Origin of the sequence: Arcobacter aquimarinus (assembly GCF_013177635.1) — a bacterium.
In the GTDB taxonomy this organism is placed as follows: domain Bacteria; phylum Campylobacterota; class Campylobacteria; order Campylobacterales; family Arcobacteraceae; genus Aliarcobacter; species Aliarcobacter aquimarinus.
The window spans coordinates 575,887-633,557 of sequence record NZ_CP030944.1; the positions used below are offsets into that span (position 1 = coordinate 575,887).

Consider the following 57,671-nt stretch of genomic DNA (forward strand, 5'->3'; position numbering starts at 1 on the left):
GAGACAGAGCTGCTGAAGGTCAAACAATGATTTTCGTTGGAACTAAAAAACAAGCTAGCGAAACTATCAAAAAAGCTGCAATTTCTTGTGGTATGCCATATGTTAATCACAGATGGTTAGGTGGTATGTTAACTAACTTCGGAACAATTAAAAAATCAATTAGAAAATTAGAAATTATTAAAAAAATGAGAGAAGAAGGTCAATTAGATCTTTTAACTAAAAAAGAAGCTTTAATGCTTTCTAGAAAAGAAGAAAAATTAGAATTATACCTTGGTGGTATCAAAGAAATGCACAAACTTCCAGATATGATGTTTGTTCTTGATGCTGTTAAAGAAAAAATTGCTATTCAAGAAGCTAGAAGATTAGGAATTACAGTTGTTGCTCCTTTAGATACAAACTGTGACCCTGACGTTGTAGATTTACCAATTCCTGGAAATGATGACGCAATCAGATCAATTCACTTATTCTGCAACGAAATGGCTGCAGCTATGAATGAAGGTAAAGCAGCATTAGCTGATGAAACAGGTGCTGATGTTGAGCCTGTAACAGTTGAAGAAACTGAAGCTTTAATTGCTGAAGCTGTAGCTGAAGGTGATGTAGAACTTACAGAGGAGGAGCAAGCATAATGGCAGGAGCAACTCCACAATTAATTAAAGAATTAAGAGAGATGACTGGTGCAGGAATGCTTGATTGTAAAAATGCACTTAACGAAACTGGTGGTGATTTAGATAAAGCTGTTCAAGTTTTAAGAGAAGCAGGACTTGGAAAAGCTGCAAAAAAAGCTGGAAATGTTGCTGCTGAAGGATTAATCTCTGTTTTAGTAAATGCAGATAATACAAAAGCTACAATTTTAGAATTAAATTCACAAACAGATTTTGTTGCTAAAAATGAAAATTTCATTAATATTACAAAAGAAATCACTTCTTTTGCACAAAATAATGGAATTGAAGATGCAGCTGCTTTAGCTTCTTCTACAATTAATGGACAAGATTTCGCTACTTATTTAAATGAAAAAATTGCAACAATTGGTGAAAATTTAGTTGCAAGAAAATTAACTACTGTATCTGGACAAGTTGTTAATGGTTATGTTCATGCAACAGGAAGAGTAGGGGTTGTTTTAGCTGCTACTTGTGATGAAGCTGTTAAAGATAAAGCTGCTACTTTATTAAGAAATATTGCAATGCATGCATCTGCTATGAAACCAACAGTTATTTCATATAAAGATTTAGATCCTGCTTTTGTAGAGTCTGAAAATAAAGCTATTGTTGCTGAAATTATTGCAGAAAATGATGAATTAAAAAGATTAGGAAAACCATTAAAGAAAATTCCTGAATTTGTTTCTAAATCTCAATTAACAGATGAAGCTATTGCTGCTGCAAAAACTAGATTTGAAGAAGAATTAAGAGCAGCTGGTAAACCAGAAAAAATTTGGGCAAATATCATTCCTGGACAAATTGAAAGATATATTACTGATAATACTCAATTAGATGGAAGATTTGCACTTTTATCTCAAGCTTATGTAATGGATGATAAAAAAACTGTTGAGCAAGCAATTGCTGAAGTTGATGCTTCTATTAAAATTACTGAGTATATTAGATTTGAACTTGGTGAAGGTATTGAGAAGAAAGAAGAAGATTTTGCGGCAGAAGTTGCAAAACAAATGGGTAAATAATATAGTTTACCAAACTATGTAAAATAAAAAATAAAAGGGAATTTGTGATGAGTCAAGCTAATAAAACGGATGTACTCATTGCAGAGGAACTTTTACTTCAAGCTAATAACTTATCTCATAAATTTGATTATGAACTTTTCAGAGATATTAATCTTTCGTTATACAAAAAAGAATCTATAGCTATTATTGGTACAAGTGGTAGTGGGAAATCTACTTTCTTAAATATTTTGTCTTCACTTTTAAAACCAACTTCTGGAAATGTTGTTTTTAAAAGTAAAGATATGTACTCAATTAAACAAAATGAACTTTTAAGAATTAGAAGAGATGACTTTGGTATAATATTTCAAGCACACTATCTTTTTAGAGGTTTTTCAGCAATTGAAAATTTGGAAATAGCTACACTATTAAGTGGTGAAAAAATAGATGAAAAACTATTAAAAGCACTTAATATTGATTATGTTATTAATCAAGGTGTGGGAGAATTAAGTGGTGGTCAACAACAAAGACTTTCAATAGCAAGAGTATTAACAAAAAAACCTAAAATTATATTTGCAGATGAACCAACTGGTAATTTAGATAAAGATACTGCAAATATTGTTATGAATACGTTATTTAATTATATAGAGAATAATAATGCAGGTTTAATTCTTGTGACCCATGAAAATGAACTTGCTATGAAATGTAATAAAGTCTATAAATTAGAAGATTTAAAATTGCAGGAGATAAAGTGAAATTATTATTAATATGTGAAACTGCAATTATTGAACATATTTTTACTTTAGTTTGTAAAAGATTGAATATAGATTTATCTATTCAAAAAACAACTACAATTACTGATAAATTTGATGTTATAGTTGTTGATCAAAATTTTATTGATGATAAATTTAATTCTTTTAAACAATTTACAAAAAAATTAGCAGCTATTAGTTCAGAGGAATTGCCTTTTGATAAATCAAGAGATTTTATTATTCCAAGACCTTTTTTACCAACTAAATTAGAATCATTATTAATCGAACAAAAAGAAATTATAAAAGAAGAGGAAGAGTATGAGAAAAATAGAAAAGTGACTACTTTTACCTCTTATGATTTAGATGAAAATGATGAAGAAGTTACTATTCCTGTAGTAAATTATATAAGTAATTTAGAAGAAGAAAATAACTCTTCTTTAGATGATGAAGATTATAATTTTGATGAGGGAGATGAAAGCATTGTATCTTTAGAAAGTTTAAATACAGGAGGAGTTTTAGACTCTTCAGAATTAACTAGAATAAATGATATTTTGAGGGAAGATTCTATTCAAAATGAAATAAATCTTGAAAAAAATGATTGGAAAGATATCTCTTCTATAATTGATGATGCCTTAGCAGAAGTAAAAGAGTATGAGTTTGACTTAAAAGAGCCAATGGTGAAACCATACAATTTAATTTTAAGTAATTTTAATATTAATGAGTTAAGACCTTTATTGGAAAAGTTAGATCAATCAATAATTGATAAACTTTCAAGTGGTGATACAGTTGATATAAGAATCAGCTTAAAGGATAAATAGTGATTGATGAAAAAAAAGGTGCAATTTTAATACTTTCAGGCCCTAGTGGTTGCGGAAAATCTACTTTATTAAAAGAAGTTTATAAAGATATTACAGATTATTATTTTTCAATTTCAACAACTACAAGAGCTCCAAGAATTGGTGAAAAAGATGGAGTTGATTATTTTTTTGTTACAAAAGAAGAATTTGAAAAAGATATAGAAAATGATGATTTTTTAGAGTATGCAAAAGTTCATGATAATTATTATGGGACTTCTTTAAAGCCTATTAAAAAAGCATTAGATGAGGGGAAATTAGTTATTTTTGATATTGATGTTCAAGGACATGAAATTGTAAGAACAAAATTAGATTCTATTGTAACATCAGTTTTTATAACAACACCTTCTTTAAAAGTTTTAGAAAGTAGATTAAATAGTAGAAATACTGATAGTAGTGAAATAATTGAAAAAAGAATAAAAAATGCAAAAGGTGAAGTTGAATATTTTCAAAATTATGATTATTTGATTATAAATGATGATTTGCAAATAGCAGCTAAACAACTTGTTTGTATTGCAAATATTGCTAGAATAAAGAGTAAACTTTTTGATAATAATAAAATAATATCAACTTGGTTAGAAAACTAACTTTTCAGTTGATATTATCATAACTTAAAGGTTTTTCGAAGTAATAACCTTGACAGAAATCTATATTTAAGTCTTTAATTTTGTTGTAAATATCTTCATTTGAAACATACTCAGCAACTGTTTTTACTTTGAATTCTTTTGAAAAATTTGCTATTGTATTTACAATAATCTCTAAATCTTTTGAACTATTTATTTTCTCAATTAATGAACCATCAATTTTTACGAAATCAATATCAAGTAGTGTTAATAGATTAAAATTCGAATATCCAGCCCCAAAGTCATCAACACCAACTATACAGTTAAACTTTCTAACTTCAGAAATAAATTTTGATACTTCATTAAAATCTGAAATCTCTTCTGATTCTAGAATTTCAAACTCTAAGAATTGACTATAATCTTTGTTTTTTTCTAAAGTTTCATAAATAAATGAAGTTGTTTCAACATTTGCAATATCATCAAAAGATATATTTACTGATACTCTTTTATTTTTATTTATGATAAGTTTAAATGCATCTTGAAGTACTATTTTTATTATATTTGGATAAAGTTTTGTTTTTTTAGCAACGTTTATAAAATTATATGGAGCTATCTCAAGACCTTCTTTAGTAACATATCTAATAAGAGCTTCATACTTATAAACTTCTTTTGTTTTTGTATTAACTATAGGCTGAAAATATGCCTGAAAAAGATTTTCTCTAAATCCAACTTTTAGTTGCTTAACCCATTTTATATTTTCTTCAAAAGATTGTTGTATTTTAAATGATTCGTTATAAATCATAATTCTTTGAAGTTTAGTTCTTGCATAGTTTATTACTCTTTGAGAGTATTTAAAGGCTCTTGAACCATCTCCTTGAGCAATTCCTATTGTAATATTTATATCTATTTCATCTTCATCTATCAATAAAGACTCTTTTTCTATTTTATCTGCAAAACTTTTACATAAATCGTAGAATTTATCTATATCTTGATTTTTCATTTTTGCAACAATTGCAAATTTATCGGCTTCAATTCTATAAACTAAATACTCTTCTTCATCAAAATAATCTTTTAATTTTCTAGCCAATTCAAAAAGAATTGTATCTCCGATATTTTCTCCAAACAAATCATTTATAGTAGAAAATTCATCAATATCTAACAATGCCATTAAATCAATATTTGTTTCATCTAAATCTTTTTTTAGTTTATTTCTATTTGGTAAGTTTGTTAATTTATCAGTATATAAATCTTTTAATTCATGATAAATAAGAGATTGAGACATAACTTGTAAAAGTTTTGCTATATCTATAGGTTTTAAAACATATTTATCAACACCAATATCAATAGCTTCAAGTAAATACTCTTTATTTGAAAAAGCTGTTGCCACTATTATTGGAATATTTATATTGATTTTTTTTATCTCTTTTACCATATCCAATCCATTTAAAATTGGCATATTAACATCGGTGATGATTAAATCAATCTCTTTTTCATGTTTTTTAAAAAGCTCTAGTCCTTCTTGACCATTTTGAGCTACATATTGCTTTTTGGTGAATCCCTTTAAAATTTGATGGGTAACTTCTCTTAAGTCTTTCTCATCTTCAGCATATAAAATAGTTATATTTTTTAGTATCGAAATGTTATTTATCATTATTAAGAGTCTCTCCAAAATTATTAAGATATAATATCATAAATAACTTAATATCTAAGCTATAAACTGAGCCTTAGATACTTTTTTCTAGTAGGAGTCTTTTTGTCTAAAATCAAATGTAATCATTGTCATTTAGAATTTGAAGAAAATATAATGATAAAAGAAAATGATTTAAATTTTTGTTGTAAGGGGTGTCAAGGTGTTTATCATCTTCTAAAAAATGATGGGTTGGACTCTTTTTATGAAAAACTAGGAAATAAAACAATTGCTCCTCCTATTGAATTAAATAATGATGATATTTCAAAATTTGATTCTTTAAATTTTTTAGACAATTATGTAAGTGCTACAAATGAAGGATTTTCTCAGATTGATTTAATTATTGAAGGAATTCATTGTGCTGCTTGTATTTGGTTGAATGAAAAGATTCTTTATGATACAAAAGGAATAGTTGAAGCAAATATCAATTTTACAACAAATAAAGCACGAATTATTTGGGATGATGAAAAACTAAAACTTTCAGAAATTATTTTAAAAATCAGGTCGATTGGATACAATGCTTATGCTTATGATTCAAGTGTAGCTGATGTACAAGCATCAAAAGCAAAAAGAGATTATTTTATTCGCATGATGGTAGCTGTTGTTTGTAGTATGAATATCATGATGTTAAGTGTTGCTAAATATACTGGGTTTTTTACTGGAATTTCTAAAGAAGTAAAAGATATGATTCACATAGGTGAATTTTTACTTTCAACTCCAGTTTTATTTTATAGTGGATGGATATTTTTTAAAGGTGCTTATTATGGTTTAAAAAATCGTATGATAAATATGGATTTTTTAGTTGCCACGGGAGCTACTTCTACTTATATTTATTCATTATTTATTCTTTTTGGTGCAAAAGGAGAAAGTTATTTTGATTCAGTATCCATGATTATTACTTTTGTTTTGGTTGGAAAATATTTAGAAGTAATAGGAAAAAAATCAGCTATCGATACTTTGGATAAAATAAAATCAACCCTACCTTTAGAAGCAGTTGTAATAAAAGATAATCAAAGAAAAGTAGTAGCTTTAAATAGTTTAAATATTGGTGACATTATTGAAATAAAAGCAGGAGAAAAAGTACCAGTTGATGGTAAGATAGTTTTTGGTTCAGGTTCTTTTGATGAATCTACTTTAACAGGTGAATCTATACCTATATATAAAAAAGTTAATGATACAGTTTATAGTGGAACTATAAATATTGATTCTTTAGTTCAATTTGAAGTTACAAAAAGTTTTAAAAATTCTACTTTTTCTTCTATAGTAGCTTTACTTGAAGATTCTTTAAATTCAAAACCTGCAATTCAAACAAAAGCTGCTGAAATTTCAAAAGGTTTTAGTATCACAATTTTGAGTTTAGCTTTTGCAACTTTTGTTGTTTGGTATTTTTTTGGTTTAGATTTAGGATTTGATTATGAAGGAACAGATACTTTTGAAAGGTCATTTATTGTTGCTGTTTCTGTTGTAGTAATAGCTTGTCCTTGTGCTTTAGCGCTTGCAACTCCAATGGCAAGTTTGATAGGAATATCAGAGCTTGCTAAAAAGGGATTACTTTTCAAAGAAGCTAAGTTTATCGAAACTTTAGCTTCAGCTAATTGTGTGGTATTTGATAAAACAGGAACTTTAACAAAAGGTGAATTAAGTGTAGTTAAAGCTAGATTTTTGGATGAAAATATCTATAAAATACAACTTTTATATTCATTGTTAAATGCTTCAAAACATCCTGTTAGTATTTCTATAAAAAAATATTTAGAATCAAAATATGAAAATCTTGAAATAAAAAATCTTCAAAATGTAAAAAATATAGAAGCAAAAGGAATGAGTGCTATTTATAAAAATATAGAAGATAAAGAGTTTGAAATAATTGGTGGAAATGTTGAGTTATTAAGGGAATTTGAAATAAATTATAAATTTGATTCTTCAAAAACAGTTTATTTGTTTGCTATAAATAAAAAAGTAATTGCAACTTTTGAACTTGAAGATAAAATAAAAGATGATGCAAAAGAGATTATAGAATACCTTCAAAATAAAAATATTGATGTTGTTATGTTAACAGGTGATAATGAGCAAGTTGCTTCAAAAATTGCAAAAGAGTTAAATATTAAAAAATATTTTGCTAAACAAACACCTGTTTCAAAAGCAAATTTTATAAAAGAATTAAAAAAAGAGAATAAAATAGTTGTAATGGTTGGTGATGGAGTAAATGATAGTGTAGCTTTGACTAATTCAGATGTTGCTGTTGCCATGGGAAGTTCAGCTGATATTTCACTTGCTGTTTCTGATATTGTTTTATTAAATTCAACATTAAAATCATTAAAAGAGGCATTTGAAATCTCTAATAAAACATATAAATATATAAAACAAAACTTATCTTTATCAATAATATACAATATAGTTACAATTCCCCTTGCTATGGCTGGATATGTTATTCCATTAATTGCAGCTCTTTCGATGAGTTTAAGTTCTTTAATGGTTGTATTAAATTCACTTAGAATAAAAATGAAATAAGATTTTAAAAATTGAAAATGAGGATAAAAAATGATAAATGACACACTTTTTTTTATGTTGATTGTAGGAATAATAATCTCAGCAGGACTTTTACTTTTATTTATTTGGGCTGCAAGAAGTGGTCAGTTTGATGATGCAAATAAAATGTTAAATAATCCTTTGTATGATAGTGTTGAAGATTTAAATGATGCTATTAAAAAAGAGAAAAATTTAAAAGAAGTAAAAGAAGAGAAATTAAATAGTGAAAAAGAAAAAATAAAAGAAGAAGTTAGTCAAAAACTTGACTAACTTCTAAAAAATTACTTCATTGCAGCAATTTGTTTTGCTAAATCAGCGATATCAGCATCACTTAATTTTGCAACTTGACCTTTCATAACAGCACCCATACCGTGAACATTTAAAGTTCCAGCTTTATAACCATTTAAAGATGCGATAGTTTTAGCTTCGTCCCAACCTGTGATAATTTCAGATTTTCCTAATGCTTTTTTTTCTCCGTTCGCACCATGACATGTTGCACAAGCTGCAAAAGAAGCAGCACTTAAAGAAGCAGCAGCCGCTGCAGCGATGATTGTACTTAATACGATTTTTTTCATTTTATTCTCCTTGATTTTAAGCGAAATATTTTAGCTTTTTTTTCTTTTTTTATGCTTAATATATTAGCTTTTTTTTGTAATAAACAGTATAAGTTTTACCTATTATTGTATAAAAAAAGTGAATTACTTATAAAGTCTGTATAGAGGTTATTTAAAGCAATTTTTTAATACTATATTAACTTTAAAAAAAAGGCAAATTTTGAAAGAAGAGATAGTTTTAAATATTAATAATTTAACATTTTATTATAAAAAGGAAAATCCTATATATAAGGATTTTTCTTTAGAGTTAAAAAAAGGTGAATTAGTAACTATATTTGGGAAAAGTGGAACAGGTAAAACTACACTTTTTGAGTTAATTATAGGTAGTTTAAAACCAATAAATGGAACAATACAAAAATCTAAAATAGCTATGATTTTTCAAGATCCATTTAACTCTTTTCACCCCACATACTCTATAATTGAACAAATAAAAGATGTTGTAAATAGTAATTTTGATGATGAACTACCAGAACTTTTAGAGAAATTGAGTTTAAAAGAAGAGTTGCTTTATAAAAAAACATATCAGCTAAGTGGAGGGCAACTTCAAAGATGTTCTATTTTAAGAGCAATTTTGATGAAACCAGATTTACTTTTAGTTGATGAACCAACGTCAGCTTTAGATAATATTATAGCTTATGATGTGATGAAACTGTTGGTATCTTTTTTAAAAAATAGTGCTATTTTACTTATTACCCATGACTTTGATATGGCTTCATGGTGTAGCGATAAAATTATAAGGTTAGAAGAAAATGCAAAAAAATAAAAAGGCTTTAGTTCTATTAAATATGGGTGGAGCTAGAAATAAAGATGAATTAAAAATGTTTTTAACAAATATGTTTAATGATGAAAATATTTTAACTATAAATATGGATTTTTTAAGAAGTATAATTGCAAATTTCATAGTTAAAAAAAGACTTGATAGTGCTTGGGAAAATTATGAAAAAATTGGAAATGCTTCACCAATTAATCCATTAACAGAAAAATTAGTAAATAAATGTAATGAAAAAATTGAAGAGTTTAAAACATATCAAGCTATGCGTTATACTCCTCCATTTGCAAATGAAGTTTTAGAACAAATTAAAAAAGATGGAATAAGTGAGATTTTACTACTTCCTTTATATCCACAATTTTCAACAACTACTACAAAATCGTCAGTTCAAGATTTTATAGGAAATATTCCATATGAGGGATTTACTGTAAAATATATTGAAGAGTTTTATAAAAATGATAAATTTAATGATTGTATTGTAGATGAAATAATTAGAAATATTGATGATGAAAAAGAGTATAATCTAGTATTTTCAGCACATGGATTACCACAAAAAATTGTTAAAAAAGGTGATCCATATGAAGAACAGATGAATGAACATGTGGAAATTTTATCAAAAAAACTAGATGAAAAGAAAATAAAATTTAAATCAATAAACTTAGCATATCAATCAAAAGTTGGACCTATGAAATGGCTTGAACCATCACTTGAAGATATGTTAAAGAATTTTAAAGATGAAAATGTAATTATTTATCCAATTTCATTTATAGTTGATAACTCTGAAACAGATTTTGAACTTGATATTGAATATAGAGAAATAGCACATGAATTAGGAATAAAAGAGTATAAAGTTTGTCGTTGTGTAAATGATAGTGATGGATTTATTGAAGCTATAAAGGATATTATAAAGTAATTGGAAAATTTTATGAAGAATCAAATTTTATTAGAAATAGCTAAAAAATCAATAAAAAGAAAATTTGATTCAAATATAAAAATAGATAAAGATGAACTTCTAAAAGATTTTCCCAAACTTAAAGAAATTGGTGCAACTTTTGTAACTTTAAAATTAAATAATGAATTAAGAGGTTGTATAGGAACTTTAAATGCCAAAGTTTCAATACTTGAAGATTTAATATCAAATGCCTATGGGGCGGCTTTTGAAGACCCAAGATTTTATGAATTGACAAAAGAAGAGTTTGAAAAAACAGATATTGAAATTTCTATTTTATCTTCACCTGTACAGATACAGTATACAGACATAGAAGATTTAAAATCAAAAATAAAACCAAATATTCATGGGGTGATTTTACAAAAAGATGGAAGAAGAAGTACATTTTTACCACAAGTTTGGGAACAACTTCCAATTTTTGAAGAGTTTTTTTCTCATCTTTGTTATAAAGGAAGTTTTGAAGAAAATTGTTTGGAGTTTAATCCTCAAATCTTTATTTATGAAGTTAAGAAAATAAAATGAGTTTTAAAAGTATTAGAAAAAGTGTAGTTAGCGGAAGTTTTTATCCCCATAAAAAAGAAGAGATTTTAAAATATATAAATCATTTTAATAATTTTGAAACAAATGTTGAAACTTTTGAAGATATAAAAGCTATTATTGTTCCTCACGCTGGATATATTTATAGTGGATTTACTGCAAATTTAGCTTACAAATTAGTTTCATCTTTAAAAAAAGATATAAAGAGAGTTGTTGTAATTGGTCCATCACATAGAGTTTATCTAAAAGGTGCAAGTGTTGCAATATATGATGAATTTGAAACTCCATTTGGAAATCTAAAAATTGATAAAGAGTTTTCTCAAAAATTTATAGATAAATATGATTTTTTAGAGTTTAATGTTGAGTGTGAATTTGAGCATTCAACCGAAACTCAAGCTCCATTTATAAAATATTATTTTGCTGATGTTGAATTAGTTGAGGTAGTTTATGGAGAAATTGATTATAAAGATTTATCAAAAGTTATTGATGAGGTTTTAAAAGATAAGTCTAATTTTGTAGTAATTAGCACAGATTTAAGTCATTTTTATACCCTTGAAGAAGCGCAAAAACTTGATAATATCTGTTTAGAAGCAATAGATAAAAAAGATTTAAAACTTTTTGATTATTGTGAAGCTTGTGGAAAAATAGGAGTTAAAGAAATAATTAATTGGGCAATAAAAAATAATTTTGATACAAAAGTATTAAATTATTGTACAAGTGCCGATGTAACAAAAGATAAAAGTAGGGTTGTTGGATATACATCAGCTCTCATAGGAAGATAAATGTTTACAGTTAAAAAAATTATTTCAGCTTTTTTGTTGCCAATTCCTATTGGAATTTTTTTACTTTTTATGGCTTTTATTTATTTGATGTTTAATTCATATAAAAAAGCAAAAATATTTTTGTTTTTAGGTTTATCTTGGTTTGTACTTTTATCATTTCAACCAATTTCAAATGCTATTTTAGCTCCACTTGAAAATTCCCATAAAGCTTTGATTGAAACGCCAAAGGTAAATTATATTTTAGTTTTAGGAAGCGGTCATAAGAGTGATGAGAATTTAAGTATAACTTCACAGATAAAAATGGTAGCTATAAACAGGCTTGTTGAGGGAATAAGGCATTATAAAAATCTTGAAAATGTAAAATTAATAGTTTCAGGATATAGTTTTAGTGATAAAAACTCTCATGCTTTTATGCAAGAAAAACTAGCTATTTCTTTGGGTGTAAATCCAAATGACATTATAAGGCTTGATTCCCCACGAGATACGAAAGAAGAAGCAATTGAAGCTAAAAAAATAGTTGGAAATAATGAGCTTATTTTAGTAACTTCAGCTTCTCATATGAAACGCTCTGTTTTACTTTTTGAAAAAGAGGGCTTAAATGTAATAGCAAGTCCAACAAATCATCTAGCTTATAAAGATGATTCTTATAGTGCTTACTTTTCAGCTAAAAATATTAGAAAAGTTGAAATGGCAATACATGAATATCTAGGATTATTGTACTCATTTTTAAGAAAAGAGATTTGATATAAAATTAATCCAATATCTGATAATATTGCAACAAAGTTGCAAATAAAGGTTTTTAGTGGAATTAATAACTATAAGTAATCTATCTTATAAATATCATAAAACAGAAGTATTAGAAAATATAAATTTAAAGATAAATAACGATGATTTTTTAGCAATAATTGGTCCAAATGGTGGAGGAAAATCTACTTTATTGAAACTAATTTTAGGATTGCTAACTACACAAGATGGAAATATAGAAAAAAAAATAAAAAATAATCAAGTGGGATATGTACCTCAAAATACAAATTTAAATATAGATTTTCCTATTACTGCTTTAGAAATAGTTTTAATGGGACATATAAGTTCAAAAAAAAGGTTGTTTGGATATTCAAAGGAAGATATAGCTTGTGCCATGGCTTCTTTAAAACAAGTGGGAATGAAAGAGTTTGCAAATAGGAAAGTTGGTGATTTAAGTGGAGGTCAAAGGCAAAGGGTTTTTATAGCACGAGCTTTATGTTCAAATCCAAAAGTTATGTTACTTGATGAACCAACTGCAAGCATTGATGTAAAAGGTCAAAGGGAGATTTATGAGTTATTAAAAGAGCTTAATAAATCTATTTGCATAGTGGTTGTTAGTCATGATATTTCAGTTTTATTAAACTATGCAAAAAATGTTGCCCATATAAATAAAAACTTAGTTTATCACTCTTTAGAAAATATAGAAAAAAATATAAATACACAAAATGATCATTTATGCGAAGTAGAACTTTTATCAGCTTTAGGTAAATCTCATGTTTGTTGTGATCATACTCATTAAGGTTAAGAATGTTAGAAGTTTTACAATATAATTTTATTCAAAATGCTTTAATAGCAGGAGTATTAATCTCAATAGCAGCAGGAATTATAGGAAGTTTAGTAGTTGTAAACAAGATTACATTTTTAACAGGTGGAATTGCACATAGCTCTTATGGAGGAATTGGTCTTGCTATTTATTTAGGAATTCCTGTACTTTTTGGAGCAACAGTGTTTGCTGTTATAACTGCAATTATAATTGCAATAATAACTTTAAAAAATAGAACACGAATAGATGCAATTATAGGTATGATGTGGGCAAGTGGAATGGCTATTGGTATTATCTTTGTGGATTTAACACCTGGATATAATGTGGATTTAATGTCATATTTATTTGGAAGTATAGTTGCTGTTTCAAATGAAGATATTTATTATATGACTATTTTAGATATATTTATTATAGGAATAGTTGTTTATTTTTATAAAGAGATTTTAGCAGTCTCTTATGATAGTGAATTTGCAAGTTTACGTGGAATAAATGTAAAGTTTTTTTATACTTTGATTTTAATTTTAGCAGCTTTATGTGTAGTTGCTGCAATTAAAGCTGTGGGATTAATCCTTGTAATTGCACTTTTAACAATACCTACATATCTTGCGGAAACTTTTGCTTCAAAACTTTCAAGTATGATGATAATAAGTTCTATTTTAGCTACAATTTTTACTATTTTAGGACTTGTTGTTTCATATCTTTATGATATTAGCTCGGGTGCGAGTATTATTATGGTTGCTGTTTTGGTTTTGGCTGTTGTAAAAGTTCTAAAAATGAAAAAATAATTTTTTATTAGTATTTAGTTATAATAAAATTTAGAATTAATTTTATTTTATATTCAAATATATTTTAAGGGGCTTTATTGTTAAAAAATATTTCTATGAGTTTAGGATTTTTATTTCTTGGTTATGTTGTAATCACTTATGAAAATTTTACTGTACTTTTAAGTGGAATTGCTATTTTTATTATTGGTATGTTCTTTATGCAAGATGGTTTTAAACAACTATCCGGAGGTCTTTTAGAAAGACTTTTACAAAAGTTTACTTATAATAGTTTTTATGCAATTGCAACTGGTCTTGTAGCAACTTCAATAGTTCAAAGTTCAACAATAACAACACTTCTTACTATATCTTTTGTAGGTGCTGAATTAATTACTTTAGTTCAAGGAATTGGAGTAATATTTGGATCAAACCTTGGAAGTACAACAACAGCTTGGATAGTTTCAAGTTTAGGAGTTGATGTTAAAATCTCAGCTTATGCATTTCCTATGCTTGTATTTGGTGTAATTTTAAGATTTTTTAAAACAAACTCATTTAAAGGAACAGGAAATGTTCTTTTAGGACTTGGTTTTATCTTCTTAGGAATAGCATATATGAAAGATGGATTTGATGTAATTAAAGATCAAATTGATTTAACTTCATATGCTGTGGATGGATATACGGGAATTTTATTATATATTTTAATAGGTCTTTTAGTAACAATTGTTATTCAATCAAGTGCAGCAACTTTAGCAATTGTAATTACAGCTTTAAATGCAGATAGTATTTCATATATAAATGCTTTATCTTTGGCAATTGGAGCAAATCTAGGTACTGTTTTAACAGCAGTTGTTGCATCTTTTACTTCAACTCAAGATGCAAAAAGAGTAGCTGGTTCTCATGTTATTTTTAACTTTGTAACAGCTTCTATTATTACTATTTTTATCTACCAATTTAAAGATTTTGTTGATTTAATTGCTCCATATTTTGGAATTAGTGACGATAATTATGGAATGAAATTAGCTTTATTTCATACTATATTTAGTTTAGTAGGTATTTTAGTTTTATCACCTTTTATTTTTAGTATTGCAAAATTTCTGGAGAGAATTCTTCCTCAAAGAATTTCATCTGCTTCAAAACCAAAATTTTTAACTCCTATTGTTTTAGAAAACCCTGATGCTTCTTTGGTATCTATCAAAAAAGAGATAATTAATCTTTATGAAAATTGTCAAAAAGCTATACTTCACGCTCTAAGTCTTCATACAACTGGGCTTAATAAAGAGACTTTAGCTGTTCAACTAAATAAAGATTTTACTATAATTGATACAAATATAGATGAGATTTATCAAACAAACTTGAAATCTTTATATAGTGAAATTATAAAATATTCATCACTTGCTCAAACAAATATGTTTGATTTCCAGCAAAAAGAAGCAGGAGAACTCAAACGTGCAGCATCTTTGATAGTTGAAGTTTTAAAAGATACAAGAGATATTCAAAAAAATTTAAATTTTTATTTAAAAAGTAGAAATCATTTTATTAAAGAAGAATACAATATTCTAAGAAAAGAGCTTGCTGAGATTTTAATAGATATTGATACTCTTAAATCTTTGGAAGATGATGCTGAACAATTAACTCAGTTTGAAATTATAAAATCTGAATTAGCACAAAATGATTTATCAAGTAGCGAAGAAATAGATACACTTATTAGAGAAGATAAAATTAAATCAACAATGGCAACTTCATATATGAATGATAGTGCAACTGGTTATTCTATTCAGAAAAAACTTGTTGAAGTTGCTAGTATATTATTTTTAAATAGTGAACTTATCAAAAAAATTAGTGAGGTAAAAAATGAAACTAAATAAAGTTGTAGATAAGGTAAAAAGATATATAAAAAAAGACAAATTAAGTAATTCTCAAGAAGAGAAAATAAAAGAGATAGTTGAAAATTTGAAGATAGGAAAAGAGAAGATAAAACTTGAAATGAGCGAACTTAAAGAATATGATTTAAAAAAAAATATAGAACTTGAAAAGAAGTTGAAAGCTATTAATATTCTTATTAAAAAAAGTAAATCTTTAGTATCTAAATCTTAAAGAAATAAAAAAATAGATATATTATCTCTTTAATTTAAGAGATAGTATATTATAAAAATTAAATGAATAAAAAAAATATTTTAAATAAAAATAAATCTTTTAGTTTTATAAAAATAGATATAGAAAGTAAAAAAGATTTTTTTACTTTTAATCCTCAACAGCACGAATTGTATGAAATCGTATATATAACTAAAAATCAACTAAAATATAAAATTGATTTTCAAGAATTTGTATTAGAAAAAAATACTATATCTTTAGTAAAACCTTGGCAAATACATCAGTTACTAAAAGATGGTTTTTTAGAAGATTGTGAAGGATATATTTTTCATTTTTCGAAAGAATTTTTACCTCCAAATAGCATTATAAATGAATTATTTGAAGAAAACTCATTACCTGTTATTAAAATTCCTCATTCTATTTCAGAAAACTTAATTAATTTAATTTTAATGATAGAGAAAGAAGAAGATATACATAACAGAATTTCTTCTCATCTTTTTTGTTCAATTTTAGAATATATTTTAAAATTTAAAGAACCAGATGCAAACTTGTATTATAAAAATGAACGAATTTATAGTTTAATAAAATTAATCGATGATAATTATAAAACTGAAAAGAATACACAATTTTATGCAAATTATTTTGGAATAACAACTAAAAGATTAAATGAATTAACAAAACAATACTTAAATAAAACTCTTTTATCTTTGATTATTGACAGAAATATTATTGAGATTAAAAGACAATTATCATATTCAAATTTATCTATAAAAGAGATATCTGAAAAAATGGGGTTTAATAGCACTTCACATTTTTCAAAATTTTTTAAAAAATACTCAAACTATACACCTTCGGAATTTAAAGCCTTAAAAACAAAATTCTAAATGTACAAAATTTACAATAAATTGTATTTTTTTTATCTTGAATTGACTTAATATAAAACATATAATTACCAAAATTTCACTTTAGGAGTTATTTATATGAAAAAAATAGGTAAAGTTTTTTCTTTGTTAAGATATCCAGTTAAATCTATGCAAGGAGAAAATTTAAAACAAACTATAATCACTGAAAAAGGTTTATTAGGTGATCGCTCTTATGCATTAATTGATATAAAAAGTAAAAAAATAATAAGTGCTAAAAATCCTAGAAAATGGCCAAATATTTTTAAATATAGTTCAAGTTTTTTAGAAGAACCAACACTTAATAAAATTCCAAATATAGAGATTAAATTACCTGATAAATCAGTATTGTCAAGTTCCCAAAATGATATTAATGAAATATTATCTAAAAACTTTAATTCAGATATTAGACTATCCTCAAATGTTCCAAATGATGCAAAACTAGAAGGTTTATTTGATGATTCTATACTTGATGTTATTATGCCTGAAGGTACATTTTTTGATATTGGAATAATACATTTATTAACAACTTCAACTATATCTAAACTAGAAGAATTATATAAAGAAGGAGATTTTAATATTAATAGATTTAGACCAAATATTATTATTCAATTAGATTCAAAAGAAAAAGATTTTGTTGAAAATAACTGGGTAGGTAAAAAAATATATATAGGAGAAGAGGTTATTTTAAAAATAAAACAGTCAACAAGTAGATGTGTGATGACTACATTAGAACAAGAAAATTTACCAAAAGATATAAATATATTAAAAACCATTAAAAAAAGTAATGATGGAAAAGTAGGAATTTATGCAGATGTTATTAAAACAGGAATAATAAAATTAAACGATTCTATTTTGGTAGAAGAATAAGATACAAAAATGAAATATAATAATATTATAGAAATTGAATATAACGATTATATAAATGGTAAATCTATAAAAAAAGTGTTTGAATTAGAGAAAAATTTAATAAAAGAAGATTATTCTGAATCATCACTTTTTGTTTCAAAAGTTGAAGGTGAATCTATGCAACCTTTAATAAAAGATAATGCCTTCGTTATTGCAGATTTATCTAAGAAAGAATTTATAAATGAAGATATTTTTTTAATTTTCAAAGAAAATAAAATGTGGATAAAAAAAGCATTTATACTAAATGAAGAAGAGCTTTTTGTATCAATAAATCCAAAGTTTTCTCATTTAAAATATAAAAAAGAAGATTGTAGAATAATTGCAAAAGTTTTATTGTTTTTTAATGACGCTTAAAACTATTATATAAATAATATTTACAAGAATTACTCAAAAAGAATTATTTAGCTATAATCAATAAGCAAATATAAAAAGAAACGGAAAAACCAAAATGAATAAAAAACAAATAAACGAACACATTTATGTGGGAGAGTTAAATACTCTTGTAGTAAATAGAGTTAGTGAACCTGGAATCTACTTAATAAGTGGTGATGAAACGGAAGTATTATTACCAAATGCTTATGTAAATAAATCTATGGAAATAGGAAGTTCTTTAGATGTATTTATTTACACAGATAGTGAAGATAGACTTGTTTCAACTACACTAAAACCTTATGTATATTTATATGAATTTGGATTTTTAGAAGTAGTTGATAATATGAAGTTTGGCTCTTTTGTAGATATTGGATTACCAAAACATATTTTAGTTCCAAAAAATAAACAAAAGGGAACTTTTGAAGTAGGAAAAAGAAAAGTTTTACAACTTTTACTTGATGAAAAAACTAATAGATTGATAGCTTCTGAAAAATTTGAATTATTAAAAGAGATAAAAGATTTAGAGAAAAATACTGAGGTAGAAATAATTCTTTATTCAAAAACACCCCTTGGTTACAAAGTTATAGTAAATAATTCTTATGAGGGAATGATTTATCACACAGAAATTTTTGAAAATTTAAAAATAGGTGATAAACGAAGAGCTTATATAAAACAAATAAGAGCTGATAACAAACTTGATATCTCTTTACAAAAAATAGGTGTTAAGCCTTCAGGAGATAAAGTTTTTGATATATTAGTTCAAAGTGGTGGAAAGTTAGATTTTACTTATAAAAGTGAAGCTGATGAAATAAAAGAGAAATTTGGTTTAAGTAAAAAAGCTTTTAAAGCATCTTTAACAAAATTGATTGCTGAAGATAAAATAATCCTTGAAGAGAGTTGTATTAGAGTCAAATAGTAACATTTAAAAAGGATAAAACTTGATTGCAAATAATTAAGAGTAAATTTATCCTATTTAATTATAATTGCAAAATATTTTAAAAATTAAGGAAAATAAAATGGCAACAACAAAATTAAAAGGTAATGAAGTTACTTTAAGTGGTACAGATGTAAATGTAGGAGATATTGCTCCTGTTGTAACAGTAGTAGCTGGTGATTTATCAGATGTTCAAATTGGTGGACAAAATGGAAAAGCTCAAATCGTAGTAGTAGTTCCTTCTTTAGATACAGCTGTTTGTGCGGCTGAAACTAGAAAATTCAATGAAGAAGCTGCAAAAGTTGATAATGCTGAAGTAATCGTAGTTTCTATGGATTTACCATTTGCAATGAAAAGATTTTGTACAACTGAAGGAATCGAAAACTTAAAAGTTGGCTCTGATTTTAGAGCAAAAGCTTTCGCAAAATCTTATGGTGTTTTAATTTCAAGTGGAGCATTAGCAGGTGTTGCTTGTAGAGCTGTATTTGTTATTAATGCTTCTGGAAAAATTACTTATAAAGAAATTTGCCCTGAAATTACAGAAGAGCCAAATTATGAAGCAGCATTAAATGCAGCAAAAGATGCAACTTCAACTTCTTGTTGTGGAACTTGTCATTAATCATTAAAAAAAGTCACAATTTTGTGACTTTTTTTCTTCTTAACTTTAAACTTTCAAAACAGTAGTATAATAACAAACAGTAATTTTATTAATAGGAGTAATTATGCTAACAAATCTACTTAAATTTTTATTATTTTCATTTTTAAGTTTACAAACTTTAAATGCTTCATCTGTTGTGAATGATGGATTTGAAGAGTTAAAAAAAGGAAATGTTTTAGAAGCTGCGAATATTTTTTCAAATGCTTGTGATGCTGGTGCTAGTTCGGGTTGTTATAATTTAGGATTAATGTATTACAAAGGTAAAGATATAGCTCAAAACTATCCAAAAGCGGCAGAATTTTTCACAAAAGCTTGTGATGATGGGCATAATACGGCTTGTTATAATTTAGCTTATATGTATCAAAATGCTCAAGGTGTAAGACTTGATTCTTTAAAAGCATTAGAACTTTATAAAAAAACTTGTCAAGCAGGAGTAAATGCAGCTTGTTACAATATAGCAAATATGTATGAAATTGCCGATGGAATAGAAAAAGATTTATTTAAAACAGTTGAATATTTAGTAAAAGCTTGTAATTTAAACCATTCAAAAGCTTGTTATAATTTAGCAGTAAAATATAATAATGAAGATGGAGTTGAAAAAAATCCATTAAAAGCTGCAAATTTATACGAAAAGTCTTGTGATTTAGGTTATTCAAATGCTTGTTATAATTTAGGTGTTATGTATTTAAATGGTGAGTATTTTACAAAAAATCAAGATTTAGCTTCTTCATTATTTAAAAAAGCTTGTGATATGAATTTGGATATTGCTTGTGAAGCGTATAAAAATTTAAATAATTAAAAAATCTTGTTTTAAATCAATGTTTTGATTTTTTATAACAGCTAAAATCTTCTAAAATTTTAGGAGATTTTATGTTGTTAGCTTGGTATAAAAGGTTTTCTTCCCAACCACATCAGCCATTTTTTACAAGTGGTATTTTGTTTTTTTTACTTTTTATGATTTTATTTATTTTTTCATATTCAAATATTTTGTTTTTAGATAAATCTGTTTTAACTTATCATGCATATACTTTGATATTTGTAGTATTTATTCAGTTTTTTTTAGGATTTTTATTTGTTGTTTTTCCAAGATTTTTGATGCAAGCAGAGATTTTAGAAAAAGAGTATATGCAACAATTTTTTATTTATTTTTTCTCAAGTTTTGGAATATTTCTAAGTTTAATTTTTTATTCAGAAATCACTTTTTTATTTCAAATTTGTTTATTGATTGCTCAAACTCTAAGTTTTAAACTACTTTATTCTATTCATAAAAAAAGTGTAATTCAAGTAAAAGATGACACAAAGTGGATTTTAATAGCTTTATTTGTAGGGCTTATTTCACATTTTTTATTTATTGTTTCAAATATAGATTTTAAATATTCATATTTTATTTCAAAAATAGCAATAAATAGTGGATTTTATATCTTTTTATTTATGATAGTTTTTACTATCTCTCAAAGAATGATTCCATTTTTTACCACAGCAAAAGCACCAAATTATAAAATTAATAAAAGTTCAAAACTTCTTGAAATAATCTTTTTTTTATTGATTCTAAAAGTAATAATTTTATCTTTTGATAATCCTAAATTAAATCTAATAAGTGATATTCCTTTTTTCATAATAGTTACAAAAGAGCTTATAAAATGGAAGCTTCCAATATTAAAAGTTCCTGCTATTATGTGGGTTTTATATATTGGGCTTTATTGGATTCCTATTGCTTTATTTATATCAATTATTGAGAGTTTGATGGCTTTTTATGATTCTTCATTTTATTTTGAAAAAGCTGTGATTCATACTATTGCTTTAGGATATTTTGTTACACTACTAATAGGTTTTGGGACTAGGGTTATTTTAGGACATTCAGGAACGACTCCTTTTGCAAACAAATTTGCAATATTTATATTTATTGTAATTCAGTTTGTAACAATACTTAGAATTTTCTCATCTTTTAGTATGAATTTTGCTTTTGATTATCAAACTTTTATTAATTTAACAGCAATTGTTTTAGTAATAATTTTACTTTTATGGTCAAGTAAATATGTAAAAATTTTATTAAAAGGGAAATAGATTTTATATAAACACATCCTTTACAAAAAACTTTTATAATTGCACCAAGATTAAAAAAGGATGTGTTAAATGAATATCATTAAAAAAAAATCTTGGCAAATAAATGAAAATTTAGTAACACCAAAAGAGTTATTTGAAAAAAGAAGAAATTTTATAAAACTTGGTGCTGCTGCTCTTGTTTCAACTGGTTCAATAATGCAACTTTTAGCAAATGAGAAATTACCTGTACAAACTTTAAAATATATAAAAGATGAAAATAAAAATAATTTAAAATTAAATAGTTATGAACAAATAACTTCTCACAATAATTTCTATGAATTTACAACAAATCAAAGTGCTGTAAAACATATGGCTCATACTTTAAAAACTGAAGATTGGAGAGTGAAAATTGATGGTTTAGTTGAAAATCCTATGGAGATTAATTTAGATGATTTAACAAAAATGTTTCAATTAGAAGAGAGAATTTATAGATTTAGATGTGTTGAAGGTTGGTCTATGGTTGTTCCTTGGAATGGATTTTCTCTTTCTAGTTTAATAAAAAAAGTAAAACCACTTTCAAATGCAAAATATTTAAAGTTTGAAACTTTGGTTGACTCAAATTCTTTTCCTGACCAAAAAAGTAAAATGTTTGCAGCTTTGGATTATCCTTATGTTGAAGGTTTAAGAATAGATGAAGCTATGAATGATTTATCATTTTTAGCTATTGGATTATATGGTGAAAATTTACCAAAGCAAAACGGTGCTCCAATTAGATTAGTAGTTCCATGGAAATATGGTTTTAAATCTATAAAATCAATAGTAAAAATATCATTTTTGGAAAATGAACCTTTAAATACATGGCAAAAAATGGCTTCAAATGAATATGGATTTTATGCAAATGTAAATCCAAATGTTGACCATCCAAGATGGTCTCAAAAAAAAGAGAGAGTTTTAGGAAGTTTCTTAAAGCAAAACACTTTGATGTTTAATGGTTATGAAAATGAAGTAGCATCTTTATATGCTGGTATGGATTTAAGAAAGAATTTTTAATGAAAAGATTAGTTATATATTTAGTCACCTTTTTACCTTTTGTTTATTTATCAACTAGACTATTTATATTTGAAAATGTTAATGACCCAATTAAATATATTTATACAATAACAGGAGTAACAGCAACTGTTATTTTATTTTTTTCTATAATTATCTCTTTAATAAAAGAGAAAATAAATTTAATGAAATATCGAAAAGAAGTAGGGCTTATAGGATTCTTTTATAGTTTTTTACATCTTTTAAATTTTGTTATTTTTGATGCTTCTTTTGATTTGGTTTTTATTTTAGAACAAACTTTAGAAAAGCCTTTTATTTATCTTGGAATGATTGCTTTTTTTATACTTTTATTTATGGCAATTACATCTACAAAACTATTATTTAAAAAATACAATAAATATCATAGATTTGTTTATTTATCATTGATTTTAATTACAATTCATTGGATAATGGCTCAAAAATCTTTGAATATAGAACAAATTATATATATTATTATGATTTTAATTATTGTGTATTATAAACTTTATCAATATATTTTAAGAAATAACAGACTCAATATATAAATTTTAAAGAAAACTTATATAAGGTATAATATTTTTAATAAAATAAAAAAGGAAAGTTATGTCTTGTAAAAATTTATTAAAACTGCCAATAGTTTTGATTTTACTGCTTGTTTTTTGGGGATGTGAAAAAAAAGAAGAAAAAGAACTTGAAACTAAAGAGATAGAAAAAGTTGAAGTTGAAGTAAATAAAATAGTAAAAAAGGCATATCCTATTTGGGTTGATTTTTCAGGGAAAACTGAAGCTTTTAAAAATGTAGAAGTTACTTCAAGAGTTAGTGGAGAATTAAAAGAGATATATTTTAAAGCAGGAGATGAGGTAAAAAAAGATCAACTTTTGTTTAAAATAGATGATAGTCAATATAAAGCAATTTTAGAGCAAAAAATAGCTGGATTGCAAAAAGATGAAGCAAGTTTAAATCTTGCTATTTCAAATGTAAATAGATATAAACCTTTAGTAAAAGATGGTTTAGCTCCAAGAGAAAAATTAGATGAATTAATCGCCACTCAAAAACAGCTTCAAGCTGTAGTAAATGCAAGTAAAGCAAGTATAAAACAAGCTACTTTAGATGTTGAATATACACAAATTAAAGCAACAATTGATGGAAAAATTGGACAAAATCTTTTAGATGTTGGTAATTTAGTAAATGCAACTTCAACTGTTCTTACAAAAATTGTAGATTCTAAAAAATTATATGTTAATTTTAATCCAAGTGCTAATGAAGTATCTTTGATTAAAAAATATAAATCACAAGATAATCCAACAGTAAAAATAAAACTTGAAAATAATGACTCAATAGAATTAAAAGGAAATATTGATTTTATTGATAATACTACAAATCAATCAACAGGTACAGTTTTAATGAGAGCAATAATTGAAAATGAAGATAATATTATTTTCCCTGGAACTTTTGTTGAAATAAAACTATTTATAACAGATGAAATCCCAGTTATTGCCGTTCATCCAAATACTTTAGGACAAAACCAACTAGGAACTTTTGTTTATGTTGTTAATGCAGAAAATAAATTGGAAATAAGACAAGTAGAAATTCAATATAGTAATGAAGATATTGCAATAATAAAAAGTGGTTTAAATGAAGGTGATGATGTAGTTGTAAGTGATATTACAAAACTTGGAAATGGAATAGCAGTTAATTCTACTGTTGTAGAAAATAAAATTAAAAATTAGGATTATAAAATGTTTTCAATATTTTTTATAAAACGTCCTATTTTTGCAAAAGTTATCTCAATTTTTATTGTAATAGTAGGATTAATAGCTCTTTATTCTCTACCTGTTGCTCAATTTCCTCAAATCACTCCACCAACTATTCAAGTTAGTGCTAAATATACAGGTGGAAGTGCTGATGCTGTTGAAAATTCAGTTACAAGAGTTTTAGAAGAGCAGTTAAATGGTGTTGAAGGTATGATTTATATGGATTCAACTTCTTCATCAGATGGAAATTCTACAATAAATTTATATTTTGAAACTGGATATGATTTAAACATAGCTGCTATTGATGTACAAAATAGAGTAACTTTAGCAACTCCTAGTTTACCGGATAGTGTAAAACAGCAAGGGGTAACAACAAAGAAAAAATCTACTTCTATGGTACAAATCTTGACTTTAAAATCAGATGAGCCTTTACATGATGCTCTGTTTTTATCAAATTTTGCAAGTTTAAATATTGTTGAAGAGTTAAAAAGAATAGATGGAATAGGAGATGTTCAAAATCTAGGAGAGAGAAAATACTCTATGAGAATTTGGATTAATCCTGATAAATTATCAAATTTAGGACTTAATGTAAATCAAGTATCAAATGCTATAAAAGAACAAAATCTTCAAGTAGCACTTGGAACTATAGGTGCTTCTCCTATTGATACTTCAAATAAATTTCAATATACATTAACTTCAAAAACAAGATTAACTTCTCAAAAAGAGTTTGAAGATATTATTATAAAAGAGAATAGTGATGGAAGTAAAGTAAGAATAAAAGATATTGCAAGGGTTGAATTAGGAGCAGAAAATTATGCTTGGAGTGCAACTTTAAACAATAATCCAACAGCATTATTAGGAATTTATCAACTTCCAGGAGCAAATGCTTTGGATGTTGCAAAAAAAGTTGAAGAAAAAATAGATGAACTATCAAAAAGATTTCCTCAAGGTTTAAAAGTTGAAGCAACTTATGATACAACAAAGTTTGTTGAGGTATCTATAAAAGAAGTTATTATAACCCTTTTTGAAGCTCTAGTTTTAGTTTTATTTGTTGTATATTTCTTTTTACAATCATTTAGAACAACTATTATTCCAGCTATTGCAATTCCTGTATCTTTAATAGGAACTTTTGCCTTATTAATAGCTATGAATTTTTCTATTAATACTTTAACTCTTTTTGGTCTTATTTTAGCAATTGGTATTGTTGTTGATGATGCAATTATAGTAGTTGAAAATGTTGAGAGTAATCTAGAAAGAAATCCTAATATTAGTCTAAAAGATGCAACTACAAGTGCTATGAAAGAAGTTTTCGCACCAGTTATTTCTACTACTTTAGTTTTATTAGCTGTATTTGTTCCTGTTACTTTTATTCCTGGAATTTCAGGTGCTTTATACCAACAATTTGCCCTTACAATAGCCTTTGCTGTAATAATTTCATCAATAAATGCACTAACTTTATCACCTGCTTTATGTGCTACTATTTTGAGAAGAAAAAAACAAAACGATAAAAAGAATTTTATTTTTACAGCTTTTGATAATGCTTTAGATAGATTTAAAATAGTTTATGAAAGTTTTTTAAGAAAGTTAATTAAATTTTGGTATGTTGTAGTACTTATTTATATTTTATTATTAGGTGCTACATATTTTGTATTTAAAGTATTACCAACTGGATTTATTCCTGATGAAGACCAAGGAACACTTCTAGCCTCTGTATCATTACAAGCTGGTACAACTTTAAATGTTAGTGAAGAAGTTAGTAAAAAAGTAACTGAAATTATCAAAAATACAGAAGGTGTAAAAGATGTTTTAACAATTACTGGATTTAGTGTAATTACAGGAGCAATTGATTCTTCAACTGCAACTATATTTATAGTTCTTGATGATTGGGAAGATAGACAAAGTGAACAAACATCAATAAAAGCAATTACAGATTCTATAAATCAAAAAGCAAATGAACAGATAAATAATGCAAGTGTTAGAGTATTTAATATGCCTTCAATTCCTGGACTTTCAGCAGTTGGTGGTTTTGAGTTAAAACTACAAAATTTATCAGCTATGCCAATAGCTGAATTTGAATCTTATGCAAAAGATTTTATTACAAAATTAAATGAGGATAAAGCAATTATGATGGCATATACTTCATTTAATAGTAGTTATCCTCAATATTATGTGGATATAAATAGAGATAAAGTTTCAGCTTTAAATATAAAATTAAATGATGTTTTCTCTGTTTTACAAAGTTATTTGGGTTCTTTATATGTAAATGATTTTAATAAATATGGAAAAACATATAGAGTTTATATTCAAGCTGATCAAAATTTTAGATCAAACAAAAATTCAATTGAAAACTATTTTGTTCAAAATAAAGATGGAGAAAATGTTCCTTTAAGCACTATTGTAGATATAAAACAAGTAAGTGGAGTAAATACAATCACTCATTTTAATTCATATCAAAGTATCGCAATAAATGGTATTCATAATATCAAAGAAGGATATAGTTCAGGAGATGCTATAAAAGCCTTAGAAAAGATAGCTCAAGCAAACTTACCAAGCACTATTGGTTATGAATTATCAGGAATGAGTTTACAAGAAAAAGAAGCAGGAAATGCAGCTGTTTATATTTTTTTATTATCACTTTTAATGGTATTTCTATTCTTAGCTGCACAATATGAATCTTGGATGATGCCTTTGATGATTATGTTACCAATTCCTGCTGTTATGTTTGGAGCTTTGGGAGCTAATATGTTTGCTGGTTTATTAAATAATACATATACTCAAATAGGGTTGGTTTTATTAATAGGAATGTCCTCTAAAAATGCTATTTTGATTATAGAATTTGCAAAAGAATTAAGAGAAAAAGGTGAAACTATCATAGATGCTGCTATAAAAGCTTCTATTTTAAGATTAAGAGCCATTTTAATGACAATTTTTTCTTTTTTATTAGGAATTTTACCTTTAGTATTTGCAAGTGGAGCTGGTGCTGTTTCAAGACAATCCTTAGGTACAGCTGTTTTTGGAGGGATGATAATGTCTACAATATTAACTTTACTTTTAACACCGATTTTATTTGTAATTTTACAAAGATTAAGAGAAAGAAAAAATAATAGTGAGGAAATAAAAAATGTTTAAGAAAAAAAGAGTAATTTCATCAATTTGTGCGATTTTTTTATTTTCAAATTTAAATGCTAAAGATGTTTTGCTTGAAGAGTTGATAAATACAGCTATCCAAAACAATAGTAATATAAAAATAAGTAAATATAAAGAAGAGATAAAAGATGCAAATTATGAAAATAGTAAAGCAGCTTATCTCCCAAGAGTATCTGCCGTAGGTGAGGTGGCTAAATATGATATTAAAGGAAGTAATTCAAATCAAGTTGAAGATAATGTAACAGGTTTTAGTCTAAGTGCAAATCAATTAATATATGATTTTGGAAAAACCTCAAATATTATTGATTCAGCTAAAGAGGATTATCTTGCTTCAAATTTTGAAACGGTAAAAAATATATCTTTTACAGTTTTAAAAATAAAAGAGGCTTATTATGATATTTTGAGTAGTTTTCAGCAAATAAATCTAGCAGAAGAATCAATTAAAATAGATGAATTACATTTAATTCAAGCTGAGAAATATTATAAAGCAGGAGTTCGAACACTTATTGATGTTACAGATGCACAACTTAAATTGTCAAATTCAAAACTTGAATTAATTCAAGCTCAATACAATCTAAAAAATGCCCAAACTAAACTAATTTCTATTTTAGGTGTTGATGAAACCAAAAAAATAGACATTAAAAATGCTCAAGAAATTACATCTTTAGCAAAGAGTTTAGAAATGACTAATTTACAATTAGAAAATCTTTTAAATAAAGGATATGAAAATAGACCTGAATTAAAAATGTTTGAAAAACAGATAAATGCTCAAAAATTAAAACTAAAAAGTAATAAAGCAGAATACTATCCAAGAGTAGATTTTGATGCAACATATAGTGATAAAGATTCAGATAAAATTGCAAGTGTAGATGTTAGACAAGCAACAGCTGGAGTTTATTTGAAATGGGATTTATATACAGGCGATTCAACTCAGGCAAATATAAAAAGTTCACTTGCTAGTTTAAATAGTTCAAAACAGCAATTAATTCAAGAAAAATTACAAATAAAAGAAGATATAACAAACGCTTATTTCAAATTAAAAGAGAGTGAAGAGAGCATAAACATAGCTCTTTTAAGTGTAGATTTGTCCACTGTTAAACTTGATTTAGCAAATAAAAGATATCAAGCTGGATTAAATGATTTAGTTGAATTAAATGAATCAAAACTTCAATACACACAAGCTAAAAGTAATCTTATAAATACTTATTATAGCTATCTAAGTTCAAAAGCAAATTTAGATTATGCAATAGGAGTTATTTATTAATAAAATTATCAAGTTAACTCTTTGTTAAAATCTTCCCTTGTTTTGGGCAGATTCTAACAAAATTGTGCCAATTTTGTGTCCATAGTATCTAAGAAAGTAACTTTTTTGTGTCTATTAACTTTTAGATATTTAGAATATTTTGTTCTAGTTGTATTTGATGACTTATGACCCATCATTTGTGCAACCCATAATTCATTTTCTCCATTTGAAAGCATATTACTTGCAAAAGAGTGTCTTAATTGATAGATACTTCTATATTTTATATCAGCTTCTTTTAAAATTCTTTTCCAAGTATAAGCTAAAGAAGAACTTGAATTATAAGGTTTTAAATCAACACTTAAAAATACATACTCTCCAAGTCCAGTAAATTTTCTTTGTGCAAGTAAATGATTTTCACACTGAGTTATCATATCAATCACTCTTTCACTTGATTTTGTTTTTGGAGATTGTTCAATTCCTGATGTTATAGTTCTTTTTACACTAATTGTTTTATCAAGAAAATCTATATCTTCCCATTTTAAACCAATTACTTCTCCAATTCTCATTCCAGAGTAAAAAGCAACAGCAATTAAATTTTTAACTCTATTTGGAGATACTTCAATTATTTTGTTTATTTCATCAATAGTAAAAGGCATAATTGTATATTCACTATTTGTTTTGGGTCTTTTTATTATAAAAGGTGAAGATTCAATGTGTTCAAACAATATAGCTCTTTCAAAAGCAGGTTTTAAAATTGCCTCACAAGTTATAATTGTTCTTTTATCTTGAATAGTTTTATACCATTCAAAAACATCTTTAGGTTTAAAATCAGTTATTAAGATTTTATCAAAATAGGGAACAATCCTACTATGATATAAAGAATTATATGCTTTTAGTGAAGTCTTTTTTAAAGTAGTTTCTTTCTCTTTTAAAATTTCTTCACATAAATCCAAAATTGTTGGAACATCATTCTCTTTAACATCAAATTTTTTAAAGAACTCATCATTTTTAGCATAGCTTTCAAATAATTTACGATTTTCAACTGTATCAAGTAATTTTGTGGAAATTCTCATTCCATTTTTTCTAACATACAGCATTCCGTTTCGATTGTAAAATTTCATTTTTGATTCTCCTTGAAACCAACAATCGCACTTTCTACAAAAATTATATTAACACGTTTTCCATTAATAGTTTTTTTATAATGGATATTTTGTTTTAATCTTCCATCATTCATCATTTGATAAAGTGTACTATCACTTATATCTAAATATTTTTTTACTCCATCTCTTTTTGTTAAATCAAGTTTTGGAGCAAGTCTATTTTCAATATTTAATATTTTTGAATTTAATGAATCTAATTTTTCTAATATATCAACAATTTTATTTAGATTTTCAAATGATATTTCCATTGTTTTAACTCTCCTTTCATTATCTGTTTAGGCAAGGGAAATAAATTCCCTTATTAATCTGTTTATACTTTTTTAAAAAGTATCAAAAATCTTGTTTTAAATTTAATTTTGATTATCTAAAACTGCATAGCTTCTTTACTTGATATATTTAAAAGTAAATTCCTCTTTTGTGCTTCTTTATAAGCTACCTGATAAATATGATTATCTCTTGTAGATAAGTGTTGTTTTTCACTTGTTTTATCTAAATAAACTAACAATTCATAATCACTTAAATTTGCAACAGTTTCAGTTCTAAGAGGTTTTATTAAACTTCCATCTTTGAATAATCTAAAGTTCTCTTTTTCATTTGTAGATTCATGGATTACATCAACTTCAATATAATCTTTTTTTAACTCTTTTGGAGTTGTTGTTTTATTAAATGTTTCTTTTGCTTTAAAATATAATTCATTTAGATATTCAGTATCTAAAGTTAAATTATTGATATATGCTTTTCTAATCAAGGCTATATATTCAAACTCAAATTTATTTTCATTATAGATTGATATTTTTCTTTTTAGTCTTTCTATTGGGAAAAAGTTTTGCATAAATTCATCTATATTAAAATCGTTTATGATTTCATTCCACAAAGGATGAATTTCTGCTTGATATTTATTATTTGATAAATTTGCACTGGAAACAGAATTTACATCAATTAATTTAATTTCATTCATTGAACTAATAAATAGATTTTTTAAATTAGCAAATAATTCATCTAATGAATTTATATTAAATTGTTTTAAATGTGTTCTATGTAATTCAAACTCTACATTAAAAATTGTTTCTTCTAAATTGAAGTTATGATTTAAAAAATATTCATTCATAATTTCAAACTTTTTAGATTTTTTTAGTTCTAATGATTTATTATAAATTCTTAGTTTAAATGGCTCTTTACCTATATAAATAGTTTGAGTGTTATTTGCATCTCCAATTTCATTAATAGTAGAGTATTTTCTTTTTCTAGTAACAAACATATCTTTTTTTATAAAAGATAAATCATATTGAATAAAACAATTTATATCTACTCTTGTTACTGGAACATAAGAAGTTATATAATCACTTAAGTATTCTTGTAATAGTTTAATAATAGAACTAATACCAAAAGTATAAATACCATTTCCTTGAAGCTGTACTCTAATATCATTTAGTCCTCTATTTTTATATTTATCTTTGAATCCAATTCTAAAAAAATCATTAGAATCTTTAAACCAATAAAATCCCTCTTGTTTACCTAAAAAGTTTAATTGCATATCTTTTAGATTTATATATAAATCTTTGTTTTCAAACTCAATATCTTTCTTTTGAAATTTACCTTTTATATCTTCTAATTGGTCTAGAATTTCAAGGAACAAATCATCATAATTTTCATTAGTTTCAAAAAAGAAATAAAGAGTATCAATACCATATATTTTTTTTATGTTATTCATTTTTACCTCTTAAAAGTGTTTAAGAAAGGGGTGTTACTATAAACCCCTTTCAACTAATTATTTTTTTTCTTTTAAAAAGTGTCACGAAGAGAAAAATACACAGAAGAGCTCTGTGCTTTTTTTCTCTTCTTAGACACCATAGAAATTAAACTGTTTTGAGATGATTGCTACATCAACACTTATTTCTTTTGAAACTTTGTCTTTATACAAATCTATTTTTGAATCAGGAATAGAAATAGTATGTAATACTTTTGTAACAGACCCATTTGCTCTTTTTTCATCAACTAGAATTTGTAATTTAGCTTTTACTGGAGTTGCTAATGATTCTCCATCTTTTTTATATTCTGATTTTTCTATTATGTTTAATAGAATGCCTTTTAATGTAAGCATGTTTTTTCCTTTGTAAGTTTAAATTTACAAAGAGCTCTTTGTTTTTTATATCAATTGATAGGGGAAGTTTATTGGAAAGATTTTTTTAAAGATAGCAAATTTAACTAGTGAGTCACTAGTCAAATGTTATATCACTAAAAATAGGATGTTCTTGAAAGTTCTTTTTAGTTCTATATTCATATATTTCTATATTATTAAAAGGTGTTTTTATTTGTACTTCTTTTTTTATATGATTTTTTGTTAAATTTGATTTATATTCATAATCAAAAAAAGAATCAATTAAAGTATTTATATAATTTGCTAATGTTGTATAGGGGATGTTTTCATTTAATTGTAAAGATAAATTTATCAATGTTTTTTCTTTATATAATAAATATGAGGCAATCTTACAACTATTAAAAATATGAGTATCTTCAAGCTTTTTTGCAGAATTTAAATAAACTTGTTGATTATATAATGTTTCTAGTCCCTCTTTATCATCTAATAAAAAATTTTCTTTTTTTATATATTGCAATGAGTAATACATATAATTAACTTCTAAAGGATTTTTTTCAAAATTTTTATAGATATCAAGTAGTATTTCATTTGATTTAATGGGATTTAATTCTAATCCATCTTTTATTGTTTTAATTCTTGGAGTTATTGCATCAATAACTTTTGGATGAGGAGTTCTAGCAATTCCTTTTTCTAATATATTTTCAGATTCATTTAGTTCATGCCATTTGATTAAAGCTTCTAAATGTTGAAATATCTTAAATAAGAGAGTATTTAATCTATAAAATATTTTCTTTTCATCAATAATACAAGCTTTATCAAAATTTACTAATTCTTTAAAGACTTCAATTTGTTCATCTAAAAATTCATAATTATATTGTGATAATGTATTTTTTAAAGTTGAATCTATTTCTTTTTTTGAAGTAATTGGATGTAAAGTTTGAGCAATTTTAAATTGTTTAAATATTTGTTTTTTATAATCTGTATAATCAATTAAGCCCTCAAATTCTTTTAATTTATTTTCAATATAATTTTTAAATCCAAGTTCTACACTATTTGCTTTTATTATTTCATTATTGAATTTTTCTAATGTTTCTTTTGTTGATAATTTATACATTTGTAAATTGTAATAAAATAATAATTAAAGAATCTTTTTTATAGAATAATATTATAAAAAAGAATAAATTATAGGGTTAACATTATTAAAAAATTTACTTAACATATTAAAAGTCCAAATAATCTGTTCAAAAATAAATAAACCAACTTACTAAATAAGGCTCTGACCTATGCATCAAGAAATAATAAAAAAAATCCAAAGTATGAATGAAAATGATTTTACGAAAAAAATAATAATACCTTTATTTAAAAATTTAAATTATAATGCAAAATTTAATGGTGGTGTTTATGAAAAAGGAAAAGATGCGATATGTTGGAAATTTGATGAGTTCGATGAAATTGAATTTACAGTAATACAATCTAAAATGAAAAAGTTAGATGCAAAATCTAGTGGTAATAACTCAATGAGTACAGTTTTAAATCAAATGATTGAAGCAACTAATAATTTAATAGAACATACAGATGGGCAAAAATATAAACCCAAAACAGTATATTTTGTATCTCCTCAAGATATTGATGAAAAAGCTTTACAACAAAGATTTAATGATATTTCAACAATTAAACATCAAATTAAATTTTTAGATTTATCAAAACTGATTAAAGCTTTTGATAAATATTCAATGTGGGAACATATTTATAAATTATTTGAAAAAGATATCAAGAATATTAATAATATACTATCAAAAGAAATTGAGAATAAAGAACTTTATAATGCACTAGCCTATTTTAAAGATATAAACAAAGGAGTTTATTATTCTGATTTAGATATTACATATTTAAATAGTTTATTAGTAATACAGGTAACTAATCAAATCTCATTAAATAGTAATGAGTCCTATTTTATATTAGATAACAATGAATATATCGATTTTAAAAAATTTGTAAGTTCATTATTAACTGAATTACCTAATTTAAAAGAATTTATTAATTTCGAAAAAATTGAAAATATTCACAATTTAAGTAATGAAGAATTAAATATTGAGAAAATCAAGAACTTTAGAATAGAATTGAAAATTTTAGAAAAATTATTTAGAGATATAGATGAAATTAATCAAGAATACAATTTAATAAAAGATTCACTGTTTAGAAAAATAATAGATGATAGCATGATTTTTATTCTTGAACTAAACATAGAAGAACTTAAAGGGATTAATAATTATTCATCTTATATAAAATTAAAAAAACAAAATGAAATTAGAAAACTAAAAGATTTACTTAATAAAATTGAAGATAAATATAATAATGAAGTTACGTTATTAAAAGAATTAATACCTTTACTAATCAAATTTATTAATAAATATTATGAACTTTTAGAATTAAAAAAGAATTTAATTTTAATTACTGACTATTATTTTATTATTAACATAGAAAAGTTAAAGAAATATCTAAATAAGATTTTGATTTCTATAAATAATAAGGTACTAAAAAATAATACATTTATTGAAGGGATAAAAGAAATATTAGAATTCAAAAACAAGATTTATAATTTAGAAGTTTACTTAAAAGAGCTAAGTTTTATTTTTATAAAAAGTAAAAATACAAAAAATCAAAAAATAGAACACCACGTTAAAACAATATTAGATGAGGGTATAAATGTAGTAATAGAAGCAAATGCCGGTGCAGGGAAAACAACTACTCTACAACATTATTCTAAATTTGGTAATAAAAGTTCAATAAAAGTATTTATTCCATTAACAAAAGTTATAAATTTAATTTACAAAATTGAAGAACTAAATAGTTATGAGAAAAAAAAGAATGCCTTCTTAAATGCTATTTGTACATATTTTAGTTCTCAATCAGAATTAGTAACCTTTAATATGAACAATCTAATTGATTTATTCAATAATAAAAATTCAATCTTTTTATTTGATGGGTATGATGAAATATCAAATATTGCTCCATGGATAATTAATATAATTGAAGAATTAATTGAGAAATACAAAGTTATTATAGCTATATCATCAAGACCTGAATATATAAAAGATTTAAGAAAAGATTTTTTATTTGTTAAGCTACTTGATTTTAAAAAAGAACAGAGAGATAAATTTATAGATTCATGGTTAATAAATAAGCCACAAATAGCTAAAAAATTAAAAGAACATATTTATGAGTATAAAATTGAAGGGTTGTTAAATAACCCTCTCTCAGCAACAATATTTTGTAGGTTAGCAGAGCAAGATTATCCATTACCAATAACTGAAGCTGAAATGTATCATTATAGATTAGATTTACTTTTAGGAGAATATGATAAGCATAAACAAATTACAAGGAATCAAATTCCTAAATATACATTAGAAAAAATCGTTATTAAAATAGGTTTTATTTTTCACAAACATAATAAAAGAAGTATGTCAAAAGATGAAATATTATTTTATCTAGAAATAGAGTACAAATATAAGGATAAAAAAGAGCTTGAATGTATATTAGAGGAATTAATTAGTCCATGCAACATTCTTTTTGATGAATTTAATGATTCTAAATATACATTTGGACATTTAAGATATCAAGAATATTTAGTTGCAAAAGAATTTCAAAATAATAGAGGTCGGGAAATTGAACTTTATATAACTAATTCTTGGTGGAGAGGAGCTTTAATTCTATTTTCACAATTAACAGACAATATAAATTATTTAATTGAAGAATTAATTGAAAAAGTAATTGAAGAAGATATTGAAATTATTAACAAATATTTTGAAGTAATAAAGGAAATGATTGAAGTACGTCCCGATTCAAAAGAGAAAGAAGCCTTGTATAAATTATTGAATTATTACAAAATAGATAATTATAAAGAATCATTTAGAAAAATTATAAAAAGTTAATTTTAAATGAATTAGAGAAAGAAGAAGAATTAAGTAAATAAGAAAATATAATAAAATATATTTTAGTTATTCATATTATAATAATTTTTTCTTTTTTATATCTATTAGATAGAGAATAAATACTAAAAAATTGTTCCAAAAAAATCTCACCATTCCACAGCACTCATAATAGATTTTAAATATTAATAATCAGGTATTTTCTTAAATTTTTTAAACAGTTTTTTTATCATTAATATAAATGGTTGATTTATAGGGATTTTATTTAAATTAGTGCCAATTTTGTGCAAAACAAAAATCATAATCATCTAAAAAATTAAAGAAAAAACAAATTTTATAAATACGATATTTAGGTATGTAGAGGTCAATTTTGACACAGTTTAGGAATTAAATTTAGTGTGTCGATTTTGTGCAACTTTTTAATGTTTTAAAAGAATAATTTTAATAAAAGATTGAATAATAATTTTGTAAAAAGTGCGATTTTATGGTGTTTTAATATTTTGACTATATATTAAAATATAGTGTTAAGTTAACTCTTTGTTAATTATGTATTAGATTTTAGTTAATTATAAATTATTATAATTTTAACATAGATAGGTTGACGCAGCGACTTATTTATACCTAATGTTTTTAAGATAGATTTCTTAAATAGATAATTTTTTATGTTTCCTTGTGTGAAGAAGGATGTCTTTCCCCCAAACAGACATCCTTTTTTATTTTCAATCTCTCTTAATTCTATTATGATACTATTCCAAAATGATTAAACCTATAAAATACAAAATTAAATAAATCCTATGCCTTTATCAAATTTAAATCAAGAACAACTAGAAGCGGCAACTTGTCCTTATGGTTATAATCTTATAATAGCAAGTGCTGGAACAGGAAAAACATCTACTATAGTTGGACGAATAGCAAGTTTAATAAACAAAGGTGTTAAACCAAATCAAATACTACTTTTAACTTTTACAAATAAAGCAGCAGCAGAGATGGTAGCAAGAGTTGCAAAATTTTTTGGAAAAGATATAGCAAAGCAGATTATGGCAGGAACTTTTCATTCTGTTTCATATAAACTTCTTAAAGAATTGAATATAAATATTACTTTAAAACAGCCAAATGAATTAAAAACGCTTTTTAAATCTATATATGAAAAAAGAGTTTTTTTTGAAAGAGATGATGAAGCTTCTCCTTATGATGGTGGATATTTATATGATATGTACTCTTTGTATTTAAATTCAAATGATGGAGAAGATTTTGCATCTTGGATAAAGTCAAAAAATGCAAATCATGAAATTTATACTTTAATTTATGAAGATGTAGTTGCTGAATTTAATGAATTAAAAACCAAATATGGATATGTGAATTTTGATGATTTATTAACTACAATGCTTCAAATTCTAAAAGAAAAAGAGTTTGACTTTAAAGAAATTTTAGTAGATGAGTATCAAGATACAAATCCACTTCAAGGAAGATTACTTGATGGATTTAGACCAAAATCACTTTTTTGTGTAGGTGATTATGACCAAAGTATTTATGCTTTTAATGGTTCTGATATTGGAATTATTTCTACTTTTGTAAAAAGATATGAAAATGCAAAAGTTTTTACTTTAAGAAAAAATTATCGTTCAACTAAACCAATTTTAGATTTAGCAACAAAAGTTATTGAATATAATGAAAGAGTTTATGAAAAAAAATTAGAAGTTGTAAGAAAAGAGACAGAATATAAACCTAAGTTACTAGCTTTTAATGAACTTTTTTCACAATATGAATATATTTCTGAACTTATTTCAAAAAGTGAAACTCCACATAGTGAAATAGCTATTATTTATAGAAATAACTCTAGTGCTGATGGAATAGAAGCAAATTTAAGAGAGTTTTCAATTCCAGCACGTAGAAAAGGAGGAATGAGTTTTTTTGATTCAGTTGAAGTTAAATTTATACTTGATATTTTAGTAATGCAACTATCACACAATGATATGATGGCATTTATCCATATAGTTGAACATGGAAAAGGAATAGGAAAAGCTATCGCAAAAGATATTTTTGATGCACTTATAAAATTAGGTGATGGTGATTTATTAAAAGGATTTTTTCATCCAAGAGATGATATTAAAAATCCATATGAAAATGGAAAAATAAAAAATCAACAATTAGGACTTTTTGATGATTTTGTTGAATTAGGTTCTATTTCAAAATTTAAGGATTGTAATTTCGAAGAGGCTTTTTTAGGAAATCCAATATTAAAACATCCAAAATTAAATGTTGATGGTGGAAAATATCTTTATGATATTTATCTACTTTTAAAACAATTAAGAAGGTCAAAAAATCCAGAAACATTAATTGGAGGTATTATTTCATCTATGGCTTATTCAAAGTTAAAAGATTTTTTATCTACAAAACGAGCAACACAAAAAGATGGAACTATAAATCCAATGCAAAAAACAAAAGCCTTAGCAAAAATAAATAGAAAAGGTATGCTTTTAAAAAATCTATCAAGAAATTTCAACGACCTTTCAAAATTTATAAACTCAATGATTTTAGGTGGAAGTGAGATGAGTGAAGGAGAAGGAGTAAATCTACTTTCAATTCATGCTAGCAAAGGTTTGGAGTTCAAAGAAGTTTATGTAATAGATTTAATGGATGGAAGATTTCCGAATCGAAAACTTATGAGTAAAGGTGGAAGTATTGAAGAAGAAAGACGTCTTTTTTATGTTGCAGTTACAAGAGCAAAGGATATCTTATATCTATCTTACGCTAAATATGACAAAATAAAAAAGATGACTTTTGTTGCAAGTCCATTTTTGAAAGAGGCTGGAATGATAATAAAAGATTCTGAAGAGTCTTAAATTTAAGTCAAATATAATAGAATATAAATATTTTTTTTTAGGAAGAAAATGGAAAAATTTTTTTTAATAATTACAATTTGTACAATAATAATGACAGCTCCAATAATCTCAAAAATTGTTAAAGCACCTATTGTTGTTGTAGAGATAGTATTAGGAGTAATTTGCGGATATTTAGGGCTTATTTATGATGATGAAACTTTAAAGTTAGTAGCTAAATTTGGATTTGTTTATTTGATGTTTTTAGCTGGTTTAGAGATAAATTTTAAATTGGTAAAAGTGATAAAAGCTACTCTTGCTGTGAATGTTGTCCTATATTTTATCTTACTTTATACAATTTCAGCGCTTGTTTGTTGGGTGTTTGATTTAGGATTAACTTATTTTGTTGCACTACCAATATTCTCTTTAGGTATGATTATGATGCTTATTAAAGAGTATGGAAAAGAAGAACCATGGTTAAATTTAGCTTTATCTATAGGTGTTGTAGGTGAAGTAATTAGTATATTAGCACTTACTTTATTTAGTGGTTGGACAGAATATGGATTAAGTATAAGTTTTTTTGTTTCAATCCTTACAATAATAAGTGTTGTTATAGTTACTATATTACTTCTTAGACTTTCTTATATGATATTTTGGTGGTTTCCAGAACTTAAAAAGTTCTTGATTCCTGATACTCAAAATGATAAACATGACCAAGATATAAGATTTTCAATATCTTTACTTTTAATTTTGGTTTCAATAATGTTGATTTTGAAAATTGATGTTGTTCTTGGAGCTTTTACAGCTGGATTATTCTTTAAAATGTTTTTTAATCAAAAACATGAATTACTTGAAAAAATTGAATCTTTTGGATTTGGTTTTTTTGCACCAATATTTTTTATTTATACAGGTTCAACTGTAAAGCTTGATATGATTACTTATGATATTTTGGAACATGCAATTTTTATTATGTGTGCAATAATTTTTATAAGACTTATTAGTTCATATTTAGTTTTTTATAATTATTTAAAATTAAAACAAGCTACTCTTTTTGCATTGAGTGATTCTATGCCTTTAACATTTATGGTAGCAATAGCAATGCTTTCATTTAATTATGGATTGATTACTCAAGCTGAATATTTTTCATTTATTATAGCTAGTATGATAGATGGACTTTTTGTTATGATTTTAATTAGAAAATTATATAAAACTTTTAATCTCCAACCTCAAAAAATATTAAAATAATATTAAAATAATTTAAAAAAAAGATGAATAGTTATTCATCTTTTTTACTATTATAACTAAATAAAATATCTTAAATAACTCCCTATTATAGGTGCTACTTAAATGCTACAAATTTAGTATGATTTATTAGCATTGTATAAGAAAAATTAATATTTTAAGTTTTATTTTACCTTTTAATATCTATAATTAAAACGATGAAGAATTTTTTTAAATGTTGTCAAAATTTTTAGGAGGTTAAAGTTGAAAAGCAGCGAAGTTTTACAAAAAGATACTAGCTCTAAAGCTGTTCAAGTAACAAGTAGAAGAGATTTTTTCAGAAAAACAGCTATTTATTCTGCTGGAGCCTTGAGTGCTGCGTCAGTTTTATCGCCAGTTTCTGCGAAAGCAGATGATCCTGCAATAATAAATGAAGCACCTTGGGGTATGAAATTAGGAGATCCTGTAGATAAAAATCTATATGGAATGCCATCTCCGTATGAACATAATAATATTAGAAGAACACATGATTTATTATCATCAGGAGATGCTTATGCATCTATTTCTATGTGTCCAATACATGAATCAGAAGGTATTATTACACCAAATGGATTGTTTTTTACAAGAAATCATGGTGGAACAGCTCATGTTGATCCAAATGAATTCAGATTAATGATTCATGGAAAAGTTAAAAAAGAAGTAGTTTTAACTTTAGAAGATTTAAAAAAATATCCAAGTGAAACAAGAACTTATTTTATTGAATGTCCTGCGAATGGAAGTCCAGAGTGGAGAGGACCTCAATTTAATAGTTTACAATTCATGAAAGGTATGATGAGTGCTGCACAATGGACTGGAGTTATGTTAAAAACAATACTTGATGATATTGGATTAGAGAAAGATGCAGTATGGATGCTTGCAGAAGGTAGTGATAATGCTGGAAATCCAAGAACTATTCCAGTTGAAAAGGCTTTAGATGATGTAATGGTTGTTTGGGCTCAAAATGGTGAAGCATTAAGAGCAGAGCAAGGTTATCCTGTTAGGCTTGTTGTTCCAGGATGGGAAGGTAATTTGAATACGAAATGGCTTAAGAGATTAGAATTTTCTAATAAACCTTGGCATTCTAAAGAAGAGACTTCTAAATATACAATGCTTCAAAAATCAGGTAAAGCAATTAGATATTTTTGGGTAAATGAAGTTAATTCAGTTATAACATCACCATGTCCTGAAAAACCTTGGACAAACCTAAAAAAAGGTGACATGGTAGAAATTGAAGGATTGGCTTGGACTGGACATGGAACAATCAAAGGTGTTGATATTTCATTTGATGGTGGAGATAATTGGGTTGAAGCTAAATTAAAAGGTTTAGTATTACCAAAATCTTGGACTAGATTTAGTTATATTTATAAGTGGGATGGAAAGCCTTTATTATTATCAAGTAGAGCTTATGATGATTTTGGAAATATACAACCTACAATTGATGAAGAGACTAAAGCAGTGGGTGTAGAATCAGTTTACCATAGAAATGCAATTGTAACTTGGGAAATTACAGGAAAAGGAGAGTGTAATAATGTTCAAATTAGAAAACACAAAAAAGCTTAAAGTAACTCTTCTTAGTGTTGGATTATCAGCTTTATTAGCAATATCAGCTAATGCTTCAACAAAAAATGATGTTGCTGTAGATGGTGCTGTTAAGTATCCCGTAAAAGATGGAAAATATGGACCTTATCATGTAAATACTCAAAGTATCAAAGGTTATAATGTTGGTAGAACTGCGACACAAACAGAAATAGCAGCATGGAATAAAGATGTAATGTATGATGGTACTGGTTTACCTGAATTTGATATGGAAAAGGGTAAAGTTGTATTAGATGAAAATGGAAAACCTAAGAAAGCTGAAGGTTCAGTTGAATGGGGTGAGGAACTTTATGATGCTCAATGTGCTATGTGTCATGGAGATTTTGGTTCAGGTGGTAAAGGTTATCCCACTTTAGCAGGTGGGACAAAAGAATCACTTAAACTTCAAAGATTAAATCCAGCAGATGAGCATCCAAATCCAGATTCACCTGTGAAAACAATAGGTTCATTTTGGCCATATGCAAGTACTTTATACTGGTATATTCAAGATTCAATGCCATTTAATCATCCAAAAAGTTTGACAAATAGTGAGACTTATGCTCTTACTGCTTATTTATTATCTGTTAATGGTATAACTATTGATGGTGAAGAATTAGATGATGAATCTGTTCTTAATAAAGAAAACTTTTTAAAAATTAAAATGCCAAATGAAGATGGATTTTATCCAGAAGTTAATACTCCTGAAAATCCTCAACAAGGTGTTAAAAATATGACAGCATTACTTTCTGATCCAAAAATATATGGAACAGGAACAAGATGTATGAAAGATTGTATAAAAGAAGATGTTAAAAATCTTGTTTTAAAAATTAATGTTGATTTAAAAGATAGTGCTGGACAACCACTTTCAACACAGAGAAGTTGGCCACAAACAGATACTAAGACAGTTAAAGCAGGTCAAACTGAATACGAAACTAATTGTGCATCTTGTCATGCAAATGCAGCAATTGGAGCCCCTGTTTTAGGTGATAAAGCAGCTTGGGAAAAAGTAACTGAAAAAGGTTTAGACAAAGTTTATGAGAATGGTATCAATGGAATAAATGCTATGCCTCCAAAGGGTGGAAATATGGATTTATCTGATGAAAAAATGAAAGAAATTATAAATTATATGATTGATTCAAGTAAATAATAAGGAGATAGTGATGAAATTAATTAAAAATTTACTAACTGCAACAGTTTTAAGTAGCTTTGTTGCTGTTAGTGGTTTCGCCTCTGATGCTGAATTGATAAAAAAGGGTGAAAAAATCTATACAACAAATACTTTAGGTAATTGTATAGCTTGTCATGCTGCTAATGGTAAAACTTTAGATGGTCCTGGAAGTATGGGACCTGTTTTACAATATTTATCAGCATGGCCTGATGAAGCATTGTATGATAAGATTTATGATCCAAATACAGCAAATCCAATCTCAGTTATGCCAGCTTTTGGTAAAAATGGTTGGCTAAGTGATGATGAAATTAAAGCAGTTGTTGCTTATTTAAAAACAATAAATTAATAATAAGGATATAAAATGATAAATAGAAGAAATTTTTTAGGTTTAGGTTTAGGAGCTATTGCAGTTGCTGCAATTCCAGGTAAATTAAGTGCTGTTGATTTCAGAGAAACAAAACCAAAAGCATGGACTGCAACAAAAGTAGATGAGGCTGTAAAAGAAATTTTTGGAACTACAACTACAACAGAAGGAAGTATTAATTTAAGTGCTCCAGACATTGCTGAAAATGGTGCAGTTATTCCAGTATCTTTTGATACAGAATTAAAAGCAACAAAAGTAGCAGTATTTCAAGATGCAAATCCAGAAAGTGCAGTTGCTGTATTTACAGTACATCCAGATTCTGTAATTGATTATGCAATCAGAATTAAAATGCAAAAAACTGGAACAGTTACAGTTATTGCTGAAGCTGATGGAAAATTATATTCGGTTTCTAAATTAGTAAAAGTAACTATTGGTGGATGTGGTGGTTGATTTTATTCAACTAATAATATTTAAATAAAAATGAAAAATAAAATTAAAAGGAAATAATATGTCAGGTACTACAAAAATTAAAGCAAAATTAAAAAATGGTGTTGTTGAAATCAAAGCATTAGCATCTCATCCAATGTTAAGTTATCAAGAAGCAGAAAGAGCAAAAAAAGAAGTTAATTTTATTACTTATGTTATTGCAAAAGTTGGAGATAAAGTTGTTTATGAAGCATCAACTTCTCAATTTTTATCAAAAGATCCATACTTAAAGTTTAACTTTAAAGGTGCAAAAGCAGGTGATGTTCTTGAATTGACATGGAAAGATTTAAAAGGTAATACAGACGTAAGTACTGCAACAATTAAGTAATATTGCTGATAAAAATAAATTAGAAGGAGATGCTATGTTATCAAAATTAGTAAAATCAGCAGCTGTTATAGCACTTACTGTGTGCTCTTTAAATGCAAACGATTTTAATGCTGGAGCAGAAAAAGATAGATTAGCTGTTATTAAATATCTTGAAACTAAATTTGCTGATCCAGAGAAAAATAGAAATACATTTTTCCCTTATTCAACAGATGAAGAGTTAAAAAATGATTATGATAAAAATTTAAAACATAATGATTTTGCAATAGGAAGTTATTCTTATTCAAAAGATGCTAGATCACAATATGAAGCTATTAAAGAGATGCCACCTTATGAAGATGGTATTGAAAAAGGGGAAGAGTTATATAACAAAAAGTTTGCTAATGGTAATTCATTAGCAACTTGTTTCCCTGACCCAACAGTTGGAGGGACTTATCCATATTTTGATGAAAAGAAAAAAGAACTAGTATCATTAACTTCTGCAATTAATGATTGTTTAAGAGCAAATGGTGAAAAAGAGTGGAATACAAAAAAAGGTGATATGGCTAGTTTTCAAGCATTTATAGCTTATTCAACACAAGAAGCAGGTAAAAAGTTTGATATTAAAATAGAGAGTGAAGAGGCTAAAAAAGCTTATGAAAATGGTAAGCAATACTATTACACTCAAAGAGGTTATTTAAAACTTTCTTGTGCAGAATGTCACGTTCAAGGTGCAGGACAAAGAGTTAGAAATGAGAAACTTTCTCCTTTAACAGGGCAAGTTACACATTTCCCAGTTTATAGATTAAAATGGGATGAACTTGGAACTTTAGAAAGAAGAATGTCAGGTTGTGTAGTTGATCAAGGACAAGTTCCACCAAAAGATGAAAGTACACAGATGAAAGAGTTATTATATTTCTTAGCATACATGTCAAATGGTATGGCTATTGATGGTCCAGATGTTAGAAAATAAAAGGTGAATAAGATGAAAAATACAGTTTTAAAAATCGCAACTGCAACTGCATTGTTAACTTTTGGTATTTCTTACTTAAGTGCATCTGATTTAGCTAATTTGGATGTAAAAAAAGAGTGTAATGTTAAAGTTAATGGAATAGAAAAAGTTTTAGAAACAGCAAAAAAATATAATGAAATTGCAATCAATAATAAAGTTGAATTTATGAGACTTGGAATGAAAGCTAGTCAATATATTGAAGCTGTTGATGGTGCTTTAAAATCAGGTGCTAAAAACATTGACATTGTTGATGATAAAAAGAAAAAAACAGGTGAACTTACAGTTGAATATGCTGCTTGGAGAGCTTGTGCATTTGCTATTAGTGCAGTAACTCAACATGAACAAGGAAAAACTGGTTGGAAATTAGCAAGTCCAAGTGACGGATATAAATACTAGTTTCTAGTTATGTTTAATTCAAAAGAAGTCAAGATTTAAACTCTTGACTTTTTTTATTTAAAAAAAATGCTTTATATAAATTTGAGTTTTTTGGAAAATTCAAATTTATATATATAATTAAAATAAGGTAAATAAAATGAGTAAATTAAGTAGAAGAGAATTTGTTTATATGATGGCTGTTTTAGGAGCAGCACCTGTTTTTGCTAATTCACATACAAGAATGACAGATACATCAAATAAACTTGAAGATTATTATAAATTAAAACCATTTGGAAATGCAAGAATTTTACATATGACAGATTGTCATGCACAGTTGTTACCTGTTTATTTTAGAGAACCAAGTGTAAATTTAGGATTACATACAAATTTTGGAAAAGTACCACATATTGTAGGTGAAAAATTCCTTGAGCATTATGGAATAAAAGGAAATAAAAGATTAGAATATGCGTACTCATGTATAAATTTTGAAGAACATGCAAAAGCTATGGGAAGAACAGGTGGTTTTGCTCAAATTAAAACAGTAGCTAATTATTTAAGAGAGAGTTTTGATAAAGAAAAAACTTTATTTTTAGATGGTGGAGATACTTGGCAAGGAAGTTGGACATCTTTACAAACAAGAGGTAAAGATATGGTTGGAGCTTTAAATGAATTAGGTATTGATGTATGTACAGGTCACTGGGAGTTTACATATAAAGATACAGAAGTTATGGAAAACTTAGAATTATTAAACGCAGATTTCGTTGCTCAAAATATTAAAGTTAAAGAAGATGCATTTTTGAATGGTTCTGAAATTGCTGAAAAAGCTTATGATGAAGACGAAGCTAGAATGTTTAAACCTTATGTTATAAAAGAACTAAAAGGTATAAGAGTTGCTATTATTGGACAAGCCTTTCCTTATAGTACAATTGCTAATCCAGCTTATAATATGCCTGATTGGACTTTCTCAATTGATCCTGAAAATATGCAATCAATTATCAATAGAGTTAAAGAAGTAGAAAAACCTGATGCTATTATAGTTCTTTCTCATAATGGTTTTGATGTTGATAAAAAAATGGCAGAGGTTGTATCTGGAATAGATTTTATTATGGGTGGACATACACACGATGGTGTGCCTGAAGCATACCCTGTTAAAAATGCAGAAGGAACTACTTATGTATGTAACGCAGGAAGTAATGGTAAATTTTTAAATGTTCTTGATTTAGATGTTCAAAATGGAAAAATTAAAGATTTTAAATTTACACTTTTACCAATATTCTCTGATTTAATTCCAGAAGATCCTTCAATGAAAAAATATATTGATGATGTAAGAAAACCTTTCTTATCTCAAATTACTAGACAAATTGCAACTACAGATGTAACTTTATTTAGAAGAGGTAACTTTAATGGTTCTTGGGATCAAATAATTTGTGATGCACTTCTTGACGTAAAAGGAGCAGAAATTGCTATGTCTCCAGGTGTTAGATGGGGAACTTCTGTAATGCCAGGTCAAGCTATTACTTTTGATGATTTAGCTACACAAACAGCTATGACATATCCAGAAACATATTTAAGAGAAATAAGTGGTGCTGATATTCACATGATTTTAGAAGATGTTGCAGATAATCTATTTAATGCAGATCCATTCTATCAACAAGGTGGAGATATGGTAAGAACAGGTGGAATTTCTTATACAATTGATCCAAATAAAACAATTGGAAAAAGAATTACAAACATTAGATTAACTAAAACAGGAAAACCTTTAGAAGCTAGTAAAATGTATAAAGTTGCAGGTTGGGCAACTGTTGGTTCTGTTTCTGCTGGTGAGCCAATCTGGGAAACTGTAGAAACTTACTTAAAAAATGTAAAACACATTAGTAATGTAAAAGTTGATACTCCTGATATTATTGGAGTAAAAGGAAATCCTGGAATTATTTAATTTTAGGATTAAAAGTATAAAGAGTTTTCTCTTTATACTTTTTTTATTTCAATGAATATTTATATTTTATTTATTGAAGTGAAAAAGGATTTTAAGTGAAGAATTTTTTATTGTTAAGTTTGCTTTTAATTACAAACTTATTTGCTGATTTTAAAGAGGGTGAAACTATATTTAAAAATAAGTGTTCATCATGTCATCAAGATTATATTTCTATAAACACTATCAAAGAGAATTTTTTTGAAAAAGAGAATAAATTATTAAATTTAAAAGCTCCAACTGTTAATATGCTTGTTTATGCGATTATGGATAGTCCTAAAAAAATAGGTGATGCAAGTGATTCTGAAATGCAAAGTATAGAAATTGAAACATATTTAAAATCTTATTTAGAAAATCCTGATAGATTTAATTCTATTTGTGATGATTATATTTTAGGATTTTATGATAATAAAAAAAGTATGAAAACTTTATTGAGTGATGAAGAATACAGACTTTTAACTACTTATTTTATGGAATATAAAGATAATTTTAAAGATGAAGATAAAATAGAAAAAGAAGAATTTTCAAAAGATCAAAATGCTATTTTAAATAAAGCAAAAAAAGAGAACAAACAAATTTTAGTTTATGCAACAGCAAAATCATGCTTTTTTTGTAAAAAAATGGATAGGGAAGTTTTAGATTTAAAAGAAGTTAAAAATGAGCTTCAAAAAGATTATATTTTTGTAAAAGTTGATATGGATGAATCGTTATTACCTTTTGATTTGCAAAAAGTTTATAAAAAAATAACTCCTAGTTTCTTTTTTGTTTCAAAGGAAGGTAAGTTTATAAAACAATATCCTGGAAGTTGGACTAAAAGTGATTTTCTAGAAATTTTGAAAGAGAATAGAATAAAATGATTAATATAGGAAAAGTGTTAGATACTTTTAGTGCTACAAAAGAATCAAGTGGACTTCCAAGACCAAAGGTTGAAAATCTGAATCTTATAAAAGATTATGGAATTGAAAATGATAAATTTGCAGGAAAAAAGCTAGAACAAACAGTTATGATAGTGGGAGTTGAATCTTATGAAATAGCAAAAGATAAAGGTATAGATTTAGAGTTTGGATGTTTAGGTGAAAATATTTTATTAGATTTTGATCCTCATACTTTAAAAGTTGGAACAAATTTGATAATAGGAGATGCAATTATACAAATAACACAAGTTTGTACCGTTTGTAATCATTTAGCTGTTTTTGATGAGAGTTTACCCCTTTTATTAAAAGGACATAGAGGACTTTATTGTAGAATAGTTAATAATGGAATCGTATCAAAAGATATGATAGTAAAAATAGAAGGATAAATTTATGAAAAAGATTATTTTAGTAGTTTTAATGGCAGTTTTTTCTTATGCCCAAACAAAATTTAGTGAACCACAACCAACTTTTGATAACCCAAGAAAGGTTGTTTATTCTTTATATGTTGGTGATTTAGATACAGTTAGTCATACAATTGGTTCTATGTATAATATTTTAAAAGAGTATCCAAGTGAAAGTTTAAAAATAGTTGTTGTTGCTTATGGTAAAGGTATGAGAGTTTTAAAAAAAGACTATGATGAAAATACATTAAATAGAATCAAATCTTTGATGGAATATGATGTTGAATTCATTGGTTGTAAAAATACAATGGAAACGATGAATTGGAAAGAAGAAGATTTTATAGATGGCATTAGTTTTACACAAGCTGGAATAGTTGAAGTTATAGAAAGACAACAAGATGGTTTTATCGGAGTTACAGCTTATTAGTTTAAGTTTTTCAATTTAAAAATAGGAGAGTAAAATGTTTAAAAAAAGTTTATTGTTATCAAGTTTTTTAATTGCTTCAAGTTTATCTTTAAATGCGGCTAAAATTTCACAAGAAGAGTGTGCTTCAAAAGGTGATAATTTTATATTTGCTGGAAATGAGTGTATTGCTTATAAAAAATTTTCAGGTGATGAAGAAGGTTCACTAAATATAATCGTTCATGGAACATGGAATGAAGGAACAGATACTCTTGCAAGGTATGCACCTTTTGCAGAAGATTTATCTATGAGAACAGATATTACTACAATAGCTGTTGCACTTCCAGGATATTCAGGAAGCTCTACAAATAATTTTCCATCTTTAGTTCATGATGGAGTTGAAAGTTTAGGTGCTAAACAAGAGTATGTTGAGTTTTTAGGAGAACTTGTAAATGCATTAAAAACTAAGTATGAAGCAAGTAAGGTTACTTATATTGGTCATAGTGCTGGTTGTATGATGGGTGCAACTTTAACAGGGATTAAACCAATGTTAGTAGATAATATTGTTTGTGCTGGTGGAGTTTATGATATCAAAAAAGAGAAACCTCATTTAAAAGAAGCAATTTCCATAATTGATGTTTTAGATAAAGTAGATAAAGAGACTAAATTTGTTTTAGTTTATGGAACAGCTGATGATATTTCAAAACCTCAAACTACAATTGATTTTTATAATTTGGCAAAAGAAAAGGGTTTTAATGTAAAACTTGTAGAAGCGAAAGACGCTCCTCATATTGATTTAGATATGACAAGTGAATCTATAGAAGCTATAACAGAACTTTTAGAAGAATAAAAGAGAAGTAGACTAAAAGTCTACTCTCCATCATAAAATTCTAATTCTCTAAAAGCATCAAAGACATTTTTACTATTTAATTCATCATAAAGTCCTTTATCTTTAAACTCTTCCATAGTTACAATTTGAGTTATTTCATCAGCTCCAATATCATTTTCAATAGCTTCCATTACTCTTTGTTTTAAAAGTGTAAAATATTTCGTTGTTTCATCAGTTGCTGTTTTAGAAGTATCTGTTCCGTGACCTGCTACTAAAATCTCCCAATCTTTTGAGCTTATCATATCAAGAGCCTTTAATGTTCCTAGAACAGACCCATCTCTATTTGATGTAACTCTTCCATTCATTACGATATCTCCTGAAAATAGAACTTTGTCTTTTGGTAGATAAACAAATAAATCATCAGCTGTATGAGCTTTTACTTTTGTTGGAGTTATTATTATCTCTTTGTTCCCAATTTTTAGAGTTGTTTCTTCACTAATTATCTCATCAGCAGGAATAAATTTTGTTCCTTTTTTTTCTTCATCTGAAAGTACACCTAATCCTCTAATCTCAGAGTTTTCATTGTATTCTTTATTTAAAAGTGCAGGAGCATAGATTTTTGAATTAAATTTTTCTTTATAAAAATTATTGCCAAGCCAGTGGTCATCATGAACATGAGTTGTAATTATAGTCTTAACAGGCAACTTTTCTATTTTCTCAATAGCTTCATAAGCTTGTTTTGCAAAACCATAACTAGCCCCTGTATCAATTAATACATAACTATCTGTTGTTTTTATATAACAGCTATTTGACATAAATCCTGCATTTTCTTTTGTAGGTGGTTCAAGTTTTCCAAAAAAACACCAAACATCTTCAGATACTTTTTTAGGTTCTAAATCATAATTAAAAGCAAAGGCACAAGCTGTTGTTAGTGATAATATTGCAATTTTTTTTAACATATTTTTCCTTTTTTATTTCATAATTAAAGATTATATTGTAATATCACTTTTATATAATTAATAGTAATAGGATATTTCATATGGATAAGAAAAAACAGATGCAATTTAATTTAAATAATTTTTTACTTTCTACAAGTATTGCTTTAGATTTTGTTTCAAAGAATAGATATAAAATAAGTTTAGGACATGCAAAAAGAGTAGCTTTTATAGCTTTAAATATTGGAATAAAATTTGATTTAAGCCCTGAGGAATTAAGTGATTTATGTTCATATTCACTTCTTAGTTCAATTGGATTAAATCAAAGTAATGATGATAAAACTTTTTGTGAAATATCAAATGAATGTGCAAAAGAGTTTATTTTTTTAAATCAAAATAAAAATATACTTCTATATCAAAAAGAAAAAATTGATGGAAGTGGAATTTTTGGTTTAAAAAATGAAGAAATTCCTCTTTTTTCTCAAATTATTTTTTTGGCTAGAACTTTGGATATTATGTATGATTTTGGAAAAGAAAATATTAAAAGTAGGTTTGATGCAATAGAGTTTGTAAAAGAGAATTTGGATATATATTTTTCAAGACAAATTATAGAGAAGTTTTTTGAGTGCGTAAAAGATGTGAGTTTTTGGCAAGATATGTTAAACGAGCAAGATACAATGATGTTTATTTATGCTTCTTTATATGATTTTACAAAACCTTTAGATTTTGAAGATATTTTGAAAATGACAACAATTTTTCATAAAATTGAAAATCCTCAATCAAAATTGATCGAATTAGCTCAAATTATGTCTGATTTTTATGAATTTGAACACAAAGATAAACAAACATTTTTAATAGCATCAAGTTTATGTAATATTGGAAAATTAACTTTAGGAAAAGATTTACTTGAAAAAGTTGATGAGTTAAATATTTATGAAATTGAAAAAATAAAAACTTATCCATACTATACAAAAAAGATTTTACAAAATATTATAGGTTTTTCAGATATTACTTCTTGGGCTATAAAAATTCAAGAAAGACTCGATGGAAGCGGTTATATTTTGGGTTTAAGTGCAAAAAATTTAAATTTTAAAGATAGATTATTACAAACGTTATATGCATATAATGCATTAAGGGAAGATAGAGTGTATAGAGAACTTTTTAGTCACGATGAAGCAATAGAAATTCTAAAATTTGAAGCAAGTGAAAATAGATTTGATATTACAATAATTGAAGATTTAGAGAAGATTTTAAAAGAGAGTTAAAAAACTCTCTTTTTTTATGGTTTTACAGTAGTTAAACCTAAACTTAACCAAGATTGCATTCCACCTCTATACCATTTTAGTTTTTCTTCAGGGTAACCAATAGCGATTAGTTCTTTCATAGACTCAGGTGATTGTCCACACCAAGCTCCATTACAAAACATTAAAACTGTTTTTGCATTTGTAAAGTCATATTTCCCATCTACTTTTGTTACACCAAGAATCTCCATATATTCTTCAAATTCATCAGGATATTGAGATTTTTTTGTATAAATATATGGAATATTTACAGCTGTTGGAATTGTTTCATGGAAAAACCAATTTTCTGTTCTTGAATCAACTAACATCAAATTCTTATCAGTTTTAGATTTCTCAATAAAATCTAAAACTTCAACTTCTCCAAAAGTTTCAACTTTATCAGAATATTTTATAGGTGAAATCTTCCCCATATAAGTTACAAAGGCTCTTTTACAATCAGCTTTTACATTTTCAGCAGCTTGATGAACTCCTCCATATACTACTTTTGGGTCAAATCCTACATCTTTACATTCTTCTTTTTTTTCTCTTTTTATAACTACTGTTTTTTGTTCATCTTTTGAATTTTTAAATTTAACTTCAACACCATTTGTTTGTAAATCTACTGCGAAAATTGATGTTGCTAAAACAAAACTTCCTAAAATTATTTTAATCATTTCTTTCTCCTTAATTTTAAAATAAATAATAAATGATTATAACAAATAATCATAATAATTAGCTTTTATACAATTTTTTAAAATATCATCATAAGAAAAAAGTAGATATAATCGCGTATATTTATAGAAAAACATAGGATTTTTAATGAGCGAAAAATACGAACCGTCAAAAGTAGAAGATAAATTTTATAAAATATGGGAAGAAAGAGGTTATTTTGAAATAGATGGAAATAAGTCTATTTGGAAAACTGATGCAAATGGAAAACAAAAAACATTTTCTATTATGATGCCACCACCAAATGTAACGGGAAGTTTACATATAGGTCATGCATTAACATTTACATTACAAGATATTATTACTAGATATAAAAGAATGGATGGTTTTAAAACTCTTTGGCAGCCAGGAACAGACCATGCAGGAATTGCGACTCAAAACGTTGTTGAAAAACAGCTATTAGCTGAAGGTACAACAAAAGAAGAGATAGGAAGAGAAAAGTTTTTAGAAAGAGCTTGGCTTCAAAAAGAAACAAGTGGTGGAAATATAGTTCATCAAATGAGAAAATTAGGTGTTACTCCAGCTTGGAAAAGAGAGCGATTTACGATGGATGAGGGATTAAAAGAGGCTGTAAAAGAAGCTTTTATCTCTTTATACAATGAAGGTCATATCACTCAAAATAACTATATGGTAAATTGGTGTACACACGATGGTGCGTTATCAGATATCGAAGTTGAACATGAAGAAGTAAATGGTAAGTTTTACCATATGATTTATAAGTTTGCAGATGGAAGTGGTGAACTTCAAGTTGCAACTACTAGACCAGAAACATATTTTGGGGATACAGCTATTATGGTTCATCCAGAAGATGAGAGATATAAATCAATCGTTGGAAAAGAAGTATTATTACCTTTAACAAATAGAACTATCAAAGTAATCACAGATTCTCATGTTGATATGGAATTTGGAACAGGTGTTGTAAAAGTAACTCCTGCTCACGACCAAAATGACTATGAAGTTGGAAAAAGACACGATTTAGAGTTCATCAAAGTATTTGATGAAAAGGGTATTTTAAACGAATATTGTGGAGAGTTTGCTGGACTTGAAAGATTAGAAGCAAGACCTATTATTGTAAAAGCTTTAGAAGAAGCTGGGTATATCGTAAAAATTGAAGAGCATACTCATCAAGTAGGGCATTGTTATAGATGTAAAAATATTGTTGAACCATTTATTTCTCAACAATGGTTTTTGAGTTCTGAAATGGCTCAAGAGTCAATTAGAAAAACAAAAGAAACAACAAAAGAAAGAGCTGTAAGTGGTGAACATAATGGAACACTTTTCCACCCTGCACATTGGATAAATTCATATACAGCATGGATGGATGAGTTAAGACCTTGGTGTATTTCAAGACAACTTTGGTGGGGACATAGAATACCTGTATTTACTTGTGATGATTGTGGACATCAATGGGCTGATAAAGCTGATGATCCAGAAGCTTGTCCAAAATGTGGAGGGAAACACTATACTCAAGACCCAGATGTTTTAGATACTTGGTTTTCATCAGCTTTATGGGCAATGTCGCCATTAGGTTGGGGAAATAATGGAAAATTAAAAGAACTTTATAACGATACGGATGAAGCAGATTTTTATCCAAATTCATTGTTAATCACTGGTTTTGATATTATGTTTTTCTGGGTAGCTAGAATGATGATGATGGGTGAACACTTCAAAAAACAATTACCATTTGAAGATATTTATATGCACGCGTTAGTTAGAGATGAACATGGTGCAAAAATGTCAAAATCAAAAGGAAATGTAATTGACCCACTTGATATGGTAAATGAACATTCTGCTGATATTATCAGATTTACACTTGCATATCTTTGTGTTCAAGGAAGAGATATAAAACTTGGGAGCAAAAACCTAGAGCAATTTAGAAACTTTACAAATAAACTTTACAATGCAAGTAATTTCTTACAGTTAAATGTGGAAACTTTCCCTGATTTAAAAGATATAAAAATCCAAACACCACTTGGTCTTTATATGCAAAGTAAATTAAGTGATGCAGTTGATGAGTTAAGAAATGCTCTTGAAACTTATAAATTCAATGAATCAGCATCTATTTTATATAAATTTGTATGGAATGAATTTTGTGACTGGGGAATTGAGTATGCAAAAGCTAGTAAAGATTCTGTTGTAGAACTTGGAGCAATTTTTAAAGAAACTTTAAAAATGGTAAGTCCTTTTATGCCATTTATTTCTGATTATTTATACCACAAATTAAGTGGAACAACATTAGAAGAGGGTGATTCATTAATGATTATGAATTTCCCAAAGGAAATAGCAAAAAATCAAGAAATGGAAGATATGTTTGCTATTATTGAAGAAGCAATTACAGCTATTAGAAGAGCAAAAGTTATCATAGATATGGGTAACTCAAAAATTGCAAAAGCATATTTAAAAATCAATAAAAATATTGATAATGAAATGGCTAAACCATTTATTGAAAAACTTGCAAAAGTAGAAAATATTGAGTTTGTAACTGAAAAGCAAGAAAACTCAATCACAGATGTAAGTGATAACTTAGAAGTTTATATTCCAACTGGTGAGATTGATATGACACCAATTATTTCTAAACTTACAAAACAACAAGAAAAATTAGAAAAAGAGATAGCAAAACTTTCAGGAATGCTAAATAATGAAAAATTTGTAGCAAATGCACCAGCAAACGTTTTAGAAGAAAATAGAGCAGGCTTAGCATCTGCTGAAGATAAATTGGCTAAGGTTGTGGCTGAACTTAAATCTTTGAGTTAAGAAAAAAGATTTTTTAGATAGATTTTAAAAAGCCCCATCAATTTTGATGGGGCTTTTTTTTAATAGTAATTTCTTAAATTAAACAAACTGCTAGTTTATTTGATATTAAACTATTCTTTTGTAAAATAAACTACTAGTTTATAAAAAATTAAATCAAAGAAATTAGATGAACGTAACAAAAGATAAAGTCTCAACAGTTTTTTTTCAATACTCAATTCCATCTGTTTTAGGAATGCTAGCAATTTCATCAGCTAGTATTGTTGATGGATTTTTTATTGGAAATTATGTTGGAGCTTTTGGACTTGCGGCAATAAATATTAGTTTACCTATTTTCTCATTTTTATTTGGTTTTGCTTTGATGATTGCTATTGGAACAAGTGTTGTAGTAGGAAAATTGATAGGTGAAGGTAATATTCAAACAGCAAGTATAATTTTTACAAAAGCAGTTGTATCTATTGTTATTTTTAGTTTTTTATCATGTTCAATTTTATATTTAAATATTGAAACACTTTTGTATTATTTAGGTGCAAACGAAAATTTGATGGATATAGCGATAGAGTATTTGTCAATAATTCTTATTTTTATTCCATTTTTGATGATAGGAATAGTTCTTGATTATTTTGTAAGGATTGATAATAGACCAAATCTTGCCTTTATAACAATGCTTTTAAGTTCTATTATAAATATTGTATTAGACTATTTTTTTATCGTTTATCTTCAAAAAGGGATTTTTGGAGCAGCCTTGGCAACTGGGATATCTCAATTATCTTTGATATTTATTCTTTTGCCTCATTTTTTTTCAAAAAAAGCAACTTTAAAATTTGTATCACCAATAGGAAATTATATTCAAATTTTAAAAGCTACATACAATGGAGCATCAGAGTTTATAAATGAGATTTCAGTTGGAATTACAACTTTGATTTTTAACTATATAATGATAAAAACTTTTAATACAGAAGGAGTTGCAGCATTTGCTGTGATAAATTATCTTTTATGGATTGGTATAATGATAAGTTTTGGAATAAGTGATTCTTTACAACCAATTATTAGTAAGAATTTTGGAGCAAAAGAGAATAAAAGAATAGAAGATTTTTTAAAAATAGCTTTTGTTTCAACATATTTTGTTGGTTTTTTTATGATAGTCTTGATTATTTTTGTACCAGAACAATTGGCAAATCTTTTTTTAGAAGATACCAATTATGAAACCAAACAAATAGTTTTGAATTTTGTTACATTTATTTGGATTGCATTTCTTTTTAATGGAGCAAATCTTATAGTTTCAGCTTATTTTACAGCAATACATAAACCTTTACACTCTGCAATTATTGCCATATCAAGAAGTTTTATTTTCCCAGTATTGTTTATATTTATTTTACCAATGATATTTGAAAAAAATGGGATTTTTTTAGTAATTCCTATAGCTGAATTTATAACTTTCATACTTGCAATTGTTTTATTTAAAAATTTTAGTCCAAAAAAAATAATATAGAATTATATGGGAGATAAATTATGAAAAATAGCGTAAACAAATCAAATGTTACTCTTAGAGTTGCAAAAAAAACTGAGTTAAATAAATTTAAAAAAGATTTACAAGAAGCATTTAGAATATCAGCAGAAAAGGAATTTGGTCATGCTTTAGATGAGCCAATCCCTTCTGATTTGGATTTTGAAGATTCTGTTAAATACGCTGGTGCAATTGTGTATCAAGTACTTTTAGATGAAAATATTGTTGGTGGAGCTATTGTGGCTATTGATGAGGTTACTCAACACAACAAATTA

56 protein-coding genes (2 of these 56 only partly in view) are annotated in these 57,671 nt (G+C 26.2%); 47 read left to right on the plus strand and 9 right to left on the minus strand.

The genetic code is table 11. The features are described 5' to 3' along the window. The 5 genes in view from rpsB to gmk are tightly spaced (at most 47 nt apart) and all read left to right on the plus strand, a layout consistent with a single transcriptional unit that may run on beyond the window. A protein-coding gene (gene rpsB, locus AAQM_RS02865) for a 30S ribosomal protein S2 (RefSeq protein ID WP_129096126.1) crosses the window boundary here: on the plus strand, positions 1-626 show its 3' portion. It extends 166 nt beyond the left edge of the window; 626 of the gene's 792 nt are visible here — the last part of the coding sequence; its start codon lies off the left edge, out of view; it ends in the stop codon at positions 624-626. After that, complete coding sequence (gene tsf / locus AAQM_RS02870) at positions 626-1,672, plus strand: translation elongation factor Ts (RefSeq protein WP_129096127.1); 1,047 nt, start codon at positions 626-628, stop codon at positions 1,670-1,672. Before rpsB ends, tsf begins: the two co-directional genes overlap by 1 nt. Before the next feature lie 47 nt (positions 1,673-1,719). After that, on the plus strand, positions 1,720-2,403 hold the full coding sequence (locus AAQM_RS02875; RefSeq protein ID WP_129096128.1) for an ABC transporter ATP-binding protein: 684 nt from the start codon (positions 1,720-1,722) through the stop codon (positions 2,401-2,403). Next, positions 2,400-3,218, plus strand: coding sequence for a hypothetical protein (locus tag AAQM_RS02880; RefSeq protein WP_129096129.1), 819 nt, complete (start codon positions 2,400-2,402; stop codon positions 3,216-3,218). Before AAQM_RS02875 ends, AAQM_RS02880 begins: the two co-directional genes overlap by 4 nt. Before the next feature lie 2 nt (positions 3,219-3,220). Continuing rightward, positions 3,221-3,841 carry a guanylate kinase gene (gene gmk, locus AAQM_RS02885; RefSeq protein ID WP_129096149.1) on the plus strand — a complete coding sequence of 207 codons (621 nt, stop codon included), beginning with the start codon at positions 3,221-3,223 and terminating at the stop codon, positions 3,839-3,841. 4 nt (positions 3,842-3,845) lie between these two features. On the opposite strand, the gene AAQM_RS02890 is transcribed toward gmk, so the two are convergent. Beyond that, entirely contained in the window at positions 3,846-5,468 is a 1,623-nt protein-coding gene (locus AAQM_RS02890; RefSeq protein ID WP_129096130.1) for an EAL domain-containing response regulator, read from the minus strand. 102 nt (positions 5,469-5,570) lie between these two features. Here AAQM_RS02890 and AAQM_RS02895 point away from each other — a divergent pair, with 102 nt between their 5' ends. Then, on the plus strand, positions 5,571-8,012 hold the full coding sequence (locus AAQM_RS02895) for a heavy metal translocating P-type ATPase (protein ID WP_129096131.1): 2,442 nt from the start codon (positions 5,571-5,573) through the stop codon (positions 8,010-8,012). A gap of 30 nt (positions 8,013-8,042) precedes the next feature. Further along, positions 8,043-8,300 (plus strand): cbb3-type cytochrome oxidase assembly protein CcoS, encoded by a 258-nt coding sequence (gene ccoS, locus AAQM_RS02900; protein WP_129096132.1) that lies wholly within the window; start codon positions 8,043-8,045, stop codon positions 8,298-8,300. A gap of 11 nt (positions 8,301-8,311) precedes the next feature. Here ccoS and AAQM_RS02905 read toward each other — a convergent pair whose 3' ends face one another. Continuing rightward, positions 8,312-8,605, minus strand: a complete 294-nt coding sequence (locus AAQM_RS02905) for a c-type cytochrome (protein ID WP_128985489.1) — start codon at positions 8,603-8,605, stop codon at positions 8,312-8,314. 199 nt (positions 8,606-8,804) lie between these two features. Between AAQM_RS02905 and AAQM_RS02910 the strand changes: the two genes are divergently transcribed. The 21 genes from AAQM_RS02910 to AAQM_RS03010 all read left to right on the plus strand — a co-directional run bounded on the left by AAQM_RS02910 (position 8,805) and on the right by AAQM_RS03010 (position 29,146). Then, on the plus strand, positions 8,805-9,407 hold the full coding sequence (locus AAQM_RS02910; protein ID WP_129096133.1) for an ATP-binding cassette domain-containing protein: 603 nt from the start codon (positions 8,805-8,807) through the stop codon (positions 9,405-9,407). Further along, positions 9,394-10,326, plus strand: a complete 933-nt coding sequence (hemH, locus tag AAQM_RS02915; protein ID WP_129096134.1) for a ferrochelatase — start codon at positions 9,394-9,396, stop codon at positions 10,324-10,326. The genes AAQM_RS02910 and hemH overlap by 14 nt, the downstream gene beginning before the upstream one ends. Positions 10,327-10,338: 12 nt before the next feature. After that, positions 10,339-10,884: an AmmeMemoRadiSam system protein A gene (gene amrA / locus AAQM_RS02920; RefSeq protein WP_129096135.1), complete on the plus strand. Its 546-nt coding sequence runs from the start codon at positions 10,339-10,341 to the stop codon at positions 10,882-10,884. Beyond that, positions 10,881-11,681: an AmmeMemoRadiSam system protein B gene (gene amrB, locus AAQM_RS02925; protein WP_129096136.1), complete on the plus strand. Its 801-nt coding sequence runs from the start codon at positions 10,881-10,883 to the stop codon at positions 11,679-11,681. Before amrA ends, amrB begins: the two co-directional genes overlap by 4 nt. Next, entirely contained in the window at positions 11,682-12,425 is a 744-nt protein-coding gene (locus tag AAQM_RS02930; RefSeq protein WP_129096137.1) for an ElyC/SanA/YdcF family protein, read from the plus strand. It begins immediately after the preceding gene. A 58-nt stretch (positions 12,426-12,483) separates the two neighbouring features. Further along, positions 12,484-13,224, plus strand: a complete 741-nt coding sequence (locus AAQM_RS02935; RefSeq protein WP_129096138.1) for a metal ABC transporter ATP-binding protein — start codon at positions 12,484-12,486, stop codon at positions 13,222-13,224. Between the two features lie 8 nt (positions 13,225-13,232). Beyond that, positions 13,233-14,033, plus strand: a complete 801-nt coding sequence (locus AAQM_RS02940; RefSeq protein ID WP_129096139.1) for a metal ABC transporter permease — start codon at positions 13,233-13,235, stop codon at positions 14,031-14,033. 77 nt (positions 14,034-14,110) lie between these two features. Continuing rightward, positions 14,111-15,874: a Na/Pi cotransporter family protein gene (locus AAQM_RS02945; protein WP_129096140.1), complete on the plus strand. Its 1,764-nt coding sequence runs from the start codon at positions 14,111-14,113 to the stop codon at positions 15,872-15,874. Continuing rightward, positions 15,861-16,103 (plus strand): hypothetical protein, encoded by a 243-nt coding sequence (locus AAQM_RS02950; RefSeq protein ID WP_129096141.1) that lies wholly within the window; start codon positions 15,861-15,863, stop codon positions 16,101-16,103. Before AAQM_RS02945 ends, AAQM_RS02950 begins: the two co-directional genes overlap by 14 nt. Before the next feature lie 62 nt (positions 16,104-16,165). Beyond that, positions 16,166-16,984, plus strand: coding sequence for an AraC family transcriptional regulator (locus AAQM_RS02955; protein WP_129096142.1), 819 nt, complete (start codon positions 16,166-16,168; stop codon positions 16,982-16,984). Positions 16,985-17,080: 96 nt separating this feature from the next. Continuing rightward, positions 17,081-17,869, plus strand: a complete 789-nt coding sequence (locus tag AAQM_RS02960; protein WP_129096143.1) for an MOSC domain-containing protein — start codon at positions 17,081-17,083, stop codon at positions 17,867-17,869. Between the two features lie 9 nt (positions 17,870-17,878). Next, positions 17,879-18,262, plus strand: coding sequence for a S24 family peptidase (locus tag AAQM_RS02965; protein WP_129096144.1), 384 nt, complete (start codon positions 17,879-17,881; stop codon positions 18,260-18,262). A gap of 94 nt (positions 18,263-18,356) precedes the next feature. Further along, the gene (locus AAQM_RS02970; protein ID WP_228254546.1) at positions 18,357-19,196 is read left to right on the plus strand and encodes a CvfB family protein; all 840 of its coding nucleotides are present in this window, start codon (positions 18,357-18,359) and stop codon (positions 19,194-19,196) included. A gap of 100 nt (positions 19,197-19,296) precedes the next feature. Next, on the plus strand, positions 19,297-19,833 hold the full coding sequence (gene prx-suh, locus AAQM_RS02975; protein WP_129096145.1) for a thiol peroxidase Prx-SUH: 537 nt from the start codon (positions 19,297-19,299) through the stop codon (positions 19,831-19,833). 103 nt (positions 19,834-19,936) lie between these two features. After that, positions 19,937-20,671, plus strand: a complete 735-nt coding sequence (locus AAQM_RS02980; protein ID WP_129096146.1) for a tetratricopeptide repeat protein — start codon at positions 19,937-19,939, stop codon at positions 20,669-20,671. Between the two features lie 71 nt (positions 20,672-20,742). Next, entirely contained in the window at positions 20,743-21,936 is a 1,194-nt protein-coding gene (locus tag AAQM_RS02985; RefSeq protein WP_228254547.1) for an NnrS family protein, read from the plus strand. Positions 21,937-22,005: 69 nt separating this feature from the next. Beyond that, positions 22,006-22,965: a protein-methionine-sulfoxide reductase catalytic subunit MsrP gene (msrP, locus tag AAQM_RS02990; RefSeq protein ID WP_129096147.1), complete on the plus strand. Its 960-nt coding sequence runs from the start codon at positions 22,006-22,008 to the stop codon at positions 22,963-22,965. Then, complete coding sequence (locus AAQM_RS02995) at positions 22,965-23,525, plus strand: ferric reductase-like transmembrane domain-containing protein (RefSeq protein WP_171920644.1); 561 nt, start codon at positions 22,965-22,967, stop codon at positions 23,523-23,525. Before msrP ends, AAQM_RS02995 begins: the two co-directional genes overlap by 1 nt. 58 nt (positions 23,526-23,583) lie before the next feature. Next, entirely contained in the window at positions 23,584-24,711 is a 1,128-nt protein-coding gene (locus tag AAQM_RS03000; RefSeq protein ID WP_129096251.1) for an efflux RND transporter periplasmic adaptor subunit, read from the plus strand. Between the two features lie 9 nt (positions 24,712-24,720). Beyond that, complete coding sequence (locus AAQM_RS03005) at positions 24,721-27,864, plus strand: efflux RND transporter permease subunit (RefSeq protein WP_129096252.1); 3,144 nt, start codon at positions 24,721-24,723, stop codon at positions 27,862-27,864. Continuing rightward, positions 27,857-29,146: a TolC family protein gene (locus tag AAQM_RS03010; RefSeq protein ID WP_129096253.1), complete on the plus strand. Its 1,290-nt coding sequence runs from the start codon at positions 27,857-27,859 to the stop codon at positions 29,144-29,146. Before AAQM_RS03005 ends, AAQM_RS03010 begins: the two co-directional genes overlap by 8 nt. 53 nt (positions 29,147-29,199) lie before the next feature. Here the strand turns inward: AAQM_RS03010 and AAQM_RS03015 are convergent, their stop codons facing one another. The 5 genes from AAQM_RS03015 to AAQM_RS03035 form a co-directional block, all read right to left on the minus strand. Then, complete coding sequence (locus AAQM_RS03015) at positions 29,200-30,246, minus strand: tyrosine-type recombinase/integrase (RefSeq protein ID WP_129096254.1); 1,047 nt, start codon at positions 30,244-30,246, stop codon at positions 29,200-29,202. Next, complete coding sequence (locus AAQM_RS03020) at positions 30,243-30,533, minus strand: hypothetical protein (RefSeq protein WP_129013668.1); 291 nt, start codon at positions 30,531-30,533, stop codon at positions 30,243-30,245. Before AAQM_RS03020 ends, AAQM_RS03015 begins: the two co-directional genes overlap by 4 nt. Before the next feature lie 116 nt (positions 30,534-30,649). Next, positions 30,650-31,996, minus strand: a complete 1,347-nt coding sequence (locus tag AAQM_RS03025) for a hypothetical protein (protein WP_129096255.1) — start codon at positions 31,994-31,996, stop codon at positions 30,650-30,652. A 129-nt stretch (positions 31,997-32,125) separates the two neighbouring features. Further along, a complete protein-coding gene (locus tag AAQM_RS03030; RefSeq protein WP_129096256.1) occupies positions 32,126-32,386 on the minus strand; it encodes a hypothetical protein in 261 nt (86 codons plus the stop codon). A 115-nt stretch (positions 32,387-32,501) separates the two neighbouring features. Next, the gene (locus AAQM_RS03035) at positions 32,502-33,497 is read right to left on the minus strand and encodes a hypothetical protein (RefSeq protein WP_129096257.1); all 996 of its coding nucleotides are present in this window, start codon (positions 33,495-33,497) and stop codon (positions 32,502-32,504) included. 169 nt (positions 33,498-33,666) lie between these two features. Here AAQM_RS03035 and AAQM_RS03040 point away from each other — a divergent pair, with 169 nt between their 5' ends. The 15 genes from AAQM_RS03040 to AAQM_RS03110 all read left to right on the plus strand — a co-directional run bounded on the left by AAQM_RS03040 (position 33,667) and on the right by AAQM_RS03110 (position 50,215). Further along, on the plus strand, positions 33,667-36,315 hold the full coding sequence (locus tag AAQM_RS03040; RefSeq protein ID WP_171920645.1) for a hypothetical protein: 2,649 nt from the start codon (positions 33,667-33,669) through the stop codon (positions 36,313-36,315). Positions 36,316-37,106: 791 nt separating this feature from the next. Continuing rightward, positions 37,107-39,155 (plus strand): ATP-dependent helicase, encoded by a 2,049-nt coding sequence (locus AAQM_RS03045; protein ID WP_129096093.1) that lies wholly within the window; start codon positions 37,107-37,109, stop codon positions 39,153-39,155. Positions 39,156-39,203: 48 nt separating this feature from the next. Further along, positions 39,204-40,376, plus strand: a complete 1,173-nt coding sequence (locus AAQM_RS03050; RefSeq protein WP_129096092.1) for a cation:proton antiporter — start codon at positions 39,204-39,206, stop codon at positions 40,374-40,376. Positions 40,377-40,616: 240 nt separating this feature from the next. Continuing rightward, the gene (soxC, locus tag AAQM_RS03055; RefSeq protein WP_129096091.1) at positions 40,617-41,951 is read left to right on the plus strand and encodes a sulfite dehydrogenase; all 1,335 of its coding nucleotides are present in this window, start codon (positions 40,617-40,619) and stop codon (positions 41,949-41,951) included. Continuing rightward, positions 41,920-43,113, plus strand: a complete 1,194-nt coding sequence (locus tag AAQM_RS03060) for a c-type cytochrome (RefSeq protein WP_129096090.1) — start codon at positions 41,920-41,922, stop codon at positions 43,111-43,113. Before soxC ends, AAQM_RS03060 begins: the two co-directional genes overlap by 32 nt. A 13-nt stretch (positions 43,114-43,126) precedes the next feature. Beyond that, positions 43,127-43,480, plus strand: a complete 354-nt coding sequence (gene soxX / locus AAQM_RS03065) for a sulfur oxidation c-type cytochrome SoxX (protein ID WP_129096089.1) — start codon at positions 43,127-43,129, stop codon at positions 43,478-43,480. Between the two features lie 15 nt (positions 43,481-43,495). Further along, entirely contained in the window at positions 43,496-43,948 is a 453-nt protein-coding gene (gene soxY, locus AAQM_RS03070; RefSeq protein WP_129096088.1) for a thiosulfate oxidation carrier protein SoxY, read from the plus strand. Between the two features lie 58 nt (positions 43,949-44,006). Next, positions 44,007-44,312 carry a thiosulfate oxidation carrier complex protein SoxZ gene (soxZ, locus tag AAQM_RS03075; protein ID WP_129096087.1) on the plus strand — a complete coding sequence of 102 codons (306 nt, stop codon included), beginning with the start codon at positions 44,007-44,009 and terminating at the stop codon, positions 44,310-44,312. A gap of 34 nt (positions 44,313-44,346) precedes the next feature. After that, positions 44,347-45,261 (plus strand): sulfur oxidation c-type cytochrome SoxA, encoded by a 915-nt coding sequence (gene soxA / locus AAQM_RS03080; protein ID WP_129096086.1) that lies wholly within the window; start codon positions 44,347-44,349, stop codon positions 45,259-45,261. 12 nt (positions 45,262-45,273) lie between these two features. Continuing rightward, on the plus strand, positions 45,274-45,696 hold the full coding sequence (locus tag AAQM_RS03085) for a hypothetical protein (protein WP_129096085.1): 423 nt from the start codon (positions 45,274-45,276) through the stop codon (positions 45,694-45,696). 136 nt (positions 45,697-45,832) lie between these two features. Further along, positions 45,833-47,611, plus strand: a complete 1,779-nt coding sequence (soxB, locus tag AAQM_RS03090) for a thiosulfohydrolase SoxB (protein WP_129096084.1) — start codon at positions 45,833-45,835, stop codon at positions 47,609-47,611. Positions 47,612-47,706: 95 nt separating this feature from the next. Then, positions 47,707-48,504 carry a thioredoxin family protein gene (locus tag AAQM_RS03095; RefSeq protein WP_129096083.1) on the plus strand — a complete coding sequence of 266 codons (798 nt, stop codon included), beginning with the start codon at positions 47,707-47,709 and terminating at the stop codon, positions 48,502-48,504. Further along, on the plus strand, positions 48,501-48,947 hold the full coding sequence (locus AAQM_RS03100; RefSeq protein ID WP_129096082.1) for an MOSC domain-containing protein: 447 nt from the start codon (positions 48,501-48,503) through the stop codon (positions 48,945-48,947). The genes AAQM_RS03095 and AAQM_RS03100 overlap by 4 nt, the downstream gene beginning before the upstream one ends. 4 nt (positions 48,948-48,951) lie before the next feature. Beyond that, positions 48,952-49,389: a DsrE family protein gene (locus AAQM_RS03105; RefSeq protein WP_129096081.1), complete on the plus strand. Its 438-nt coding sequence runs from the start codon at positions 48,952-48,954 to the stop codon at positions 49,387-49,389. A gap of 34 nt (positions 49,390-49,423) precedes the next feature. After that, the gene (locus AAQM_RS03110) at positions 49,424-50,215 is read left to right on the plus strand and encodes an alpha/beta hydrolase (RefSeq protein ID WP_129096080.1); all 792 of its coding nucleotides are present in this window, start codon (positions 49,424-49,426) and stop codon (positions 50,213-50,215) included. A 20-nt stretch (positions 50,216-50,235) separates the two neighbouring features. Here the strand turns inward: AAQM_RS03110 and AAQM_RS03115 are convergent, their stop codons facing one another. Beyond that, entirely contained in the window at positions 50,236-51,153 is a 918-nt protein-coding gene (locus tag AAQM_RS03115; RefSeq protein WP_129096079.1) for an MBL fold metallo-hydrolase, read from the minus strand. 80 nt (positions 51,154-51,233) lie between these two features. On the opposite strand from AAQM_RS03115, the gene AAQM_RS03120 reads away from it, so the two are divergent. Further along, a complete protein-coding gene (locus AAQM_RS03120; RefSeq protein WP_129096078.1) occupies positions 51,234-52,394 on the plus strand; it encodes an HD-GYP domain-containing protein in 1,161 nt (386 codons plus the stop codon). Positions 52,395-52,408: 14 nt separating this feature from the next. Here the strand turns inward: AAQM_RS03120 and AAQM_RS03125 are convergent, their stop codons facing one another. Then, positions 52,409-53,083 carry a rhodanese-like domain-containing protein gene (locus AAQM_RS03125; protein WP_129096077.1) on the minus strand — a complete coding sequence of 225 codons (675 nt, stop codon included), beginning with the start codon at positions 53,081-53,083 and terminating at the stop codon, positions 52,409-52,411. Between the two features lie 145 nt (positions 53,084-53,228). Here AAQM_RS03125 and AAQM_RS03130 point away from each other — a divergent pair, with 145 nt between their 5' ends. From AAQM_RS03130 to AAQM_RS03140, 3 genes are all read left to right on the plus strand, one after another. After that, positions 53,229-55,892, plus strand: a complete 2,664-nt coding sequence (locus AAQM_RS03130) for a valine--tRNA ligase (RefSeq protein ID WP_129096076.1) — start codon at positions 53,229-53,231, stop codon at positions 55,890-55,892. Between the two features lie 166 nt (positions 55,893-56,058). Then, the gene (locus AAQM_RS03135; protein ID WP_129096075.1) at positions 56,059-57,381 is read left to right on the plus strand and encodes an MATE family efflux transporter; all 1,323 of its coding nucleotides are present in this window, start codon (positions 56,059-56,061) and stop codon (positions 57,379-57,381) included. Positions 57,382-57,401: 20 nt separating this feature from the next. Beyond that, positions 57,402-57,671: the 5' portion of a GNAT family N-acetyltransferase gene (locus AAQM_RS03140; RefSeq protein WP_129096074.1), read on the plus strand. 267 nt of this gene lie beyond the right edge of the window; the window shows 270 of its 537 coding nt (coding positions 1-270); its start codon is at positions 57,402-57,404; its stop codon lies beyond the right edge, outside the window.

Coding starts and splice junctions, on each gene's coding strand:
- AAQM_RS02940 (WP_129096139.1), top strand. CDS start 13,233: ATGTTAGAAGTTTTACAATATAATTTTATTCAAAATGCTTTAATAGCA.
- AAQM_RS03100 (WP_129096082.1), top strand. CDS start 48,501: ATGATTAATATAGGAAAAGTGTTAGATACTTTTAGTGCTACAAAAGAA.
- prx-suh (WP_129096145.1), top strand. CDS start 19,297: ATGGCAACAACAAAATTAAAAGGTAATGAAGTTACTTTAAGTGGTACA.
- AAQM_RS02950 (WP_129096141.1), top strand. CDS start 15,861: ATGAAACTAAATAAAGTTGTAGATAAGGTAAAAAGATATATAAAAAAA.
- hemH (WP_129096134.1), top strand. CDS start 9,394: ATGCAAAAAAATAAAAAGGCTTTAGTTCTATTAAATATGGGTGGAGCT.
- msrP (WP_129096147.1), top strand. CDS start 22,006: ATGAATATCATTAAAAAAAAATCTTGGCAAATAAATGAAAATTTAGTA.
- AAQM_RS02955 (WP_129096142.1), top strand. CDS start 16,166: ATGAATAAAAAAAATATTTTAAATAAAAATAAATCTTTTAGTTTTATA.
- AAQM_RS03015 (WP_129096254.1), bottom strand. CDS start 30,246: ATGAAATTTTACAATCGAAACGGAATGCTGTATGTTAGAAAAAATGGA.
- soxX (WP_129096089.1), top strand. CDS start 43,127: ATGAAATTAATTAAAAATTTACTAACTGCAACAGTTTTAAGTAGCTTT.
- AAQM_RS02875 (WP_129096128.1), top strand. CDS start 1,720: ATGAGTCAAGCTAATAAAACGGATGTACTCATTGCAGAGGAACTTTTA.
- AAQM_RS03020 (WP_129013668.1), bottom strand. CDS start 30,533: ATGGAAATATCATTTGAAAATCTAAATAAAATTGTTGATATATTAGAA.
- AAQM_RS03130 (WP_129096076.1), top strand. CDS start 53,229: ATGAGCGAAAAATACGAACCGTCAAAAGTAGAAGATAAATTTTATAAA.
- AAQM_RS02960 (WP_129096143.1), top strand. CDS start 17,081: ATGAAAAAAATAGGTAAAGTTTTTTCTTTGTTAAGATATCCAGTTAAA.
- AAQM_RS03050 (WP_129096092.1), top strand. CDS start 39,204: ATGGAAAAATTTTTTTTAATAATTACAATTTGTACAATAATAATGACA.
- AAQM_RS03085 (WP_129096085.1), top strand. CDS start 45,274: ATGAAAAATACAGTTTTAAAAATCGCAACTGCAACTGCATTGTTAACT.
- AAQM_RS03115 (WP_129096079.1), bottom strand. CDS start 51,153: ATGTTAAAAAAAATTGCAATATTATCACTAACAACAGCTTGTGCCTTT.
- AAQM_RS03110 (WP_129096080.1), top strand. CDS start 49,424: ATGTTTAAAAAAAGTTTATTGTTATCAAGTTTTTTAATTGCTTCAAGT.
- amrB (WP_129096136.1), top strand. CDS start 10,881: ATGAGTTTTAAAAGTATTAGAAAAAGTGTAGTTAGCGGAAGTTTTTAT.
- AAQM_RS03045 (WP_129096093.1), top strand. CDS start 37,107: ATGCCTTTATCAAATTTAAATCAAGAACAACTAGAAGCGGCAACTTGT.
- AAQM_RS03010 (WP_129096253.1), top strand. CDS start 27,857: ATGTTTAAGAAAAAAAGAGTAATTTCATCAATTTGTGCGATTTTTTTA.
- soxY (WP_129096088.1), top strand. CDS start 43,496: ATGATAAATAGAAGAAATTTTTTAGGTTTAGGTTTAGGAGCTATTGCA.
- tsf (WP_129096127.1), top strand. CDS start 626: ATGGCAGGAGCAACTCCACAATTAATTAAAGAATTAAGAGAGATGACT.
- AAQM_RS02970 (WP_228254546.1), top strand. CDS start 18,357: ATGAATAAAAAACAAATAAACGAACACATTTATGTGGGAGAGTTAAAT.
- AAQM_RS03030 (WP_129096256.1), bottom strand. CDS start 32,386: ATGCTTACATTAAAAGGCATTCTATTAAACATAATAGAAAAATCAGAA.
- AAQM_RS03025 (WP_129096255.1), bottom strand. CDS start 31,996: ATGAATAACATAAAAAAAATATATGGTATTGATACTCTTTATTTCTTT.
- AAQM_RS03125 (WP_129096077.1), bottom strand. CDS start 53,083: ATGATTAAAATAATTTTAGGAAGTTTTGTTTTAGCAACATCAATTTTC.
- AAQM_RS02980 (WP_129096146.1), top strand. CDS start 19,937: ATGCTAACAAATCTACTTAAATTTTTATTATTTTCATTTTTAAGTTTA.
- ccoS (WP_129096132.1), top strand. CDS start 8,043: ATGATAAATGACACACTTTTTTTTATGTTGATTGTAGGAATAATAATC.
- AAQM_RS03105 (WP_129096081.1), top strand. CDS start 48,952: ATGAAAAAGATTATTTTAGTAGTTTTAATGGCAGTTTTTTCTTATGCC.
- AAQM_RS03005 (WP_129096252.1), top strand. CDS start 24,721: ATGTTTTCAATATTTTTTATAAAACGTCCTATTTTTGCAAAAGTTATC.
- soxA (WP_129096086.1), top strand. CDS start 44,347: ATGTTATCAAAATTAGTAAAATCAGCAGCTGTTATAGCACTTACTGTG.
- AAQM_RS02965 (WP_129096144.1), top strand. CDS start 17,879: ATGAAATATAATAATATTATAGAAATTGAATATAACGATTATATAAAT.
- AAQM_RS02890 (WP_129096130.1), bottom strand. CDS start 5,468: ATGATAAATAACATTTCGATACTAAAAAATATAACTATTTTATATGCT.
- AAQM_RS02985 (WP_228254547.1), top strand. CDS start 20,743: ATGTTGTTAGCTTGGTATAAAAGGTTTTCTTCCCAACCACATCAGCCA.
- AAQM_RS02905 (WP_128985489.1), bottom strand. CDS start 8,605: ATGAAAAAAATCGTATTAAGTACAATCATCGCTGCAGCGGCTGCTGCT.
- AAQM_RS03000 (WP_129096251.1), top strand. CDS start 23,584: ATGTCTTGTAAAAATTTATTAAAACTGCCAATAGTTTTGATTTTACTG.
- soxB (WP_129096084.1), top strand. CDS start 45,833: ATGAGTAAATTAAGTAGAAGAGAATTTGTTTATATGATGGCTGTTTTA.
- soxZ (WP_129096087.1), top strand. CDS start 44,007: ATGTCAGGTACTACAAAAATTAAAGCAAAATTAAAAAATGGTGTTGTT.
- AAQM_RS03120 (WP_129096078.1), top strand. CDS start 51,234: ATGGATAAGAAAAAACAGATGCAATTTAATTTAAATAATTTTTTACTT.
- AAQM_RS02930 (WP_129096137.1), top strand. CDS start 11,682: ATGTTTACAGTTAAAAAAATTATTTCAGCTTTTTTGTTGCCAATTCCT.
- AAQM_RS02995 (WP_171920644.1), top strand. CDS start 22,965: ATGAAAAGATTAGTTATATATTTAGTCACCTTTTTACCTTTTGTTTAT.
- AAQM_RS03040 (WP_171920645.1), top strand. CDS start 33,667: ATGCATCAAGAAATAATAAAAAAAATCCAAAGTATGAATGAAAATGAT.
- AAQM_RS03060 (WP_129096090.1), top strand. CDS start 41,920: ATGTTCAAATTAGAAAACACAAAAAAGCTTAAAGTAACTCTTCTTAGT.
- AAQM_RS03035 (WP_129096257.1), bottom strand. CDS start 33,497: ATGTATAAATTATCAACAAAAGAAACATTAGAAAAATTCAATAATGAA.
- AAQM_RS03135 (WP_129096075.1), top strand. CDS start 56,059: ATGAACGTAACAAAAGATAAAGTCTCAACAGTTTTTTTTCAATACTCA.
- amrA (WP_129096135.1), top strand. CDS start 10,339: ATGAAGAATCAAATTTTATTAGAAATAGCTAAAAAATCAATAAAAAGA.